This window comes from Photobacterium atrarenae, assembly GCF_024380015.1.
Classification (GTDB): Bacteria; Pseudomonadota; Gammaproteobacteria; order Enterobacterales; family Vibrionaceae; genus Photobacterium; species Photobacterium atrarenae.
Map to the genome: position 1 here is coordinate 976,409 of NZ_CP101509.1, position 57,077 is coordinate 1,033,485.

At 52.5% G+C, this 57,077-nt stretch carries 54 protein-coding genes and 1 pseudogene (2 of these 55 running past the window's edge); 30 read left to right on the plus strand and 25 right to left on the minus strand.

Annotated features, from left to right (window positions below; all coding sequences use genetic code 11):
- The 4 genes from NNL38_RS20485 to NNL38_RS20500 form a co-directional block, all read right to left on the minus strand.
- Window positions 1-464 carry the 5' portion of an ABC transporter permease gene (locus tag NNL38_RS20485; protein WP_255390714.1) on the minus strand. The gene continues 400 nt to the left of window position 1, outside the view, so the window shows 464 of its 864 coding nt (coding positions 1-464); its start codon is at window positions 462-464; its stop codon lies off the left edge, out of view.
- Window positions 464-1,297 (minus strand): ABC transporter permease, encoded by an 834-nt coding sequence (locus tag NNL38_RS20490; RefSeq protein WP_255390715.1) that lies wholly within the window; start codon window positions 1,295-1,297, stop codon window positions 464-466. The genes NNL38_RS20485 and NNL38_RS20490 overlap by 1 nt, the downstream gene beginning before the upstream one ends.
- 68 nt (window positions 1,298-1,365) lie before the next feature.
- A complete protein-coding gene (locus NNL38_RS20495) occupies window positions 1,366-2,514 on the minus strand; it encodes an ABC transporter substrate-binding protein (RefSeq protein WP_255390716.1) in 1,149 nt (382 codons plus the stop codon).
- A gap of 44 nt (window positions 2,515-2,558) precedes the next feature.
- Window positions 2,559-3,566, minus strand: coding sequence for an ABC transporter ATP-binding protein (locus NNL38_RS20500; protein ID WP_255390717.1), 1,008 nt, complete (start codon window positions 3,564-3,566; stop codon window positions 2,559-2,561).
- Between the two features lie 183 nt (window positions 3,567-3,749).
- On the opposite strand from NNL38_RS20500, the gene NNL38_RS20505 reads away from it, so the two are divergent.
- Genes NNL38_RS20505 through NNL38_RS20520 form a run of 4 tightly spaced genes read left to right on the plus strand, consistent with a single transcriptional unit; the run spans window position 3,750 to window position 6,619 of the window.
- Entirely contained in the window at window positions 3,750-4,490 is a 741-nt protein-coding gene (locus NNL38_RS20505; RefSeq protein WP_255390718.1) for an MBL fold metallo-hydrolase, read from the plus strand.
- Window positions 4,491-4,494: 4 nt separating this feature from the next.
- On the plus strand, window positions 4,495-5,547 hold the full coding sequence (locus tag NNL38_RS20510) for a LacI family DNA-binding transcriptional regulator (protein WP_255390719.1): 1,053 nt from the start codon (window positions 4,495-4,497) through the stop codon (window positions 5,545-5,547).
- A gap of 8 nt (window positions 5,548-5,555) precedes the next feature.
- Entirely contained in the window at window positions 5,556-6,326 is a 771-nt protein-coding gene (locus NNL38_RS20515) for an inositol monophosphatase family protein (protein WP_255390720.1), read from the plus strand.
- Complete coding sequence (locus tag NNL38_RS20520; RefSeq protein ID WP_255392295.1) at window positions 6,326-6,619, plus strand: SemiSWEET transporter; 294 nt, start codon at window positions 6,326-6,328, stop codon at window positions 6,617-6,619. The genes NNL38_RS20515 and NNL38_RS20520 overlap by 1 nt, the downstream gene beginning before the upstream one ends.
- A 109-nt stretch (window positions 6,620-6,728) precedes the next feature.
- On the opposite strand, the gene NNL38_RS20525 is transcribed toward NNL38_RS20520, so the two are convergent.
- On the minus strand, window positions 6,729-7,673 hold the full coding sequence (locus tag NNL38_RS20525) for an alpha/beta fold hydrolase (RefSeq protein ID WP_369414638.1): 945 nt from the start codon (window positions 7,671-7,673) through the stop codon (window positions 6,729-6,731).
- 186 nt (window positions 7,674-7,859) lie between these two features.
- On the opposite strand from NNL38_RS20525, the gene NNL38_RS20530 reads away from it, so the two are divergent.
- Window positions 7,860-8,579, plus strand: a complete 720-nt coding sequence (locus NNL38_RS20530) for a helix-turn-helix transcriptional regulator (protein WP_255392296.1) — start codon at window positions 7,860-7,862, stop codon at window positions 8,577-8,579.
- A gap of 168 nt (window positions 8,580-8,747) precedes the next feature.
- Complete coding sequence (locus NNL38_RS20535; protein WP_255390722.1) at window positions 8,748-9,269, plus strand: GNAT family N-acetyltransferase; 522 nt, start codon at window positions 8,748-8,750, stop codon at window positions 9,267-9,269.
- 323 nt (window positions 9,270-9,592) lie between these two features.
- On the opposite strand, the gene NNL38_RS20540 is transcribed toward NNL38_RS20535, so the two are convergent.
- Complete coding sequence (locus NNL38_RS20540; RefSeq protein WP_255390723.1) at window positions 9,593-9,964, minus strand: hypothetical protein; 372 nt, start codon at window positions 9,962-9,964, stop codon at window positions 9,593-9,595.
- A 9-nt stretch (window positions 9,965-9,973) separates the two neighbouring features.
- Window positions 9,974-10,279, minus strand: a complete 306-nt coding sequence (locus NNL38_RS20545) for a monooxygenase (RefSeq protein ID WP_255390724.1) — start codon at window positions 10,277-10,279, stop codon at window positions 9,974-9,976.
- Window positions 10,280-10,406: 127 nt separating this feature from the next.
- On the opposite strand from NNL38_RS20545, the gene NNL38_RS20550 reads away from it, so the two are divergent.
- The 3 genes from NNL38_RS20550 to NNL38_RS20560 all read left to right on the plus strand — a co-directional run bounded on the left by NNL38_RS20550 (window position 10,407) and on the right by NNL38_RS20560 (window position 12,658).
- The gene (locus NNL38_RS20550; RefSeq protein WP_255390725.1) at window positions 10,407-11,303 is read left to right on the plus strand and encodes a LysR family transcriptional regulator; all 897 of its coding nucleotides are present in this window, start codon (window positions 10,407-10,409) and stop codon (window positions 11,301-11,303) included.
- A 102-nt stretch (window positions 11,304-11,405) separates the two neighbouring features.
- Window positions 11,406-11,840, plus strand: a complete 435-nt coding sequence (locus tag NNL38_RS20555; RefSeq protein ID WP_255390726.1) for a VOC family protein — start codon at window positions 11,406-11,408, stop codon at window positions 11,838-11,840.
- Window positions 11,841-12,055: 215 nt separating this feature from the next.
- A complete protein-coding gene (locus NNL38_RS20560) occupies window positions 12,056-12,658 on the plus strand; it encodes a hypothetical protein (protein WP_255390727.1) in 603 nt (200 codons plus the stop codon).
- 43 nt (window positions 12,659-12,701) lie between these two features.
- Here NNL38_RS20560 and NNL38_RS20565 read toward each other — a convergent pair whose 3' ends face one another.
- Window positions 12,702-13,622, minus strand: coding sequence for an IS5 family transposase (locus NNL38_RS20565; RefSeq protein ID WP_255388430.1), 921 nt, complete (start codon window positions 13,620-13,622; stop codon window positions 12,702-12,704).
- A 169-nt stretch (window positions 13,623-13,791) separates the two neighbouring features.
- Here NNL38_RS20565 and NNL38_RS20570 point away from each other — a divergent pair, with 169 nt between their 5' ends.
- From NNL38_RS20570 to NNL38_RS20600, 7 genes are all read left to right on the plus strand, one after another.
- Window positions 13,792-14,136: a hypothetical protein gene (locus tag NNL38_RS20570; RefSeq protein WP_255390728.1), complete on the plus strand. Its 345-nt coding sequence runs from the start codon at window positions 13,792-13,794 to the stop codon at window positions 14,134-14,136.
- Window positions 14,137-14,617: 481 nt separating this feature from the next.
- Entirely contained in the window at window positions 14,618-15,145 is a 528-nt protein-coding gene (locus NNL38_RS20575) for a hypothetical protein (RefSeq protein ID WP_255390729.1), read from the plus strand.
- 316 nt (window positions 15,146-15,461) lie between these two features.
- Entirely contained in the window at window positions 15,462-16,838 is a 1,377-nt protein-coding gene (locus NNL38_RS20580) for a DNA-3-methyladenine glycosylase 2 family protein (RefSeq protein WP_255390730.1), read from the plus strand.
- Entirely contained in the window at window positions 16,835-17,293 is a 459-nt protein-coding gene (locus NNL38_RS20585; RefSeq protein ID WP_255390731.1) for a methylated-DNA--[protein]-cysteine S-methyltransferase, read from the plus strand. The genes NNL38_RS20580 and NNL38_RS20585 overlap by 4 nt, the downstream gene beginning before the upstream one ends.
- A 387-nt stretch (window positions 17,294-17,680) precedes the next feature.
- Entirely contained in the window at window positions 17,681-18,850 is a 1,170-nt protein-coding gene (locus NNL38_RS20590) for an SLC5/6 family protein (protein ID WP_255392297.1), read from the plus strand.
- 189 nt (window positions 18,851-19,039) lie between these two features.
- Window positions 19,040-19,378 carry a hypothetical protein gene (locus NNL38_RS20595; RefSeq protein ID WP_255390732.1) on the plus strand — a complete coding sequence of 113 codons (339 nt, stop codon included), beginning with the start codon at window positions 19,040-19,042 and terminating at the stop codon, window positions 19,376-19,378.
- 236 nt (window positions 19,379-19,614) lie between these two features.
- On the plus strand, window positions 19,615-21,462 hold the full coding sequence (locus NNL38_RS20600; RefSeq protein ID WP_255390733.1) for a M3 family metallopeptidase: 1,848 nt from the start codon (window positions 19,615-19,617) through the stop codon (window positions 21,460-21,462).
- 86 nt (window positions 21,463-21,548) lie between these two features.
- On the opposite strand, the gene NNL38_RS20605 is transcribed toward NNL38_RS20600, so the two are convergent.
- The 3 genes from NNL38_RS20605 to NNL38_RS20615 all read right to left on the minus strand — a co-directional run bounded on the left by NNL38_RS20605 (window position 21,549) and on the right by NNL38_RS20615 (window position 26,049).
- On the minus strand, window positions 21,549-22,082 hold the full coding sequence (locus NNL38_RS20605) for an NADPH-dependent FMN reductase (RefSeq protein ID WP_255390734.1): 534 nt from the start codon (window positions 22,080-22,082) through the stop codon (window positions 21,549-21,551).
- Window positions 22,083-22,210: 128 nt separating this feature from the next.
- Complete coding sequence (locus NNL38_RS20610) at window positions 22,211-22,660, minus strand: DoxX family protein (RefSeq protein WP_255390735.1); 450 nt, start codon at window positions 22,658-22,660, stop codon at window positions 22,211-22,213.
- 548 nt (window positions 22,661-23,208) lie between these two features.
- Window positions 23,209-26,049, minus strand: coding sequence for a cation:proton antiporter (locus NNL38_RS20615; RefSeq protein WP_255390736.1), 2,841 nt, complete (start codon window positions 26,047-26,049; stop codon window positions 23,209-23,211).
- A gap of 177 nt (window positions 26,050-26,226) precedes the next feature.
- On the opposite strand from NNL38_RS20615, the gene NNL38_RS20620 reads away from it, so the two are divergent.
- From NNL38_RS20620 to NNL38_RS20630, 3 genes are all read left to right on the plus strand, one after another.
- Window positions 26,227-28,041: an adenylate/guanylate cyclase domain-containing protein gene (locus NNL38_RS20620; RefSeq protein ID WP_255390737.1), complete on the plus strand. Its 1,815-nt coding sequence runs from the start codon at window positions 26,227-26,229 to the stop codon at window positions 28,039-28,041.
- A 12-nt stretch (window positions 28,042-28,053) separates the two neighbouring features.
- Complete coding sequence (locus NNL38_RS20625) at window positions 28,054-29,202, plus strand: ABC transporter substrate-binding protein (protein WP_255390738.1); 1,149 nt, start codon at window positions 28,054-28,056, stop codon at window positions 29,200-29,202.
- A 199-nt stretch (window positions 29,203-29,401) separates the two neighbouring features.
- The gene (locus NNL38_RS20630) at window positions 29,402-29,653 is read left to right on the plus strand and encodes a hypothetical protein (RefSeq protein WP_255390739.1); all 252 of its coding nucleotides are present in this window, start codon (window positions 29,402-29,404) and stop codon (window positions 29,651-29,653) included.
- A 115-nt stretch (window positions 29,654-29,768) separates the two neighbouring features.
- Here the strand turns inward: NNL38_RS20630 and NNL38_RS20635 are convergent, their stop codons facing one another.
- Window positions 29,769-30,329 (minus strand): TetR/AcrR family transcriptional regulator, encoded by a 561-nt coding sequence (locus NNL38_RS20635; RefSeq protein WP_255390740.1) that lies wholly within the window; start codon window positions 30,327-30,329, stop codon window positions 29,769-29,771.
- 150 nt (window positions 30,330-30,479) lie between these two features.
- Here NNL38_RS20635 and NNL38_RS20640 point away from each other — a divergent pair, with 150 nt between their 5' ends.
- Entirely contained in the window at window positions 30,480-30,677 is a 198-nt protein-coding gene (locus NNL38_RS20640) for a hypothetical protein (RefSeq protein WP_255390741.1), read from the plus strand.
- A 312-nt stretch (window positions 30,678-30,989) separates the two neighbouring features.
- Here NNL38_RS20640 and NNL38_RS20645 read toward each other — a convergent pair whose 3' ends face one another.
- The 8 genes and pseudogenes from NNL38_RS20645 to NNL38_RS20680 all read right to left on the minus strand — a co-directional run bounded on the left by NNL38_RS20645 (window position 30,990) and on the right by NNL38_RS20680 (window position 37,304).
- Window positions 30,990-31,577, minus strand: a complete 588-nt coding sequence (locus NNL38_RS20645; RefSeq protein ID WP_255390742.1) for a GNAT family N-acetyltransferase — start codon at window positions 31,575-31,577, stop codon at window positions 30,990-30,992.
- 7 nt (window positions 31,578-31,584) lie between these two features.
- A pseudogene (locus NNL38_RS20650) lies at window positions 31,585-31,856 on the minus strand (LysR family transcriptional regulator); the annotation flags it as partial.
- Window positions 31,857-31,879: 23 nt separating this feature from the next.
- On the minus strand, window positions 31,880-32,599 hold the full coding sequence (locus NNL38_RS20655; protein ID WP_255390743.1) for a riboflavin synthase subunit alpha: 720 nt from the start codon (window positions 32,597-32,599) through the stop codon (window positions 31,880-31,882).
- Between the two features lie 99 nt (window positions 32,600-32,698).
- Window positions 32,699-33,220 carry an isochorismatase family protein gene (locus NNL38_RS20660; RefSeq protein ID WP_255390744.1) on the minus strand — a complete coding sequence of 174 codons (522 nt, stop codon included), beginning with the start codon at window positions 33,218-33,220 and terminating at the stop codon, window positions 32,699-32,701.
- 239 nt (window positions 33,221-33,459) lie between these two features.
- On the minus strand, window positions 33,460-33,930 hold the full coding sequence (locus NNL38_RS20665; protein ID WP_255390745.1) for a GNAT family N-acetyltransferase: 471 nt from the start codon (window positions 33,928-33,930) through the stop codon (window positions 33,460-33,462).
- A gap of 109 nt (window positions 33,931-34,039) precedes the next feature.
- Window positions 34,040-34,576 carry a GNAT family N-acetyltransferase gene (locus tag NNL38_RS20670; protein ID WP_255390746.1) on the minus strand — a complete coding sequence of 179 codons (537 nt, stop codon included), beginning with the start codon at window positions 34,574-34,576 and terminating at the stop codon, window positions 34,040-34,042.
- Window positions 34,577-35,002: 426 nt separating this feature from the next.
- The gene (aptA, locus tag NNL38_RS20675) at window positions 35,003-36,319 is read right to left on the minus strand and encodes an omega-aminotransferase AptA (RefSeq protein ID WP_255390747.1); all 1,317 of its coding nucleotides are present in this window, start codon (window positions 36,317-36,319) and stop codon (window positions 35,003-35,005) included.
- Between the two features lie 100 nt (window positions 36,320-36,419).
- Entirely contained in the window at window positions 36,420-37,304 is an 885-nt protein-coding gene (locus NNL38_RS20680; protein ID WP_255390748.1) for a LysR family transcriptional regulator, read from the minus strand.
- A gap of 218 nt (window positions 37,305-37,522) precedes the next feature.
- On the opposite strand from NNL38_RS20680, the gene glaH reads away from it, so the two are divergent.
- Window positions 37,523-38,482 (plus strand): glutarate dioxygenase GlaH, encoded by a 960-nt coding sequence (gene glaH / locus NNL38_RS20685; RefSeq protein WP_255390749.1) that lies wholly within the window; start codon window positions 37,523-37,525, stop codon window positions 38,480-38,482.
- Window positions 38,483-38,600: 118 nt separating this feature from the next.
- On the plus strand, window positions 38,601-39,854 hold the full coding sequence (gene lhgD, locus NNL38_RS20690; protein WP_255390750.1) for an L-2-hydroxyglutarate dehydrogenase: 1,254 nt from the start codon (window positions 38,601-38,603) through the stop codon (window positions 39,852-39,854).
- 127 nt (window positions 39,855-39,981) lie between these two features.
- On the opposite strand, the gene NNL38_RS20695 is transcribed toward lhgD, so the two are convergent.
- On the minus strand, window positions 39,982-40,908 hold the full coding sequence (locus tag NNL38_RS20695) for a LysR family transcriptional regulator (RefSeq protein WP_255390751.1): 927 nt from the start codon (window positions 40,906-40,908) through the stop codon (window positions 39,982-39,984).
- A gap of 146 nt (window positions 40,909-41,054) precedes the next feature.
- Between NNL38_RS20695 and NNL38_RS20700 the strand changes: the two genes are divergently transcribed.
- From NNL38_RS20700 to NNL38_RS20725, 6 genes are all read left to right on the plus strand, one after another.
- Window positions 41,055-42,506, plus strand: a complete 1,452-nt coding sequence (locus NNL38_RS20700) for an NAD-dependent succinate-semialdehyde dehydrogenase (RefSeq protein WP_255390752.1) — start codon at window positions 41,055-41,057, stop codon at window positions 42,504-42,506.
- Window positions 42,507-42,847: 341 nt separating this feature from the next.
- The gene (locus NNL38_RS20705) at window positions 42,848-46,075 is read left to right on the plus strand and encodes an Ig-like domain-containing protein (protein WP_255390753.1); all 3,228 of its coding nucleotides are present in this window, start codon (window positions 42,848-42,850) and stop codon (window positions 46,073-46,075) included.
- A 241-nt stretch (window positions 46,076-46,316) separates the two neighbouring features.
- Window positions 46,317-47,345 (plus strand): TRAP transporter substrate-binding protein, encoded by a 1,029-nt coding sequence (locus NNL38_RS20710; RefSeq protein ID WP_255390754.1) that lies wholly within the window; start codon window positions 46,317-46,319, stop codon window positions 47,343-47,345.
- A gap of 136 nt (window positions 47,346-47,481) precedes the next feature.
- Window positions 47,482-48,054 (plus strand): TRAP transporter small permease subunit, encoded by a 573-nt coding sequence (locus NNL38_RS20715; RefSeq protein WP_255390755.1) that lies wholly within the window; start codon window positions 47,482-47,484, stop codon window positions 48,052-48,054.
- The gene (locus NNL38_RS20720; RefSeq protein WP_255390756.1) at window positions 48,051-49,373 is read left to right on the plus strand and encodes a TRAP transporter large permease; all 1,323 of its coding nucleotides are present in this window, start codon (window positions 48,051-48,053) and stop codon (window positions 49,371-49,373) included. Before NNL38_RS20715 ends, NNL38_RS20720 begins: the two co-directional genes overlap by 4 nt.
- Before the next feature lie 194 nt (window positions 49,374-49,567).
- Entirely contained in the window at window positions 49,568-50,260 is a 693-nt protein-coding gene (locus NNL38_RS20725) for a DUF4336 domain-containing protein (protein ID WP_255390757.1), read from the plus strand.
- A gap of 220 nt (window positions 50,261-50,480) precedes the next feature.
- Here the strand turns inward: NNL38_RS20725 and NNL38_RS20730 are convergent, their stop codons facing one another.
- On the minus strand, window positions 50,481-52,277 hold the full coding sequence (locus NNL38_RS20730; RefSeq protein WP_255390758.1) for an ABC-F family ATP-binding cassette domain-containing protein: 1,797 nt from the start codon (window positions 52,275-52,277) through the stop codon (window positions 50,481-50,483).
- Window positions 52,278-52,703: 426 nt separating this feature from the next.
- Here NNL38_RS20730 and NNL38_RS20735 point away from each other — a divergent pair, with 426 nt between their 5' ends.
- On the plus strand, window positions 52,704-53,666 hold the full coding sequence (locus NNL38_RS20735) for a LysR family transcriptional regulator (protein ID WP_255390759.1): 963 nt from the start codon (window positions 52,704-52,706) through the stop codon (window positions 53,664-53,666).
- Here the strand turns inward: NNL38_RS20735 and NNL38_RS20740 are convergent.
- Window positions 53,663-54,232 (minus strand): SOS response-associated peptidase, encoded by a 570-nt coding sequence (locus NNL38_RS20740; RefSeq protein WP_255390760.1) that lies wholly within the window; start codon window positions 54,230-54,232, stop codon window positions 53,663-53,665. The genes NNL38_RS20735 and NNL38_RS20740 overlap by 4 nt on opposite strands.
- 247 nt (window positions 54,233-54,479) lie before the next feature.
- Between NNL38_RS20740 and NNL38_RS20745 the strand changes: the two genes are divergently transcribed.
- Entirely contained in the window at window positions 54,480-55,826 is a 1,347-nt protein-coding gene (locus NNL38_RS20745) for a magnesium transporter (protein ID WP_255390761.1), read from the plus strand.
- Window positions 55,827-55,895: 69 nt separating this feature from the next.
- On the opposite strand, the gene NNL38_RS20750 is transcribed toward NNL38_RS20745, so the two are convergent.
- Both NNL38_RS20750 and NNL38_RS20755 read right to left on the minus strand, forming a co-directional pair.
- Window positions 55,896-56,396 (minus strand): nitrous oxide reductase accessory protein NosL, encoded by a 501-nt coding sequence (locus tag NNL38_RS20750; RefSeq protein ID WP_255390762.1) that lies wholly within the window; start codon window positions 56,394-56,396, stop codon window positions 55,896-55,898.
- A 38-nt stretch (window positions 56,397-56,434) separates the two neighbouring features.
- A protein-coding gene (locus tag NNL38_RS20755; RefSeq protein WP_255390763.1) for an ABC transporter permease crosses the window boundary here: on the minus strand, window positions 56,435-57,077 show its 3' portion. The gene runs 176 nt beyond the window's last position; the window shows 643 of its 819 coding nt (coding positions 177-819); its start codon lies off the right edge, out of view — the gene reads right to left on this strand; the stop codon is at window positions 56,435-56,437.

Consider the following 57,077-nt stretch of genomic DNA (forward strand, 5'->3'; position numbering starts at 1 on the left):
CCGAGAAAAGTCCCGTTGAGTCCGAAGTCGTAGAATATTCTTGCGATGTTCATGTACACCGTCAGGTTAGGAAACGCCTGAGGGATCAGAAACAAGAGCATCCAGAATATTCTGAAAGGCATCTTCTGCTTTGCAAGCGCATAACCCGCAGGTATAGAGACCGAGAGACAGACCGCAACCGTGGTTAAAGCGATCAAGATGCTGGTTGTGAGTGAGCCGGAAACATCACTATAGGGGCTGAACACCTGATCCCAGTATTTGAGTCCCCATTGGGAGGGTAAAGCGTAGGGGAAATACCAAACCTCGGCCACTGTCCAGATGAGCAAATTGATGATCGGGCCGAACATGATCAATGCCAGGCAGATCACAAAGACAAACTGTGGAAAGGCATCCAGACGTAATAAGTTTGAAAATCGGGATGTCTTTGCTCTGGTCAAAGAGCGCATTGTTAGTTCTTGACTCACTATACACCAGCCTTTTCTTTAAGGTTTTGACGAAGATAGAACCAGGCAAACGCAGCACAAATACAGTAAGAAATAAGGCCCAGTGCATTTGCGGTATGGTAATCACCGTAAGAGTTGATTCGAAATGCCATGTCGGCGGTCATCATGGTGGGTGTGCCGGTGCCAATCATCAGCGGTACAGATAATGCTGACATCATCGTCACAACAGACAGGACCATGGCGACTCCGATTGTTGGGACAATCTGAGGCAGGATAATCTGAAACAGGATCCGAATTCTTGATCCCCCTAAGTTTCTCGCGGCACGGACCTGGGATTCATCGATGGCAGACATTGCCCCGGAAATAAGCAGCGTCGAAAAAGCAAGTTGTTTCCAGACAAAAGTAATGATGATGCCACTCCAGCCGAGGAATGAAATGGTTTCCAGAGGGGTAAATAATCCAGCCTCAATGAGCGCGTTATTCATTAACCCATTTTTAGCTAAAAAGGTTCTCATCATCTGAGCTGTCACGATGAGTGGGATGAACAGAGGCAGTCGGTAAAGTACCCCTAAAATCCGAACGAGCGACGTAAAGGGAGAGAGACGTAATGTTGCAGCAATCAAGATCGACAGCACACATAAAATGACTATTGAACTCAGTACGATAATGATCGTAAACAGAATATCGTTGGAGTACAGTTCGACCGCATTCTCCAGATGCGCTGTTGTCAACGCACCTTCATCGGTAAACAGCGCGGAAAAAAGAGAAAAGGCTAATGGGTAGAGGAAAAACAGACCCACCATGAATGCCGCCGGCAGAACCATCGATATGTTTTTTATTGGGTTGTAATGCATAATATTTCCAGTGAAATCCGCCACGATGTAAAGCTCAAGAGGTGTGTGACCTCTTGAGCATACAGCGATTAATTTGCAACCTTACGCTCGTAACCTTCTTTGATATCATCAAAATAAGGTGCGATCGGGAAACTTTTACCGTACCGAGAGAGATCATCCGGCGTAATTTCTGCGAATAACTTCTGCCAGCTCTGCTTATCCAGATGCTTTTGAACGTGTGTAGCATCAATGCCCGGATACCAGTTGAAGCGTTTCACGATGCCCTCAGCTTGGATGTCGGGGCTGGTCGCCAGCTCGATAAACTTGCGAGCGAGTTCTGGATTGGCCGCTTTTTCCGGCACAACGTAGTACATTGGCTGTCCTGGCATGCCTGGCGCAAGCAGAGAGAGTTTCAGTGAGGGCGGGATCTTGCCCTGTTCTTTCCAGCTATAGAACATATCGACCCAGACCGGTCCCATGAAGATCTCGCCCCGGTTCAGCATGTCCAGCGTCCCGGCGTTACCCGGCGTGAACGTGATGTTCTTGTTAAACGCTTTTAGCTGTTCGAACGCGGCATCCCACTGAGACTGAACACCTTTTTGATATGGTTGGCTTGAAAGCTTGTCTGCATCCGAGCCATATGCATATACCCAACCGGTCACAAAGCTCACACCGGACATCCCGTTCTTAATGCCGTTGTAGCCGAATGCCTTCGGATTGTTTTCAACCCACTGAACAAGCTCATCATATGATTTCGGGGGTGTCGGGATCAGATCGCTGTTATACGCAATAGCGGTCTGGCTGTGGAACATTGGCATGACATAACCATCAACATTGGTACCCAGCGCATTCCTGGCACTGTCCCGGGTGACCATCGCACCCGTATTGATATCGTCCCGGTAGCGACTCAATAGCCCTTGCTGAACCAGCTCGCCACCAATTTTTTGATGGACAACCGCGACATCGATATCCCACGCTTTCAGGCCACTCTTATTTTGAGCAGAGAGCTTTTCCAGAATTTTATGAGAGCCTGCATCGCCAGGGCCGGTACCGACAACATTAATCTTGACGCCTGGGTGTGCGGCTTCAAACTTTGGCGCTAAGTAAGTTTTTACATAGTCGACCATGTTTTGGCTTCCTGCAGATGCGACATTCAGTGTTGTTTCCGCTTGGCTTACGCCGGAAACAAGAATGGCACCCATAGCTGTCAGTAAAGTCATTTTGGTTTTTACAAACATTGCTAATCCTTAATTGAGGTAGTTACTCGTGGGTGAGTGAATCGTTAGTGTCGCCCGTGATACATATGGAGCGAATGGTGTGGCACGCGTAATAAAACGTTTAAATCGGGTTCAAGGGGAGTCGGGTGAATCGCTTGAATCAGCTGACCATCACACTCGATGCTGACACGATAGTTGTGGCCAAAGAACGCACTTTGTATAACCTTTCCGGATAGCTGCAGCCCGTTTTCTTCGGAAAGAGAGCGACAAGGTGTTTCGCAATGCTGCTCCACCAATTGCGCTTTCTCACTCCGGAAGTAAATTTGACGCTCTTTGCTGTTTTCAGGCCAGACTATCCGATTGTCCGCCCCCATAAAATCGGCGACAAAAGGCGTTTTTGGCTGGTGGTAAACTTCCTCAGATGTCCCCAGTTGCTCGATTTTCCCCTGATTCAGAACAGCAATGCGGTCTGCCATGACCAGGGCTTCTTCCTGATCATGGGTCACGATCAGGGATGTAAAACCAAATTGCTTTTGCAAAGATTTAATCTCATGTCGTACCTGGAGCCTGACTTTTGCATCCAGATTCGACAGCGGCTCATCAAGAACCAAAATGTCCGGTCGGATTGCCAAAGCTCTTGCCAAAGCAACGCGCTGGCGTTGGCCGCCGGACAAATCCGTGACTTTCTGATCTTTTAGCCCTTCTAGATTGACGATCGCCAAAAACTCATCGATCCTTTGATTAATTTGTTGCGCGGGAACCTTTCTCACTTTCAGGCCATAGCCGATGTTCTGCGCAACAGTCATATGCGGCCAGAGTGCATAGCTCTGAAAAACCATGGTAATATTTCGTTTCTCTGCCGGTAGGTTGGTCATGTTTTTGTCACTAAACCGGATCTCGCCTTCAGAAACTGGAAGAAAGCCGCAAAGCGCATTCAGTAGTGTCGTTTTACCGCAGCCGGAAGGACCAAGCAGAGCAATCATCTCGCCTTGATGAACGGTCAGATTTATATCTGAGAGTATCTGCTTATCTCCGTATCCGGCACATAAGCCCTGAATGTTCAAACTCGTCATTGTTACCTCAAAAATCAGAAAGATATAAAGTTCACTTCTGATGCTTAGATTTTTTTTGCTTCGATGAACACGTGTTCATTGGCGTGTAAAAAAAATGCAAAACTTAACAGACATCATATGAGCGTACTTTGAGCTTGCTTTATGACAAATTAATTAATGAAAGAAGAAAGTTTGGTTTAAACAATGAAAATTGAAGTGATTGGATGTGGCAGTGCTTTCTCAAAAATCAGTAATACATCGTCGTTACTTGTAACAGACAATACAGGGGATCAGCTACTGATAGATTGCGGTCCGACCGTTCCTCGGGCGTTATTTAGTCGTGCTGCAAGCGTTAACGAAATAGGCGCTATATATTTTACGCACATTCATCCGGATCATTGCACGGGGCTCACGGCATTATTTAATTACTGGAAAAGCCATCACCGGACTGAGCCTGTGACTATTTTTTGTCAGGAAGAGAATAAAGCCCCGTTGCAGTTTCTCGCCTCATTTGCCAACTGGCCAACCAAAGAATTGTGCTTCGAAGTTCGCTGGCAAATGATCACGGATCATTTTGTATGGAATCACTGGCAGTTGGACACGGCTGAAACACAGCATGAGCTGACGAATAGGGCAGTACGAATTTCAGCTGATGGTCAGCGGTTGTTTTATAGCGGGGACGGCAGGCCGACTCAGGCTACGATTGATTTAATGCAACATACAGATCTGGCATTCCAGGAGTGTGCTTCATTTGACGCCCTGGATGAAACCTCATCCCATGGTGACTTCCATGCTTGTAAATCTTTGTTAGAAAAATCCAATATAAAACGGCTCGGCCTCTATCATTGCTGGGATGAAGCCATTGCGGAAATAAAACAGAGCGCAGCAACAATAGAACACCTGTTTGTGAGTCACGATGGTTTAACCATCGATTTATCAGAATGACCAAATGGTGGATACCAAGTTGAACACCAAAAATAAACCCAATGTCGTGACCGCACAGGATGTGGCGAATTTAGCCGGCGTGTCACGCTCAGTTGTTTCCAGAACGTTTACTGAAAACGGCAGCCTCTCGGAAGCGACGAAGCAAAAAGTACTGAAAGCGGCTGAACAACTCGGTTATCAGGTGAACTTTCTGGCACAAGGGTTAAACCGGCGCCGCAGCCAGCTGATAGGGGTGGTTGTCGCGCATATTAATGACCCTTTCAGAAGTCTTTTGTTGGAAGCCCTGTTAAAAGAGATCCAGGCGCGAGGCTACCAGGCCATGGTGACTGAGGTTCGTCCGGGTGATGAACTTGATGAAACCATGCGCCGATTTACGCAATACCGAGTATCCGGAGTCGTCGTAACATCCGGTCAGCCGCCGGAGGCGTTGGTTAAAGAGTGTCTTCAATACAGCATTCCGATTGTCGGTATTAACCGGGAAATAGATCTGCCCAAAATCGACGTCGTTTGCTCCGATAACCACGCTGGCGCCAAACTGGCAGCCGATCAGCTGATAGCCGTCGGATGCCGTTCAATTGGTTGGCTGAATTACAAACACTCTACATGGTCGGGCTTAGACCGTGAAAAGGGCTTTCAAAGGTCACTCAAGGGTTGGTTAAACAACAAAGACCATGAATATGTTGAGATTCAGTCTGAAGGCAATGGATATGACGGTGGATTTCTTGCCGCTGAGCAGTTGATAGCTTCTGGTCAACGACCCGATGGTATTTTTTGTGCCACAGCGCTCATGGCCTGCGGTTTTCTCGATGGCATGCGAAAAAATGGGCTTGATGCGCCCAAAGACTTTCACATCATTGGCTTCGATAACACGCCTTTAACGGCTCAATATAGCTACCGGCTGACCACGATAGAGCATGACGTCGTTGAAACGGCCAAGCGAGCCTTATGGTGTCTGGAAAGCAGAGCGCGTCATGAGGACATGGAGCAGAGAGTTGAGCTGATTCCGGTCAAGCTCATCACAAGAAACACATCACCAATCCACAAGCAGAATTCATAGGTAAGAAAATGAAAGCAGCAGAGAAACTGGAAGCGCTGGAAAACGCAATTAGAATTGCAGGAAATAAAGCGTTATCTTTTCGCAAACAAGGTTTATCCATCGAAGTCAAAGGTAAGAACGATTTTGTGACTCAGGTCGACAGGGAAGTTGAAACTGAGATTAAAAGCGTAATCAGTCATCTGTTTCCTGAGGATGGCTTTTTGGGTGAAGAGAGCGGCATTACCGCAGGGGAAGAAGGGATTTGGGTGATCGATCCAATCGATGGCACGACCAACTATATACAGGGGATGGATTATTGGTGTATCTCCGTTGCCTATGTAAATAATGATCAAATTGAACTGGGTTATATTTATGCGCCGGAAAGGGATGAATTCTTTTCTGCAAGAAAAGGGCAGGGCGCTTGGTTGAACGGCCGTTGTTTAAAGATGGAAAATGAAGCGGAAGGTCAGTCTATCATTGGCATTGGCCACTCTAACCGCAGACCCCTGTCAGACGTGATCAACCTATTGGCCATTTTAGATGAAAACAACGTCGATCATCGACGTTTTGGCGCTGGTGCGCTGATGCTTGCTCATGTTGCTTCTGGACTCGTTCATGGATATTTTGAGGCTCACCTCAACAGCTGGGATGCGCTTGCGGGGTTACTTCTGGTCGAGGAAGCTGGCGGATGTGTTCCCGACTTTCTGGCCAATGATGGATTGATCAATGGGAATCCCGTTTGGGTCAGTACTCAGCGTCTGTGGCCAGTTCTCAGCACCTATATGGAACAATTGTCGTGATGGCTATCGATATTACCCTTGTTGGCTATGGTGCAGCCTTCTGTACAACCTGCTCGTTTATTCCTCAGGTTTGGCAGATCATTCAGTCAAGAAATACTGAGTCCATTTCACTCTTGATGTACTGTATTTTTGTTTTTGGTGTCTTTCTCTGGTGCGTCTACGGTGTGGTCGTCAAAGATTTACCATTAATTATTGCCAATCTCGTGACGCTCATTCTGGCGGCTATCATACTGGCGATGAAGCTTCGAGATACCATCAGTAAGGCTAAAAATAGTTCACTTCGCCAAATTTAGGGGGAGTTCATTGATGGGTTGTGCCGATTTTTATTGTACGTTTCACTGAAGATACGTGCACCCTCCGGTTTTTCCGGAGGGGCTGTGACGTTTTGAAACGCACTCGGTGCTAGGCGATACGCTGCTGTGCCAGCCAGTTTAAAATAACTTCATTGGTTTCTTCCGGCTTTTCTTGCTGGATCCAATGGCCGCAATCCAGATTGGCGACTGTCACATTCGGCACGAACGCATTGAGTTTTTCAGACTGCGGGATCGCATCCCGCTCGCCATAAATCATCAGCGTCGGCTGGCGGATGATCGGGCTCACTTCCGCCAGGATGTGCCAGTTTCGATCAAGATTTCGGTACCAGTTGATGCTGCCGGTGAATCCTGTTGCTTCAAAGGCTGAGACGAAAACGGCCAGTTCGCTGTCACTCATAACGGGCTCACCGAGTGGGGTTTCTGCTCTGGCGAGATTGATCATCGCCATGCCTGGCTCCGGCTCTCTCCGAGGCTCGTTCTTCCTGAACAGGTTGCGAAGGAATCGGGATGTATTGTCTTCCAATACCGCATCTGCAACACCGGGTTGTCGATTGAAGTGAACAAAATAATAGTCACTACCCAGGCATTGTTCCATGAACTCGATCCACGGCATTTCTCCGCGTTCTTGATAAGGCAAGCTTAGATTGATCACTTGTTTGACACGGTTTGGATGCAGTAAGGCTAGGCCCCAAACGACCATTGCCCCCCAATCATGACCGACAAAGGTCGCATCTTCATAACCGTAATGATCGAGCAGCGCAACGAGATCCCCCGCCAAATGCTCAATGTCATAGGCAGTGACTTCCGTCGGGCAGGATGAGTGACCATAACCCCGCTGGTTTGGGACGATGACATGGTAGCCCGCTGCAGCGAGGGCAGGGATTTGATAACGCCAGGAAAAGGCATGCTCTGGCCAGCCATGACAGAGCACAATCGGATTTCCGGCATGTTGCCGGCCCGCTTCGAAGACTTCGAGTGTCACGCCATTGACTGAAATCAGGCTGGGCGTGGGAAAATCAGTTGGATTAAACATTGCAATGTCTCCTTGAATATTTGGAAGGATCACACGACACCTCCTGTTTGGTTGGCGTGCTTTCCAGTCTCAGGAATCTACGGATGTACGTGACCACATCGACATTTCCATGCGGATATGTGGACAAACAATGTATATAACGTAATGGTGACAAATACTGGCACCATTGAAGGGTACTCTGAGGATATGAATGTTCGCCTACGACAAGACGCCATCGTGCGAAGCCTGCGCCGCAACGGGACTTCGACAGTCGCTGACTTAGCGGAGGAAGTTGGTGCATCCAGGCGTACCGTGTTACGTGATATCAGCGCGCTGCGCGATGAGGGTTTTGTCATCCATTCAGAACCCGGGCGCGGGGGTGGCTTGCAACTTGATCCGCAATCGGTTCAGACCACAGCGCGACTTTCGGTTGCCGAGGTTTTTGCGTTGCTCATCAGTGTCGAATCGATGCGTGCAGCCGGATATCTGCCCTTCTCGGAACTTGCAGGCGTTGGGCTTGCCAAAATCGAGAAAGCCTTGCCCTCTGAAAAGGTGCGCGACCTGCGCCGTTTCCTCGATTGTTTGTATGTCGGGCAACTTGCGCCGCAAGTGGACATCTCAGATATGGGCGCGATGGACCCCGCGTTGCTGCCCGTCTTCGAGACCGCTTTTCTGCAACGGCGGCACCTGCGCTTTCAATACCGCGACGCAAAAGGGAGCGTCACCAACCGGGAGGTTGAACCGCAAGCGATGCTGATCCTGCCGCCGCTTTGGTATTTGGTGGCCTGGGATCCGGGGCGCGCAGACTTCCGTCATTTTCGAATGGATCGGATCCGTATGCCTGAACTCGTTGAAGGTATAACTTTCCGACGACGAGTTGTGCCGTTTGCGGAGAACGTCTCGCCATATCGCAATTTAGCGCGCTAAATTGCTGCTTGCACGATGATTGCAATAGAAGTGCATGATTGCTGCATTTTCAGGGGGCCATGATTGGTCGTATGATTGAATCCTGAGCTTTTATTTCTCATATCCGAAGACAAGCGGCAACCGGGCCTCCCAGGCTGCCTGTCCGTATTCAGCTGAAAGGAATCACGCTTGAAGATTATCCCTGAAATTGAAGTCACTGACCGGGAGCATGATGCGATCACCCAGCTTCGCAATGCTTCATTTCCTGACCACCAAGTTGAACGTTCATATTATAAGCAACTGCCCCACATGCGGGCGCTCCAATATTGCCATGGCAAGCTCATCGGCTATATGGGGCTGGATTATCGCGTGGTTTGTGTGGGTGGTACCCCGTTGAAGGTGCTGGGGGTGATCGACATTTGTATCGACAAATCCCACCAGGGCCAAGGCATTGGCTCTGCCATGCTCACCGAGCTGAGCGATTATGCCGCTGCCAGGGATGTGGATTTCATTATTCTGATGTCGGAGCTGGATGCTTTTTATACGTCCAATGGTTTCAATAAAGTCAGCGGACCGAGTTCCTGGTTGCGATTGCACGAGCATCAGAACTACGGTATTGCCTTTGACCAGCTTGGCGACCTATTTGTAAAACCCATGAGCGGCAAAACCTGGGCACCCGGCCACCTGGATTGGTTGGGCTATCTGTATTAACCCCCTCCTGGTCTGGCATTCAACATTCATGGCGGCTCGCGAGAAGTGGCTGATATCGACCTCTACAAAATGACATCTCAGGGAGCATTCCCGCAGTCTCCCATGAGTTTCAACCATTGCTAACGTAAATGGAGGGGTCATATTCAGTAAAGGAGAGTTAGCATCTCAAACATGATTCAATTCGATAACTTGGGATGATTGAATGATTTCGATCTTGCATCGCAGCGGTTTGGCTGTGAGAGCCTTAGCTCGCCGGCGCCCTGACCCCGGGTGGCTTCCATGCCGTTATAGAATGATCGTTCCCTGAGTCGAATTACTGGACTTTATTGCTTTTTCAATTGCAGGTAGCTCAGCACTGAAAGCAGGGTAAAGAAAGCGGGATCGCTCCACCCAAAGCCGACAAATATCCCTTTTACCCCGGCATAAACAGTAATCACAACACCGAGCATATTAGTGATCACCAAAGCTGTAAGTAATTTCTTGGCGACCTTCCCCGGCTCGATATCCCTTAGCATCAGGCTTACCGCAGCGATGCCGCCCAGAAAAATGCTGGTGTGTTGCGAAAGGAAATATGCGTATTGGTCATTGATTGCTACCCCGTACATCGGCCACATCAGACCTGGTACAAAAAACAGCGCCAGTGCAAAAACCAGATAAATACCGCCATGCAGGGATAAAAAGGTTTTGTTACTCATGATTGCCTCTTAATTGATTGGACCGTTATTGATAGCTGTTAGCGGCTGGTTGATGTCGAAGATCTGCCCTCGGACTTCGCCAACTCCCATTTGCTGCAAACGTGCAGTATGCATCTTCAAGTATGCCTGAGCACTGGCTGCGTCCTCGAACAGGTAGATGCCGCCACCCAGTTGCTCTTTTTCGTTTTCAGTCCAGATCTTCCAGATCATGCCTGGTTCACGGTTAATTGATTCGGCTAGCGCAACGAGTGCATTTGCCATATCTTTACCAAATGGGCCGTGAAATTCAAAATCAACCTGTAGTAGTTTTGCCATGGTTATTTCTCCGCGATTGAGGAAGCTACTGTTGTCGTGTCGCTTTCTGTTGTGGGTCTATTCTTATCTATAAAAAATCGACAGAAAAGTTCATAATATTGCGAATAACTGTGGAAATTTTAGACCAATGAGATTGAAGACTACCCTCGAACAATGGCTGACCCTGTATGAGATTGATCGCGCTGGCAGCATCCAGGCTGCTGCAACGACAATGAACAAGAGCCATACTACGCTGCTTTACGCGGTTAAAAAGCTCGAGGAACAACTGGATGTTTCATTGATCGCAGTACGGGGGCGCCGTGCAGTGCTGACCGAAGCCGGGAAGTCATTACTGCGCCGTGCCAGCACCATGCTGGAACAGGTCCGCGAACTGGAAGTGATCAGCGAGCAGTTGTCGCAAGGAATCGAGTCAGAAATTATCATTGCGATCGATCACCTGTGCGATCCGCAATGGTTATATCAGCCTATGGCGGAGTACCTATCGCAAAATAGCACCACCTCGATTCAGGTTGTAGAAACCTCGCTATCAAAAACCACGGAAATGGTGACCAGTGAGCGAGCAGATATCGCGATAATTAATCTCCCCGTGACGAATTACCCGGCTCAAGCTTTCGGCGTGATCACCATGGTTCCGGTCGTTGCGGCACATCACCCCTTCGCGCAAAAATCTCCACTTTTTTTTACCGATCTATCTACCATCAGCCAAATTGTGATTCGGGATTTAGGTGATGAAACAGGGCAAAAAAGTAAGCAAAATGTCGGCTGGTTGAAATCAAGTCAGCGTATTACAGTGGATAATTTCGATCATGCTTTTCGGGCAGTTGAGTATGGCGTGGGTTTTTGCCGTTTACCGGAGCATATCGTGAAGCGCCGTGCTGATGGCAAAATGAAGGTACTGAACATTGAAGGCGCAGAGCGATACCAGGTGGCAATGCACCTGACGTTGCCAAAAGGAGCGAAAACCGGGCCGGCAGCAACATATTTCTATCAGATGTTGCTCCGCGCTGCCCATCTAAGAACATGATCGGGAGATAGAAGTAGTCACCGCCATTGGCATTTGTATGGATAGCGGGATGACATCAGTGGCTCGATTAGCGCTGTGCCCATGCTTAAAGAGTGAGAGAACATGAATCAATCTATCATCCACATTGCACTGGTCGTCAGGGATTACGACGAAGCCTTAGACTTTTATCTTAGCAAACTCAAATTTGAGCTGGTGGAAGATACCTATCAGCCCGAGCAGGATAAACGCTGGGTTGTGGTGTCCCCACCGGGCTCGAACGGCGTGACCTTGCTGTTGGCGAAAGCCTCAAAGCCGGAGCAACTGGATTTTATCGGCAATCAGTCTGGTGGCCGGGTATTTTTGTTTTTACAAACCGATGATTTCTGGCGCGATTACCACCGGATGGTGGCCGACGGCATCAAGTTTGTACGGCCGCCGAAAGAGCAAGATTACGGCACCGTTGCGGTGTTCGAAGATCTCTACGGTAATTTATGGGATTTATTGCAACTAAACGCGGATCATCCAATTTCGAGACGGTTGGCTGATCAGACGGGGTAAGTGGAGTCGTCGGTATTCCCGAGGTAGGCATTGCTCGCGTTAAATGAATAGGCTTATTTTACGAAGTGACCTTGTGCTCTGGCATTTTTAGTTGGCGATTTAACCCATTGAAAATAGATGTACTTTGTGAATATAGTATCAAGAAAGAGCAGGGCGAGCTGCGTGAAAGCGAGCATGCGGTCGAATTGTCTGTTATGTGCTTCGGAGGAAAATAGGTGACAGAAGATGAAATAATGGAGCGGTATTATCGACAGAGAGAGAAAATGAAGCTGTTCCTCCTTGATAAGCACTCAGATAATATTAAGGCAGTAACTGATGCATTGGCTAAAAGTGGATACTCTCTTTCAAAAGATAACTTTGAATATTCCGATCCAGTTGGGCTAACGGTCCATTTTGAAAACTTGGTATCAATTTTAGTTCCAGAGCTAAATCGTGACAAAGATGATTTAGTAAAATTTGATCAATTACTACGGTTGTTCGAACGAAAAACCAGGGAGGGCTATTTATATACGAATAACTATATGCTTATGCTGACTCCTTTACTACGAAGAGGAATGCATCCAGTAAATAATTGGGCTCCATTATTCGTCACAATGCTATGGCAACTGGATCTAGAGGGTATTGAGGCTTCAGTGGCACTAGATTATGACCGAGCGAAACTTGACGTAAATGACTACGGTTTCGTTGAAATCGATACTTGGTTTGGAGCACCTTTTGAGGACAACATTTCAAGTATCAAAGATGGCATATCAAAACTTAGACCTCCTATGGATATTGATCCTAAGCTTGCAAGTTGGATATTTAGTGGGCTTTGTTGATCAAATCAGGAAAACAACAGATCTACCCAATTTAAGCGATGTTTTAGCTAACTTTACGAGTTACGGGCATGCCGAGCCCTGTTAACTTGTTCAACGCACGAACGGCAGCAAGCGCTTCTCCGACCTGAGCGTTGTAATCACGCAGGCTTAAAGCTGAACCAAGCAGTCGCTTATATCTCGACATCGCCGTTTCCGAGATTGAGCGACTGTGGTAACCACTGGTCTTTTTCCAGTGTTCATTGCTACCGTGAATACGCTGGTTTGCAACCGCAACATTTCTGGGGTGACCGTGCTCCCAGTATGCTGCTCCAGTTCTGGGAGGGATAAGGGGCTGTGCTTTCTTCCGTTGAATCGCTTGATAGCACAGCCTGGTATCATAAGCGCCGTCACCTGATATTGATTTGATCTTACGATAAGTTTGGTTAAGTAATGTTGGCATGACTTCACCATCGGTGACGGTTGATAACGAGAGTTCTGCGCAGATAATTTGGTGGGTATCAGCATCAACAGCAAGATGGAGCTTTCGCCAGACACGACGTTGTTCTTTGCCATGCTTTTTCATTTTCCACTCACCTTCGCCGAATACTTTCAGGCCAGTTGCGTCAATAGCTAGATGACGAATTTCACCCCGAGCAGGCATTTTGATGGGGATATCGACCGTTTTCGCTCGCTTGCTGATGCTGCTGTAGTTCGGGCATGTTAGTGGTACTTTCATCAGAGAAAACACCGAGTTCATGAAACCTTGAACAGCACGAAGTGACAGGTTGAATAGTCGCTTCACCATGAGAGCAGTCATGATCGCAGTGTCTGAATATTGATAGCCGCGTCCACGGTTACCGTGATGTTCAGAGCATAACCAGCCGTTTATCGCTTCTTCGTCGATCCAGAATGTCAGCGAGCCGCGGTTAATCAGTGATTGGTTGTACTCTTTCCAGTTATCTGTTCGGTAAGTGCTTTTTCCCATGAGGGTGGCCTGTCAGTAAACGTCACAAGATCAGATCACTGACTGCAAGAAAAGTTCACGCCGATTTAGTCAACAAAGCCTATTTAGTGACAAATATAGCCTTGATATAAAGTGGGATACAAAGGGAAGTATAAAGACATTCCAAGCGGTAGAGTTTAGCAATGATAACGTGTTAGTCGAATTTAAGGGAAACACCTATCATCCAGCTAAGTATATCCATGCTGAATTTGATCTTGAGTCTAACTTGTTCCGGCATTTTGACGGTGCAGTTCACTTCTATACACATGATGAGTACTTAGCCAGAAGAGACTCTGACTTTAACCATGCTAATAAGAGTGCATACTTATTAAAGGCAAAGTCTCAAAAAGTGTTCAAACTTGACGGAAAAATTAGCAAGGACATTTGGTTAGAGCTGACGGGTCATTTTTTGACTGGCAACCCTTTGATAGCGGAGTATTTTACTGGCAACTACCCACAGCACGTAATTGATAGCCTTATTAGAGCACGCACATAACACATATGAGCCTTATAGGTGTCAAGGGGGAAAGTGAACCCGTTGGCTGCGCCAATTTATCTGAACAACAAAGTTGTCTATTTCGCTTTGTCATTTTCGCCATTCATCATTACTTACGCCGAACACATATTGAGGGACTCTGACTGCGGTCTCACCGCTGCCTGCATTGCGGCAGGGCCACGAGACATGATTTTGTTAACAAAAACAAAAAGCACAGGCTTCTTTTCCGGAGGTTGTCGCCAGAATACGGGAAAAATCTGTGAGAATTTTCGATCGCGTTATTGTTTTGTAGATCAATATCTTGCCTTGGTGATTCATTCGGTTGGATACTGAAACGGTACCTGGCTAAATCAATGCCACAGACAGATGGTGGCCTTCGGTTTGTATGGAATCAGATATACCAAGTGTGGCAAATCGGGTTAGAGGGATTCCATGTTCTTCGTTATGTTCACAAATCATTAGATTCTGAAAGGATATATAAATGAAAAGAAATTCTACCCTTAAATTTAAATCTGCAATAATTGTAGCGCTAGTGATTTCATCATTACCACTTATGGCTGATGAACATAATGAGTCAAATCATATTAAAGCATGTGAGTTTTTCTTGGAAAGTGGAAAAATTGGCGAATTTTTGAAATCGCAGTTAATCGAATCGGGTTGTAATGGACAACCTGATGAATCTGCCATTAGGTTTTGTGCTGAATTAAAATATGTGAGTGGTACTACAATTAATGAAATCCTGCTTCCTTATTATGTCAAGAGAGTGAGTGAAGAGCACTGTACTCAGGCCGGTGAATATTATTCAAGTATGAAAGGGAAGGAGTTTCTAGAGTTTGCTTTTGATTATGCTGCTAATCCAGATACTGCTTATGTGAGTGATAGTGTGCTTTTAGCCCAGGAGCAGTTTCAGAAAACAGATGCATCTGACTCTATCAATAGACTGGCATCAAGCACCGCGTTGATTAGGTTAGTTGTAAAAAAGTTGCATGAGCATAACAATATGCACTGAGGTTGACGCTTAAAATCACCGTAATTTTTCAAAAAAAGTTTCGTATGAGAGCAGATATAGATGATCTACTCTCCTAAGCTTGTAAGCGCGGAAAAGAGGGGTCATCGTTGAGGGTGTTCATAGCTTTGTGTCAGCGTAAGTCACAGATCCACATATTGATCGACCCTGTTCGGGAAGTGGATGCTCAGCAGGGATAGCGTCAAGTTCCTGTTCTGTCCCCGCATCTTCTGCCCTCCAGGGTTCAGTTCCGATTCTGGCTAGTTTTGCCGCTGAAAAGCTTTAGACTTAGCGGTAGAAGCTCAGAAAGAGAAGTGTCATGGAACTGACTCCAACCCAATGCCAGCAAGCCCGGCTCGCCAGAGATACCCGCTACGATGGCCTGTTTTTTACCGCTGTGAAGACCACCGGGATTTATTGCCGCTCCATTTGTCCGGCGCCCGCGCCCAAAGAAGTGAACGTCGAGTACTTTCCGACGGCTGTGGCGGCGGCCCAGGCCGGCTATCGCCCGTGTCTGCGTTGTCGTCCTGACAGTGCCCCCGGCTCTCCGGCCTGGCTGGGGAAAAATGCGACCCTGAACCGGGCGCTGCGCCTGATTGATGAAGGGGCGCTGGCGGAGCAATCGCTCACGCAACTGGCAGATCGGCTGGGGATCACCGAGCGTTACTTGCGCCGCCTGTTCAGCGATGAAGTTGGCCTGTCACCGAAAGCCTACAGCTTATACCGTCAGTGCCTGTTGGCCAAACAGTTGCTGCATGACTCGACAATGCCGATCACCGAAATTGCGCTGGCTTGCGGTTTTCACAGTATTCGCCGCTTCAATGACTGCTTCAAACAGCAATTTTCATTGACCCCGTCCCAGGTGCGCAAGCAAGAAGGCGGCCGCCGCGACAGCGGACAGGCGATTGAAATCCTGCTGTCGTATCGACCGCCATATGATTGGCAGGGGCTGCATCAGTTTTATGCCTCGCGTTTGATCCCGGGGCTGGAGTGGCTGGATGCGCAAAGCTATGGCCGGACGTTTCACTACGGGACGTGTAAGGGACGCTTTACTGCCACGCATCTGGCGGAGAAGTCTGCGTTTCGGGCCTCGATCCACCTGTCCAATCTCACGTACTTGCCGCGGGTGATCCAGAACATCCGCCGTTGTCTGGATTTGGATGCCGATACCCGGTTAATTGAGTCGCAGTTGTGCCAGGCGATGGGCACGACATCACTGATCAAAGCCGGACTGCGCCTGCCGGGGATCTGGAGTCCGTTCGAAGCCGGGATCCGGGCGATTCTGGGTCAGCAGGTCTCGGTTAAAGCAGCCAGAAATCTGGTCAGCCAGTTGGTGGCGCTCAACCCGGAAAACGATGAAGCGTTCAGTTATTTCCCGGCTCCAGAGCAGCTTTGCCGTTTGGATTTGACTCAACTTGGCATGCCGCAGCGCCGCCGCGAGACGCTTGGGCACTTTGCCGAGTATGCCTGTGGGAAGAGACTGGATGAAAGTGAGCAATTACTGGCACTACCGGGGATCGGCCCGTGGACGGTGAACTATCTGAGAATGCGTGGGTTGAGTGACCCCGATATTTATCTGAGCAGCGATTTGGGGATCAAAAAAGCCATCGCTAAACTGCCTCAGCCGATTGATGATCAACTGGCGGCACCGTGGCGTAGTTATTTAACCTTATATTTATGGAGCACCTTGACATGAACAATCAACACCTGGACACCCCAATCGGCCGGCTCAATATTGTAGCGAACGATGAAGCCGTGACGGCGATTGAGTTCGACGCTGATCCGTCGGCACAGCAGGCTCCGAATACCATCACCCGGCTGTGCTGCGCACAATTGAGCGATTACTTTGCGGGTAATAGAACTGACTTTGATGTACCGCTGAATGCCAATGGGACGGCTTTTCAGCATCAGGTCTGGCAAGCTTTGATTGATATCCCCTATGGCGAGACATGCTCCTATAGCGCAATCGCCCACCGGATCGATAACCCGAAAGCCGTTCGTGCGGTCGGTGCGGCAAATGGTCGAAATCCAATCCCGGTGATTGTGCCGTGCCATCGGGTGATCGGCAGCTCGGGCCAGCTGACCGGTTATGCCGGCGGGCTGGATATCAAAGTTTGGCTCATTGAGCATGAGAAGAGAATCTCAAGCTGAATCAGTCAGATGTATGGGTGTGCAATAAGTTGTTATGCGTAGATTGCACTTAGTTAATATGAAAGCGCGATAAATCCAACAAATGTCACATATTTAACATTTTTGCCCAAACTGAATTTGTTTGGTTTTTTGGAGTAAAGTGTTGGTTTTGTTTTTGATTTTGGGTTTATATTTTGGTTATTGATGTAATAATGGTTTGATTTTCTGTATGCTAACGATTTTATCAAACTTATTATCTTGTTGTTTTGTGTGAATTAAAAACCTGTTGTGGTTAGTATTGTCGACACATTATGCCAATCCAATAGGTTTTACGTGAATAATACATTATTACAATCAAACAAAACGGAAGATCAAAAAGTCACGCTGTCGAAGCGTGATATCCACTGGATGCTAAGTCTGTTCGGGACCGCGATTGGCGCGGGAATCCTGTTCCTGCCGATCAACTTGGGGCTTGGCGGCATCTGGCCTCTGGTCCTGATGGCGGTGCTGGCGTTTCCAATGACTTACCTGGCTCACCGGGGCCTGGCGCGCTTTGTTCTTTCGTCGAACAACCCGAAAGCAGACTTTACTGATGTTGTCGATGAACACTTCGGTAAAAATGCCGGCCGCATGATTTCCTTGCTGTATTTCCTTTCGATCTATCCAATTTTGCTCATTTACGGCGTGGGTTTGACCAATACAGTTGACAGCTTTTTAGTGAACCAGTTGGGGCTGGCGTCACCACCGCGTGTGTTGCTTTCTGGCGGCCTGGTGTTCGGTATGATTGCGATCATGATGGCGGGCGAGAAAGTCATGCTGAAAAGCTTTGAAGTGATGGTGTACCCGTTGGCGGGGATCCTGGGTATTTTGTCGGTCTATCTGATCCCAAACTGGCAGATGCCTGATCTGTCGATGCCGGCGCTGGGTGACTTCTCTCAAACTGTTTGGCTGGCCGTTCCTGTGGTTGTTTTCTCGTTCAGCCATGCTGCGGCGGTTTCCAGCTTTGCCAATATTCAGCGCCGTCACTACGGTGAAGATGCGGTGAAGAAAACCGATCTGATCCTGAACCGCACAGCGATCATGCTGGTGACCTTTGTGCTGATGTTTGTCTTCTCCTGCGTGCTGACGCTGTCGCCGGAGCAACTGGTGCAAGCCAAGGCGGATAATATCTCTGTGCTGTCGTTCCTGGCGAACGTGATGGATAACCCGGTGATTGCGACCTTGGGTCCACTGGTTGCCTTCATTGCGATTACTTCATCTTTCCTGGGTCACTTCCTGGGTGCTCGTGAGAGCCTGAACGGCTTGTTGGCGAAAAATACCAAGCTGGGATCGAAATCAGCGGATCGCCTGGGTATTGCAGTGATGTTCGTGACTATCTGGATTGCTGCGGTGGTGAACCCAAGTATTCTGGGGATGATGGAAGCCCTGTCCGGCCCGGTGATTGCGATGATCCTGTTCATTCTGCCAACCTACGCAGTGTACAAGGTGAAAGGGATGGAGAAATACCGTAGCTGGACCAATATCTTCGTGCTGGTGACGGGCGTGCTGGCGATTTCAGCGCTGCTGGTGAATCTGTAATGACTGCATTCACAACTCGCTTATGATTGAAACAGGCGCTTCGGCGCCTGTTTTTTTATGTCAGCTGGGAGTGGCGGGGCTCCGGCGGGCGGGACATGGCTTCTGCACGATTTCATTAACACGCAGTTCTGTCTGCTCTGAAGTAGTGGTAATCTATGCAATCATAACGATATGCGGGAGAGGAATTGCGTGCGAGTGCTGACTGGGGCGGTATTGATGTTCTGGCTTTGCTCTGCGGCTGCGCAAACTGAGCAGCGTGAGCCAGGCAGTGTTTTTATCCATGAACTGAAGTCCAAGGATAAAATGGAGTTTGTCGGCGGCGGCAGTCGGCCGGTTGATAACAACCGGGTTGATGAACACAGTATTTACCAGGATGTGAACCGGACTGATCCGACCGAGTTCGGGGCCGGGATGAAATTTAATGCGACCGATGATTTCAGTATTTCGATCCAGGCCGGCGGTGAGTTGGTCGAGCAGCAGAATGTTGAGGTCGACAGCGGGGCTTTGGTGTTCGAATTCAGCTATTAACGGTGCGTTCCGCTGCGCCTTGTCCTTCACCTATGCGCAGTTCTCTCTTGCGTCAAAGAGAGCCCAGCCCCGACGTTTCTCCCTCTGACGAGTCCCAGAATTTACAATGTAAAGTACTGTTGATAGATAATTTAGCTGCCGGAGATCGCTTTGGCAGATAAGTTGTGCCAGTAGATTCATATAGGGTAGTATATGCTACTTTCATATATAAGACGCTTACATTGATAGGGATGATAATGACAGCGACCGAATACCTGAACTCACTGAACCACCGCTATCTGGCGATCCATCGCAACAAGGAAGATTTCTTCTGGGAAACCTACATGGGGATCAGTGATGATCATGAGGGCTCTGCACAAGCCGAAACGGCCTGGAATCAGTTTCTCAGTGAGCCTGCCAATATCGCTGAGGTTCGTCAGCAGATCGAAGCGGCGCAAACACAGCCGGATTCTGATGAGAAGACGCAAACGCTGCTCGGGCTGAACGGCTGGCTGGCGATGTTCAAGGCACATGCACTGGAATCTGAGCGGGCTCGTGAACTGAAGTCAGCCCTGATTAAGTTTGAAGCTGAGCTGTTTGAGAAAAAGCAAAACCACGTCATGACCTATGTTAACGAGCAGGGTCAGCAGGCGGAAGGCTCCTTGCCGGTTCTGGCTGCCAATATTCGCACCAGTGATCAGGAGCCGGTGCGCCGCAGCGCCCATCAGGCGCTGTTGGATCTGGAGCAGTGGTTGTTGCAGAACGGCTTTCTGGAGTTGGTGAAACTGCGCAACGCGTTCGCCCGCTCCCTGGGGTATGACAACTTTTTCGATTATTCGGTGGTGAAAACCGAGCAAATGACCTCAGATGAGCTGTTTGCCATTCTGGATGATTTTGAAGCCAGAACCCGCGACAGCCACCTGCGCAGTCTCAAGCAACTGGCGCAAGAGAAAGGGGATGATGCGCTGTTGGGACATAACTTTATCTATTCCTTCTCCGGGGATGCGATGCGCGACCTGGATCCTTATGTCCCGTTTTCACAGTCGCTGCGCCGTTGGGTTGAGTCTTTCGGTCGCCTGAATATCGATTATTCCGGCGCCGAGCTGACGCTGGATTTGCTGGATCGCAAGGGCAAGTACCAAAATGGCTTCTGCCATGGCCCGATCCCGTCGTTCTACGATCAGGGCAACTGGGTGGCAGCCAAGGTCAACTTCACCAGCAATGCCAAGCCGGATCAGATTGGCAGCGGCTTTGACGGCATCAATACCTTGTTCCACGAAGGCGGCCATGCGGCGCACTTTGCCAACGTGAAAATGAACTCGCCTTGTTTCTCGATGGAATTCGCACCAACCTCGATGGCCTATGCCGAAACCCAGTCGATGTTCTGCGACAGCCTGCTGACTGATGCCGACTGGCTCAAACAGTATGCGCTGGATGCGGAAGGAAACCCGGTTCCGGATCATCTGATCAAGGCGATGATTGATAGCAAACAGCCGTTTAAGGCTTACGAAGAGCGTAATATTCTGGTGGTGCCTTATTTTGAACGGGCACTGTATCAGCTAAGCGAGGCAGAGTTGACGCCGGAAAATGTCACTCGCCTGGCCCGTGAGAAGGAAATGCAAATCCTGGGGCTTGCCTGTAGCCCGCGTCCGCTGATGGCGATCCCGCACCTGTTGTCTGATGAAGCGGCCTGTTCTTATCAGGGTTACCTGCTGGCGCATATGGCGGTGTACCAGACGCGTGCATACTTCCTGGAGAAATTTGGTTACCTGACCGACAACCCGGAAATTGGCCCGCTGCTGGCAAAACATTACTGGCACACCGGAAATAGTGTGAACCATAACGGCACCATCGAAAGCCTGACCGGGGAAGGCTTCAATGCCAAATACCTGGCCGATGCCTGTAACCTGACGGCCGAGCAGGCCTGGGAAGCTGCGCAGGCGAAAATGGCGTCGCTGAGCTCGCGCCAACGTGTGGCGCCGGCATCGCTGAATGCAAGCATCCAGGTGGTGGACGGGGCGAAAGTACTGGCCAGCAACCAGGCCTCTGATGAAGCGCTGTGTACCGCATTTGAAGATTATATTGTGAGCCACTATGGCCGGTAATCACCGCCTGCTGACAACATAACAAAAAACGCCGATGAATTTTCATCGGCGTTTTTTATCAATTCAACCTCGGGTGATTCATCCAATTACTTGAGATGGTTGAGGTGACTGACAGCATCTTTGAGTTGTTCATTGAGCTCCGGATGGGTCAGGACCTGTTTGTCACTGTCAAAATTGTCGTAAAAGCTGGGGATGGACAGGCTGGCTTTGACGACCCCATTGAAATACGGCGCAGAATTTACGGCTGCCGCCAGGACACTGGCACCGCCCATGGATCCGGGAGAAGTAGAAAGCAGCACCATCGGCTTATTCTGGAATACTTTGGGCTCAATGCGTGAACACCAGTCGAACAGGTTTTTATAGCCGACCGTATATGAGCCGTTATGCTCGGCAAACGAAATGATGATGCCGCAGCTGTCGGTGATCTTGGCCAGAAAATCTTTGGCTTTCTGTGGGTGGCCCAGCTCGTGCTCTTTATCCTGGCTGTAAAGCGGCAGTTCGTAGTCATTCAAGTCCAATATTTCGATTTCGACTTTATCGAGCAGGTTGGCAGCATAGCTGACCAGCTGTTTGTTGATTGATTTGGAATGGGTACTGGCTGCAAACGCAATAACCTTCATAACATGCTCCTTGTGTTGAAAGGCTGTGATCGGGGTTGGTTGTTCGCCTGAGACGCAGGGCCTCAGACGACATTGATTGGAAATCCCTGTGAGAGAGTATCTCAGACCTTGGACCCGGAGGACACTCCTCAGCGTGAGAGCTGTCGCACCAGCCAGTGATCGGCAGACATGGAACCGGCCCCTGAGAACAGCAGCGAGACGGAAACAGCCAGCAGCGCCAGGCCAAATTCATAGCCGTTGTTGGCCATAAACAGGCCGTTCTCCAGATGGACGCTGACAATCGCAACCCCCATGGTCACTGCCAGCGTCAGTGCTGCCGGACGGGTGAGCAGACCAAGCAGTAGAAACAGGCCGCCGAAGAATTCGGCACTGCCAGCCATCAAGGCCATCAGCACCCCAGGTTCCAGACCAATCGAAGTCATCCATTGGCCGGTGCCTTCCAGGCCGTAGCCGCCAAACCAGCCAAACAGTTTCTGGGCACCGTGAGCCATGAAAATGATCCCGGCCGGGATCCGCAGGCTCAGGGCAGCCAGGCCAGCTTTACTTTGGAGCAGCGCGGTGAAAGTTTGCTTGTTCATCAGAGTTACCTCAAAAAATTCGAATGTCTAAATTTTATGAGAGAATGCTGGAGCCCTTCTCTCATCGCTTAGTTGTCAGTGTAGGTGACCCTGAGCTGGGAGATAAGACGCCTGATTAGAATAGATGGTTCAAATTTTTTGAACAACTGCTGTGTTGCGCAACATATGAATCGCTGCGGTGAATAAGATGTACGGTCACTGAGAGTTGATGGTCTATAGTTAGTTCAGGAAGAGAGAGGGTAACTACATGCATATTGCATTGAAGGACGAGCCACCAAAACAGTCTAAAATTCGATGCGCATCGTGCGGGGACTATTATTGTTACCTTTTTCTTCAGTACACCATTGTTGCGTATTGCCCGAATCTCGCTGTTGATTGCCTCGACAGTAAAATGAAAACCTTGTCATTCGACATGAAAAGCGCTCCCTGCGTTTACCTGGGCTGTAGTGATGCCGATGAACCCGATTCCTAAGCTGAATCATTCCCGAGGTTCATGGTCTCTTTCCCAGATTCTTCTTATTCTCTCAGGCCTGACGTTTAAGCCGGCTTTATGGGCGTTGCAAGCGCGCTTTCAGGGTCGGATGGGTCGCAATCAAACCGGCAAAGGCTTCTTTCTCCAACACCAGTAGCTCGCAATAGTCGGTGGCAGCGACATCTGCATTGCGGGGGGTGTCGGAAAGCAATGCCTGCTCGCCAAAAAAATCCCCCTGTTGTAGTACGGCGGCAGGTTCCTTCTGTCCTGTGCGTACTTCCACCCGACCGGCCGCGATCAAGTACAGCGCATCACCGATTTCCCCGCGGGTAATGAGTGTCTCACCGGGCGCAGCGACGCGGGTTTTCAATTGGCAGACGATGGCCTGGAGCTCATCGGGATGCAGGGCGCTAAAGAGGGGGACCTGTGCGATCAGCTGGCCCGGATTCAGGCGTTGTGCGGCAGCGCGGGTGATTTCTGCTTGTAAATCGGGATAGTCTTTGGTGAGCTGCTGGAAGTCGGTCAGTTTAAGCATCAGCAACTGGCAGTAGCTGATGGCGGTGACGTTGGCATTACGCGGCGCTTGCGTCAGCAGCGCCAACTCACCGAAAAAGTCGCCGCTACCGAGCCGGACCGGTTTGGGGAGTACTTGTGCTTCGACCGCGCCGCTGGAAATGAAATACATCGCATTGCCGGGCTCGCCCTTGGCAATGATGCGCTCACCCGGAACCGCCAGCAGCGGCGTTAACCGAGAGGCAATCTGGCGCAGCTGGGTTGCTTGCAAGGCGGCGAAGAATGGCACTTTGGCGATCAGCTTTTCCGGCTCTAAGCCAAGATCCAGCTTTGGCTGGCGATCCATGCTCCGGCTGCGCTTGTCCAGCTCCCGGGTTAAGTCACTGAATACTTCCTGGCTGATCATATTCTCGCTCAGCATTTGGCGATAGTTGCTTTCTTCGAGCCGTAGGGCAACCCGAACCAGGTGGCGCTTTTGTAGGGTTTCGGCGTAGTCTGGATATTGCAGGCGCAGGGCATCCAGTGCCTGACGGGTAAGTTGTTGCCGTGTTTTCAGGATTGGTGCCAGTGCGCTGGCTACGGGGTCGCCGAACAGCGCCGGGATTTTGTCCCGGTTATAGTCCAGCAGTGAGGTCACTACAGTCTCGGTGACGCTCAATACCTCAAACCGGTTGGCGAGTTGGATCGCCAGGGGACGCGTCAGCTTGCAGTATTGTTGCAGTCCTAAAGCGATTCTCAGCATCACGCCGTAATCTAGTGTTTCCCGGTAGGCATGGTTATAGCCGTCGACTTCGCCCATTTTCAGACTGTCTTGCAGCGCATCGGCATGAAACAGCAGGGTGCGGCTGATCTTGGCTGAATCCAGTCCGTCGGCAAACCGCTGGAGATACAGGTGCCGCTCGTGGTTGGTCAGGGTGCTCAGGCCGACACACAGGGTCACGGTATCCGGTTGCTGCGGGTCGGTCGAGATCGAGCGCTGGACCCGGTTCAGCCGCTGCTCGTAAATATCGGCCACACCGGTCGCGATGGCCGGTTCAATATGATCGGTCCGGGCGGCATGATCCAGTCCTTTGCGGATCCGTTTGATGGACAACGCCATCACCCGGTTGCGGATCATCCGCTCGGCTGGCGGCAGGCGATCAAGGCCGAAAAAGCGCATCATCATCCCCATGGTGGGGGCATTCACGAACAGGGTAAACAGCACAAAGCCGGTGACCAGTGAGGCGATAAAGGCTTTGATTTCGGGGTCAATGCCCGGGGTTTCCAAAATCACCAGGGCCAACGCGAGCGAGACTGCTCCCCGTAGCCCGCCCCACAGCATTACGGTGCGGAAGGTCAGGCTGATTTGCTGCCCCAGCCCGGCCCGGTTTAGCAGCGGCAGGATCAGGTACAGCACGACGCTGCGGGCAGCAAAGGCGGCGATGATCAGCACCGTCAGCGACAGGGCCTGCGAGGCGGTAAACGTGATGAGAACTTTGGGTACCAGCAGCCCGACCAGAAAGAAGATTAGTGAGTTGGCCCAGAAGGCCAGCTCTTCCCAGGTTTCAGTGAGTGCATGCCAGGTCTGGGGGGAGACCTGGGTACGGCCATAGGAGTTCATCAGCAACCCGGCGGTGACCACGGCCATGACCCCGGAGACATGGAGGTAATGCTCGGCAAAGAGAAAGCTCAGGTACGCCAGACAGATGGTGAGGGTGATTTCGACTAGCGGCATATTGCGCAGTTTGCCGATCAGTGCGGCAACCAGCGAAGAAGCGAACAGGCCGACCAAAATCCCGCCGAAAAACACTTTCAGAAATTGTCCGCTGGCAGACAGGACCCCGGCCTGGGCATCGCCGAGCAGGATGGCAACCAGGATGGTAAACAATACGATGGCCGTTGCGTCATTGAGCAGGCTTTCCCCTTCGACCAGGATCGTCAGCCGTTTCGGGGCCCCGAGGTTTTTGAAAATCGCCACAATGGCAACCGGATCGGTGGCAGACACAATCGCGCCGAGCAGCAGGCAGGCCACCAGGCTCAGCTCTGATACTCCCCAGACCAGGGTGCCGACCAGCACACAGGAGATCAGTAGGCCGAGGACGGCCAGCAGCAAGATTGGGCCGATATCGGTCATGAGGTGACGGGCATTGATATTCAGGGCCGATTCAAAGATCAGCGCCGGCAGGAAAATAAAGAAGACCGCTTCCGAAGTAATGTTGAGCGCTTCAAGCGACGTCAGAAAGTCTCCGAACAGGCCGGGGGGGTGAGCGCCACCGGCGGTCAGCACCAGGATCCCCAGCAGGCTGCCGGCGACGGCCAGCAGGACGGTATAGGGAAAGTTGATGCGATTGGCGATGGGCAGTAACAGGCTGGCGATGGTCAGCAGGCCGATCAGGCCCAGCACCAATAGAAATGTGTCATGCATGCGCGTTCTCCGAGCTTGCCGGCCTGCCGTGGCTGTGTGATGTCTCTCCCCGGATCACCGTCTGAGGTTCAGATTGGGTTCTTATCAGGTTAGTTCATTCTGGCATCGGGATCGGTTGCAAGCCCGCGTGCACACACGCTCAAAAGAGTGGCAGCAGGCCGACTATACTGATTTTGAATGCTGCTCAAAACAGAGGTGGTGATGGGGCTGTTGCAAAAGAGTCTGAAAGCAAGGATGACGGCTTACTTTTTGCTGGTCTCGGTGCTGGTTGTGGTGGCGCTGGCGCTGGTGACTTATCACTTGGCTGCAACGACTCATCAGGAGATGGCCATCGCCCAGTTTGATGTCACCGCCGATCACAAAGCCTCAGAAATTCATCGCTATCTAGATGATCAGGTAGCCATTGTCACCAGTATTGCCCAGTTGGCCGAGCTGCAGCGTGCGGTCAGTCAGATCGTGGGTCAAACCCCGGACTCAACCCAGTATCAGACGGCCTATTTCAAGCTGGTCGAAATGCTCTATTTCTCCACATTTCTCGACAGCCGGGCGGCACGTGTCTCGGATTTGACCGAGATCTTTATGCTGACCAAGGTGGGTGGCCATGTGTTCTTTTCGACCCAGCCGGGCCATGAAGGTGAGTATCGCCATAGCGATCAGTATTTTATTGAGGGGCTGAAAGGCACGTTCGTGCAGAAGGTCTACCCATCGCCGGAAACGGCGGCGCCGACATTGACGGTGTCGACACCGCTGTACTCACCGGTTGGCGAGTTGTTGGGGGTGCTGGCGGCCCACATCCAGTTGTCGGTGCTGGTTGAGATTGCCGGCAGGCAGAGCAGCCGTCAGGGGCTCGGAGAGTCGTATCTGGTCGATGGGCTGAACCGGGTGATTTCAGCGGAGCGGTTTGGGAATGAGCTCTATCCGCGCGGCGTCCACAGCGAAGGGATTGCTGCGGCACTACGGGGGGAACGCGGCGCCGGGTTGTACGACAACTATGCCGGAGAGGCTGTGATCGGCAGCTACCGCTGGTTACCGGCGTTGGGTGTGGCCTTGATTTCTGAAATCCCGGCGAAAGTGGCGCTGGCACCGGCCAATCGGTTTGGGGTGATGATCCTGGGGGTTGGGTTATTGGCGGTTGGTGTTCTGAGCGTCGGTATTTATCTCATTGCCGCCCGGATCACCCAGCCGATCACGGCGATGACCAATACCACTCAGAAAATTACCGCCGGGGATCTGTCGCAGCAGGCACCAGTCTTGACCGAAGATGAAACCGGTCTGCTGGCCCAGAACTTTAACCAGATGATTGGCCGACTCAGGCATACCCTGGATGATCTGGCAGAAGAGCAGGAAAAATCAGAGCACCTGTTGCTCAATGTGTTGCCGGCACCGATTGCTGCCCGGCTCAAGCAGGGGGAGGAGACGATTGCGGACAGTTATGCCGATGTCACGATTTTATTTGCCGATATTGTTAATTTTACGCCGTTGTCAGCTGAGCTGAAGGCCTCAGATTTGGTCGGGCTGCTGAATGAAATTTTTTGTGAGTTTGATCGCCTGAGCGAGGCCCGGGGACTGGAAAAAATCAAAACCATGGGCGATGCCTATATGGTGGGCGCCGGGTTGCCGGTCCCGCGCGCGGATCATGCGGAAGTGATTGCCGAGATGGCATTGGATATGCTTGATGTGATTGCCTGCTTTAATCGTAAACACCAGCGGGATCTGAGTATCCGGATTGGCATTAACAGCGGTCCGGTGGTTGCAGGGGTGATTGGGACCAAAAAGTTTATCTACGATATCTGGGGCGATGCCGTCAATACTGCCTCAAGAATGGAGTCCCAGGGGCTCAAGGGAGGGATTCAGATCACAGAAGCGACTCACCGGCACTTGCGGGATCGCTATGTGTTTGAAGATCGTGGAATGATTGAAATTAAAGGCAAGGGTAAAATGCATACTTACTTCCTCCGGGGTCGGAAGGACAACGCAGCACAACAAGTCTAGAAGGGGAGATCGATGAAGGGATTGGTAGCCTTGATCATGTTGGTCAGCCTGATGTTAACGGGCTGTGAAGAGCAACCCGAGCAACAACTTGAGTTTCGTGTGGGGCTGATTGCGCCGGTGACCGGCCAGATTTCTGAAGTGGGCCGGGCGACCGTGGAAGCCGCAGAGATGGCGGTGGCTGCGGCCAATCAGCAAGGTGGGCTGGTGATCAACAATAAGCAATACCGGGTAGTGCTGCTGACCGAAGACAACCAGGACAACACCGAGCATACCATCAGTGCAGCGTTGCGGTTGATTAATCAAAAAAATGTCAGCGCGATTATCGGCCCTCAGGCCAGCCGCAATGCCATCCCGGCCGCCCGGTATGCCGAGTATGCCAAGGTTCCGTTGCTCAGCCCCTGGTCTACCAACCCCAGAACGACCCTGAACAAAGACTGGGTGTTCCGCGTGGCCTATGTGGATACGTTTCAGGGCCAGTTGATGGCGAAGTTTGCTTATGATGAGCTGGGCTCGCGCAAGGCGGCGGTGCTGTATGATGTTTCGAGCGACTATAACCGCAAGCTGGCTGAAGTCTTCAGTACCGAATTCCAGGCTTTGGGTGGGTTGGTGGTCGCGTTTGAGCTCTATACCCGCGATGCACCGAATCTCGAAGAGCAGTTCCGGCAAATTCAATTAGCGACCCCGGATATTCTGTTTTTACCCAATTACTACAACGAAGTGCCTGACCAGGCGCGCCAGGCCAGAGCCGCCGGGATCACCGCCCAACTGCTGGGGAGTGACAGCTGGGCCCAGATCCCTGAAACGGAGCGGGAAGCGTTGGAAGGCGCGTATTTCAGTGCCCATTTTGCCATCGATAAAGCCGATGGTAAGGCGCTGAATTTTCGTGCCCGGTATCGCGAAGCGTATCAGCGGGATCCTGATGATGTGGCGGCACTGACCTATGATGCGTTTGGCTTGTTATTTGAAGCGGCGAAGCGCAGTGGCGGCACCGAGCCACAAGGGCTGCGTGATACGCTGAAATCCATGCCGGTGTACGAAGGGATCACCGGCCGGATTGAGTTTCGAGGCTCGGGCGATCCGATCAAAAGTGCCGTGCTGATGGCGGTGAAGGACGGGCAGTTTATCTTCAGTCGCTGGGTGGTACCGCCGGAGATCCCCTAAGGGTTCCGCCTGGCAGTATGAAACACAATTCGATTTCTCAAAAGTTATTGAAGTGACTCGATAATTTAATTTTTTTGAGCGGCCTCGCTTTTATGCAAACGATTGAGTTGTGATCTTGTCCCCAGAAATACATCTGTAATACCCATAAAGTATCATATGGTTACAAGTTTTAGTTTTTTGTAAAGGGAATGGTAATGCTATGGGTAGAATGTTAATTGGCCGCGATACCATACTCGATTTAGAATCTGTGGAATATAAGTGGATTGAAGCTTTGTCTCATGATGGCGTCAAGCATGAAGACATTAACGCCAGCATCCGTCGCTGCCTGGGCGGGGATGATGAAAGTGCTGATATACTCCGGCGCGTCGCGTTGCGGCAATGTCCGCCCAATGTGCTGCTCGAACACCTGGATGCCATAGATAACACCGTGTCCATGAAGGGGGAGCGATAACTCCGCCCCCCTGTTGAACTTGCCTCGTCGCCACGCTCGGTGTGGGCGCGGAAAAACTTCTCAAAGCTCCTCTCTGACGGCTGCCGGGATCGCCGTATTGCAAAGGTTGTTATATTTAGCTTAAAGATACTTGGCTGTCTTGGGGGCGCTGCAGGCATGCCAGCCGCTGGCGGAGGCTCTCCAGCAGGGTGTCCGCGGTAGCCTCAGGCGTTTGCAGCCCTGTGATTAAGGTCATGAAATAGAGCTCCATCATCACCTGGGGCAATATTGGATCATAAGCACTTTGATGAGAAAACAGCCGTTGCTGAAATGCAATGATCTGAGGTTTGAGTTGCGGTTGCTGCCAGAGCAACTCCTTAAACAATTCCATGCTGAATTCCCGCTGCTCCAGATAATAGGCAAATAAGTACCGGGCATAATGGAGTAGTCGTTCGGCTGGAGAATGGGCGGTGTCGCTGGCTTCTGCCTCATGCAGGACGCGTTCGACCTGTTGTTCGACCCCAGCCTTGAGCAGATCGATTTTGCTCGGAAAATGTGAGAACACGGTGCCGGTGGCGACCCCGGCGGCCGTGGCGATTTGCCGGGTCGTTGTTTCGGCGTAGCTTTGTTGGTGAAACAGTTGCCAGGCACTACTCAGGATGGTGTCACGGGTCTGTTGTCTCTTACTGCGGGTCATGGTCATTCCTTCTGATGCAAGTTTCATTGTATCTGATTTTTCAGCGATTCGGCGGCCGAATACCAGGATTACAGAAAACTGACTGTTGAAAAATGAGCGCGCTCAAATTATATTAACTGAGCGCGCTCATTTTTAGTTTGGAGAAAAGCCATGAAAGATCTGATCCTGAAGATATTTGCCTATACCTGTTACCTGCCTTTTCAGTTTATGTTCAGCTACGTCGTCGGCCCGATCCTCGGAGCAATCTTGCTGGTTGGTGGACTGGGGGTGTTAATGCTGATCCTTGGCTATGAAGACGGCGTGAAAGTGTTCCGCCAAGAATGGCGGGAGTCGGCGGCATTGATTTGAGGGAGGCGAAGTGCTGATGTGCCGGGGCTGGTACTGGTAAGCGGTATGCTCAACGTGACCCAGATGACGAACTATCAGTCCCAACCAAGTGTTAACTTGTTTGAATGAAGGGAACCGGCCTCAGATTGAGGCTTGTTTTTTATGTGTATCAGCAAGTTCAGCTGTTCTGATTACTCAGAACATTGTCCGGTAAAGGTACCGTGTGTTGATGACGATTTCGGGTACATCGCTCCAGGTGGCCGGGTCATATAGACAAAGTGGCTGTCTTCACGGATCGGGATAAAACCAAAGCGCCGGTACAAGCGGCCCGGCTCAATTTTTCCATGGTTTCAGGGCCAGGTGGTAGATGTTGAGTTTTTGCGCCGCATCGCGAACATCCATTTGATGCTCGACGGACTTGACCCATTTGGCTCCGGTTCGGCTGGCGACCTGGATACTGGCCCGATTGTGTTCCAGGCAGCGAAATTCAACAATATCCGCGTTGGTTTCCTGGGCCAGGGCCGGAATGAGCGCCGCGAGAATTTGGTGAGTCACCCCTTGGCCCTGAACTTCGGTACTGAGCCAGTAGCCCACTTCAGCGATGTGCGATCGGGGTGCGATCGATTTAATCCCGAACACACCGCAAAATGTCTGCTGGTGGAAAATGGCATACCATCGGGCGCCAGGGGCCGGAGCGCTGATTCGCTCCCGGATATATTGCCGGGCGCCGGCCAAATCGGTGACACCTTTGACCCAGCCGAGGAAAGTGGCTAACTGGGGTCGGCTGCGTTCGACCGCTTCCAGCAGCCCCTCAGCATGGTTGAGGGCTAAAGGACGTAGCGTGATGGCATCAGTGATCGATATTTTCTCGTGGTCAAGCCGCGGAGATTTGTGGTGAGTCAGGGGCGTTGAGAGCATCATGTTTTCCTTATGGGTTGTTTGGATTCGTTGTTAGTTGTTCAAGGCATTCTTTGTCCAGTAAGGGATGGGGTTGAACCCCGCAAACCAGCACTATGTCTACGGTGGGCGGTGAGGGCATATGGTCGAGGATGTTCAGATCATCGGTGACACTGAGCCGGCCCATCGCCCTGATCGCCATGCCTTCGCGGCAATCCAGCCCCCCTGAACGCTGGCGAGCCAATGGCCTTCGCTATCGGGTGCCCGGGTGAGGATCGCCGCGTCAATTTTTCCCTCGTCCAACCAGGCCCAGGTGCCTGATGCGTTTATTGGGGTTTGTGGTTGCCTAACACCTTCATATTCTGGCCCAGTGCGTCGATATCCATGCCTTGTTGCGCCAGAAGTTGTTCAAACGCCGGCAGTAATGCGCCGAGGTTTTCTTCCAGCGTATCACGCACGGTATCAACGACTACTTGGGTGCCGCGCTCAATTTCAACATTGATGTGGTCACCGACCGCCTTCTGTTCAAACACCGTCATCCGCCGGGTTTCCGGGATCAGCCAGACTTCAAACCAGCCTTCTTGTTTGTTGACCGCGGAGAGGGTCAGGCTGGCGCCGTTGAGGGCGATATATCCCTTGGGAAACACATAGCGTTTCCAGGTGTCGCTGAGTTTCAGCCGCAGACAGTAATTCTCTTCAATTTGCTGAACGGCCAGAATTGGCGTTTTAAAATCAACATGGCCGGAGAGTGGGTGGCCGCCGATTTCGGCACCATCTTTGGCTGCCCGCTCGACATTCACCGCTGTACCGGGTTGATATTCACTGAGGGTGGTGATGAGCAGGCTTTGCAGCATGACATCAAACTTGACCTGAACTTCGGAAATGAGCTCAGTGACGGTGAGACAGACGCCGTCAACGGCGACACTGGCACCGATTTCCAGGTCGTCACAAAAGCCGGGTTGAAAGTCGATGACAAAGGTGCGAATGCCGCCCTGATCACTGACGTTGTTGATGGTGGCGATAGATTGAACAATTCCGGTAAACATAAGGAGTCCTGTTTTGCAGGTGGCAACCGCTGGGCTGCCGCAAGTTACATGAAGTCGGGGAAATGGGCACAAGAGACGCTTGGCGGCGACAAGCGGCGGTTACTTGCCCACCAACACCCGAGTGGGGTGCAGGTGGATATTCGGATGCATCGACAGGGTAAAATTGTGATGCTCAACGATTTTGTCTGCGGTTAAATGCGGCTTGTCATGGGTGGTGTGGGCATCTGCCGGCAAGTGAACCCGATAGCCTTTGGAAGCGGCCTCGAATGCGGTCCGGTCGATACAGAAATCGGAAGAATAGCCGCACAGAGTAAGCGTGTGAATGTCATGCTGATCGAGCAGTGCTTCAAGCTCCGTTTCGAAGAAAGCATTTGGGGCGGTTTTGCTGATCCGGATGTCTGTGTCATCGACAGTCAGTTCTTTGAAGAGCTGCCAGGGCTGGCTGCCGTATTCGACCATGCCCGGCATTTGGTGCTGGATAAAAATGACGAGATGGCCGGCGGCTTTGGCATGGGCGATGAGCTTATTGATATGACTGACGACCTGGGTGCTGTTGTAGGGTTGTCTTTCCGCAGCAAAAATACCGTTTTGCACGTCAATGACCAGAACTGCTGATTTCATGCACTTTCCTTGTTCATGCTTCTGTGATGTTTTTGAGTCGCGACCGCGTTTTGTCCATGATCTCGGTGGGGATTTGGCCCCAGCGGGTTAGCTCTCGTGTGTGCCAACCAAGGCGGCGATAAAGCGCTTGCTGATCCGGCGTATGCAGATACAGCCGGGAGTATCCTAGTTTCCAGGCGTGGTTTTCTGCAACACGGCACAGGCGTGATGCAGTTTCGCGGTAGTCGTTCCGGTTGTGATTAGAGTTCAAGGGTGAGCAGGGTATCGCCGTCATCCAGGGTGCCGATTTCACGGAACCCAAATGCCTGATAGACCCGGGACGCCTGACGGTTGGCGGGTTTGTGCATGGTTCTCAGGTGCTTGCCACCCAACGCTCTGACTTCCTCAACCAAGAGCGCCAATACCCGGCTGCCGTAGCCTTGATTCTGATGTCGCGCATCAATCATGAAGCGGAACAGCCAGAAGAGCTCAAAATCTTCCGGCTCGTCTTCATGGCAAAAGGCGAGCATCCCAATCACTTTTTGATTGAGGCAGATCGCTTTGAGTCGATAGTGGGGCTCGAACTTCGACTGCGCAATCGTGATGGCATTGGATGCCAGGTTTTCTTGTTGTTCGGGCAGTAAAGACAGCCGAATGCAGTCCAGGTAGTTGTGTTGGTCGACGTCATTCAGGGTAATCTTGTTGGATCGAGGTTGGGTGTTTTGAAGCATCGTCTCTTCCTTTTCTGTGAGCGACTTATCGTCTACTGCCCGCTGTGTTGGCCGATGTTCAGGCTTGCCCAATGTTTATATGTGCCCAGTGTTCATACGTGTAGAGTGTTCATGCGTGCCAGTGTTCGGCCAGCAGGCCATACAGGGCAGAGTCGGATACATGGCCGCTGATAATCCATCGTTGCGGTAAATAGCCTTCCTGGCGAAAGCCCAGTTTCTCCAGTACCCGGGCTGAGCCACGGTTGTCCGGGTCAATCTCAGCTTCTATCCGGTTCAGATTCAGGGTGCGAAAACCGTACTGAAGCAGCGCGGCGGCGGCTTCACCGATCAGTCCCTGGCCCCAGCAGGATTTGGCCAACCCAAAGCCCAGCTCAGCCCGTCTGGATTTCGGGTGGCTGTTAAACAACATACATTTTCCCACCAGCGTCCGGGTCTCTTTCAGATAAACGCCCAGCACCACATGGGTAGGATGGTTCGGATCAAACGCTGCGTTTTCAATAAACTGTGTGGCTTGCGTAAGTGATGACCAGGGTGCGCCATCCCAGTATTTCATCACCTCCGGATCGGAGAAAATGGCCAGCAGCGGCGCAGCATCGGTCAGCGACAGCGGGCGGAGCACTAAACGTTCGGTTTGCAGTTCAAGCATTTCAAAGTCTCACTGAAGGAAAAAAGTGGGCGCAGGTAGTCCATGAAAATGTGTGAGACGACCAGCGGAAAAATTTATCGAGCACTCATTCATAGAGCGCTAATCCATCGAGTACTTTGAGGGACTGCGTATTCCACCACGCTACCGCCAACACGTCGGCAATGCGACGCGCATAAAAACAATATGCTATCACGCGCTTATTGGTGGTGCATCCTGTCGGGTGAAAAAAGTGTTACAAGACAGAACGCTGTTTGCGGCCAAAGCAGTTCTCAGGCAAAGCGGTATTGAGGGTGCGCAGGGATGTGTGGGGTTTGCGGAAAAAAGCCGCCGGGTCACGGCGTGGCGACACAGGCGGCAAACAGTACGACAGGGTTAAGAAAACGTGAGATTCTCCCTCAGCCCGATGGCGCGGACCGAGGGCGGGGATCAGGCCGGGATATCTTTGGCCACGGCCCCCAGGGTGTCGACGATGATGTCGATATGTTCTTTTTCGATAATCAGCGGCGGCGACAGGGCGATGGTATTGCCCATGCTGCGCACCATTACGCCTTTGTCGTAACAGCGCTTGAGAATATCAAAGCCAATCGGTTTACCGTCGGCCGGTGCGGCGAACTGTACGGCACCAATCAGGCCGTAGTTGCGGATATCAACGATCGACGGAATATCTTTGAGCGAATGCAGCCCTTGCTCGAAATACTGGCCAATGTCGCCGCGACCGCGCTCCAGCAGGCCCTCACGCTGATAGATGTCAAGCGTTGCCAAACCGGCTGCACAAGCGACCGGGTGGGCGGAGTAGGTATAGCCATGGAAGAGCTCGACCGCCCCTTCCGGTGCACTGTTGACCACAGTTTGGTAAATCTCGTCTTTGGCAAATACCGCCCCCAGAGGGACAACGCCGCTGGTGATCCCTTTGGCAGAGGTGATGAGATCCGGGGTGACATCAAACTCAATCGAGGCAAACGGTGAACCCAGACGGCCCCAGCCGGTGATCACTTCATCAAAAATCAGCACCACATCGTGTCGGGTACAGATTTCTCGGATCCGCTTGAGGTAGCCTTTTGGCGGCAAGACCACCCCGCCTGCACCGGCAATCGGCTCGATGATGACTGCGGCAACACTGTCGGCACCGTGGAACTGGATCAACTGCTCCAGCTGCTCGGCTTTGTCGACGCCGTGCTCCGGCAGCCCTTTGCTGAAGGCGTTGTTGGCAATATCCAGCGTGTGTGAGAGGTGATCGGTCGGCAGCAGCGGACCAAACCCTTTGCGGTTCGGCGTCAGGCCGCCGACGGAAATGCCGCCGAAGTTCACCCCGTGATAGCCCAGCTCCCGACCGATCAGTTTGTATTTGCCGGCGTTGCCTTTGGCTTGCTGGTACGCCAGTGCAATTTTCAGGGCACTTTCGACCGCTTCAGAGCCGGAGCAGGTAAAGAAGACCTTGTTGATCCCGGTTGGGGTGAAGTCCACCAGTCGCTCGGCAAACTCAAAGCCGATATCGTGGCCGAAATTAAACGGTGAGCTGTAGTCCAGCTCGGCGACCTGTTTGGCCATCGCATCACCGATTTCCCGGCGGCCGTGACCGGCATTGACACACCAGAGCCCGGCGGTCGCATCAAGCAGCTGCTGGCCTTGATCGGAATAGCAGTACATGCCTTCGGCACGGTTGATGATCCGCGGGTTGGCTTTGAAATCACGGTTTGCCGTGAACGGCATCCAGAATGCATCGTAGTTGCGTTTTTTCTCCATGGACTGGCCTTTTCGCTCGGGTTATGAATATAGAATTCAAGGTTAGCGAGGCGCTCCGGAGCGGAAAATCACCGCGGTTAAAAATAAAGTTTGAACAGCTTCAAACATTCTCGGCGGTGAGCCGGGCCTGAAGAAAATCGACCAATGCCCGCGAGGCACTGGACAGGTAGTGGCTGGATTTCCAGCCGAGGCCGAGGTGAAGCGGGATCGGCGGGTCGAACGGGACGGTGACGAGATCCGGCTCTTCGCGCAGGATCATCGGCAGGCAGGTACAAATCCCGATGTCTTTGCGAACCAGGGATTTGAGCAGTTCGATCAGGTTGGTTTCAAAGCGGATATCCGGGGTGATCTTGTGTTGCTGGCAATAGCGACTGACCGATTCTCGCAGGAAATACCCTTCCCGGAACAGTACTAGCGGCTGCTGGCAGAACTGCCCGAGGGTGATCGCCGGCTGGTTGGCAAACGGGTGATCATGGGGCACACAGGCAACGATTTGCTCTTTGAGCAGGGTCGTGTGGCGGAGCTGCTCGTGGGGGCGGTCGCAGCGGATCAGTGCCAAATCCAGCTGGCCGTCCAGCAGCATTTTTTCCAGCGTGGCGGTGCCGGCTTCGTGAATGTTGATCTGAATGCCGGGGTAGGTCTGTTTGAACAGCGCCAGGGTGTCGGGGAGAAAATACGAGCCGAGCATGGCCGAGACCCCGAAGTTGATCACCCCGCTGGAGAGCCCTTTCAGCTCCTGCAGCTCTTTCTGCGCCTGCTCGACATCTTCCAGAATTTGCCGGGCGTGGCGCAGCAGTACCTGACCGTCCGCAGTCAGGCTCATCTGTCGCTCGGCGCGGTTAATCAGCTTGAGCGCCAGCTGTTGTTCCAGTTTCTGAATGCTGATACTCAGCGCGGATTGCGCAATGCCTAAGCGGTCAGCGGCTTTGGTGAAGTTGCCGGTTTCGGCCAGCACGGTGAAGTAGTGCAGTCGTTTGAGATCCATCGCTTTCCTGCGCAGTCTGAATTGGGTCATCTATAAAATATATGGAAACTATATTTACCATATATTGTTAATATCTCCAGCATCTCGTTATGATTTTGTTAACCCAACGGCGTGCCACAAGGCAACAAGAACAACACCGATGCCGGCGGGAGAAGCCATTACATTAAAGTCAACTTCATCAGGCCGGAGCGCCTGAGCGAGACAAAAGGAAGCAAGCCATGAATATTGCCCCAGCGCTGAATGACAACCAGACGCGTTACACCGGTTTTAGTGTCTCCCCATTTTCGGCTAACCCACGCCTGCAGGTGGTGACCCTGAGCAACGACACCCTGGCCCGGTTTGCCGATTTAACCGCCAACTGGAGCCTGCAGTCGATCGAATATAAGCCGTTTCTGCGCTTTGCCACCGCGGATGCGTTGGATAAAGCTTGTCACTATGAGCTGGGTAAGCTGCTGGTTGGGATCATGGAAAACCGCGACACCGGCGCGTTTCTGCTTCAGGCGGATGAACAAGCCGAGGCCGGGTTTGAAGACACTGATGCGCAGCGTGAGTTCTTTGTCAAGCTGTCGACCGCGGTCTCTCACCTGATTGGTTTGCCGAACTTTGATGCCATGTACGGTAAGTACTACGCTCGCTTTACCGTGCGCAATGAAGACAACAGTGACAGTTACCTGCGCCAGGCCCACCGTCGGATGGAGCTTCACAATGACGGTACCTATGTCAATGAACGGACCGATTTTGTCCTGATGATGAAGATGGATGAGCAGAACATGGAAATGGGCGACTCCCTGCTGCTGCACGTGGATGACTGGCAGGAACTGGAGCGCTTCTATCATCATCCGATGGCCAAGCAGGACATCGTCTGGAGCGCGCCGCCGAGCAAGAATGTCGGGTACGACATTAAACACCCGGTGTTCTTTGAAGAAGACAAGAACGGCAAACCGCATATGCTGTTTATCGACCAGTTCGCGCAGCCACAAAATATGCAGCAAGGGCTGTACCTGCACCAGATGGGCGAATCGCTGGAAAGTGACACCAACTGTTTCAATGTCCGGGTCAAAACCGGTGCCATGCTGGTGGTACAGAACCACTGCTGGCTCCATGGACGGGACAAGTTTGTCGCTCATCCGGGCCTGAAACGTGAGCTGCTGCGCCAGCGCGGCCACTTTACCCGCTAAGTCAATATTGACTAATGGTTGGAACCATGCGCCCATCGCAGTGATTGCGGCGGGCGCATTTTTGCCTGTGATCGGAGTGCCTGGGAGCGCCGGGGGACAGGTTAAAGGAGTGATAGACGTGGATCAGATTTACGATTACATCATTATTGGTGGCGGGATTGTCGGGGTGTCGACTGCCTGGCAGTTGCAGCAGCGGTATCCGGATAAAACCATTGCTTTGGTTGAAAAAGAAGCCGGGTTATCCCTTCATCAGACCGGTCATAACAGCGGCGTGATCCATGCCGGGGTTTATTATGCACCGGGCAGCCTGAAGGCTGAATTTTGTAAGGCCGGGGTGGCAGCCACCACCGAGTTTTGCCAGCAGCACAACATTCCGGTGGAGAACTGCGGCAAGTTGCTGGTGGCGACCAACCCGCTTGAGCTGGAGCGGATGCAGGCGCTGTATCAGCGCTGCGCCGAAAATGGACTAGATGTTGAGTTGCTGGATCAGGCGGCTTTGCAGCAAAGAGAGCCGAATATTGAAGGGCTGGGGGCGATTTTCGTCAGTACCACCAGTATTGTGAATTATCGCCAGGTGACGGAAAAAATGGCTCAGGAGTTTATCGCGCTGGGCGGGCAGGTGCTGCTGGAAACGGCGGTGACCGGGCTTGCCGAAACGGACACCCAGGTGACGGTTCAGGCCAGCCGACGCGGCAAGCCGGTAGCGCTGGCAGGACGTTTTCTGGTGGTCTGCTCCGGGTTGATGGCGGATCGGATGACCCGGATGCTGGGGATTGAGACCGACTTTCAGATCATTCCCTACCGCGGCGAATATTATCAGCTGCCGGAGAAATACAATGCGATCGTCAATCATCTAATCTACCCGATCCCGGATCCGGATCTGCCGTTTCTCGGGGTCCACCTGACCCGGATGATTGACGGTTCGGTAACGGTAGGGCCGAATGCGGTGCAGGGTTGGAAGCGTGAAGGCTACGGCAAAATTAACCTCAGCCTGCGCGATATGCTCGATATGTTTACGTTCAGCGGGTTCTGGAAGGTGACGCGCAAACACCTGAAAACCGGGTTGGTTGAAACCAAGAACTCCTGGTGGAAACCCGGCTATCTCAAGCTGGTGAACAAGTATTGCCCGAAAATTCAGCTCGCCGATCTCAAGCCGTATCCGGCCGGGATCCGCGCCCAGGCGGTGCTTAAAGACGGCACCCTGGTGCACGATTTCCTGTTTGCCGAAAGTCCGCGTAGTTTGCATGTGTGTAATGCACCGTCGCCGGCAGCGACCTCGGCGATCCCGATCGGCAATTACATCTGCGACAAAGTGGCGCAAAAGCAAAACCCGGCGCTAGCGGAATCCCCCGTAGAGACTGCGGCGGCTTAACCGCTTCGCCCACTCGCGAAACAGCAGCCATCCCGCTTCGGCGGGGTGGCTGTTTTTGTATGGGGGATTTAACGGTCGGTTCGTTATTGTGCGGGTTATTACCTATAAGAGCCGTTGCTTTCAAAAGCTATTGATCACGGTAGCTATCACGCAGGGTTTTGATAAACAGCGAGCGGACTTTGTTCACCGTGCTGGTTTTCTTGGTGATCGCCATGATCTCTAAGGTGTAGAAACGCCGATCCTGAGCAATGGCCCTGAGTTCCCCGCGATCGACATAAGGTTTGGCATACTGTGCCGGCAGGAAGCCGATAAACTTGCCCGAGAGCAGCAGTGCCAGGCGGGATTCATAGTTATAGGCGGTGGCTTTGAGGTTCATATTTGCCAGGTGGCCGTGAATGATCTCCTGGGTTTTCATTCCGGCATAGGCCGCCGGCACCCCGTCAATGATCTCATCACTCAGTTCCTCTTCAGACAGGCTATACAACGGGTGGTCCGGGCTGCAATAGAGGTAGCAGGTATCAGAGTAGATATGCTGGTACTCCAACCCTTCCAGGCTACGATGGAACGGGATAAATCCGATGTCCGCTTCCTCATTCATCACCTGGCGTTCTATTTCGGTCATCCGGGCGACTTCCGAGGTCAGATACACTTCAGGCGCCAGTTTGGCAAAACGTTGAAATACCTTCGGGATTTTGGCCCGGCTGTCGAGACTGATGGTATCGCTGAAGAGTACCGTCAGGTGACCGGCCGGCTGGGCGTCGAGATCGTTGATGGTGTTGCGAAAATCCTCCAGCTCACCAAGCAGCTTGATGGTGGCATCATAGACCACGGAGCCTTCTTCAGTGAGGGAAAACCCGGCCCGGCCACGGCGGCAAAGGGTAAGGTTGAGCCGCGATTCCAGATTGGAAATATGGATGCTGATGGTAGAGCGGCTGATATTGAGTTCGGTTTCGGCGGCTGAGAAACCGCCGCAGTCGGCGACGGTTTTAAAGATCTTTAGTTGTTTAATTTCATAATCGCCGATCTGTCCGACCGGCAGCGAGGCTCTTGTCATTGTTTTACGCCTATAAAACTTTAGGTTTATTCGAAAATATTTACCCGTTGTGCAAGGGTGTTAATATGCGCTACAAGCATTATGAATCGATTTGAACTGTGTTTCTATGAACCCGTCAGGGGTTCTTCGCTGCAAGTGGTGAATATATGGAAAAATTACGTCTGGCTTTGTCCGCCGGTTACATCAACGGGCAGTGGGTGGGTGCCGAGAATGGAGAGACCGTCCCGGTTGTGAATCCGGCTACCGGAGAAATGATTACAACGGTACCGAATATGGGCCCCCGTGAGGCGAAAGCGGCAGTGGTTGCGGCCGATGCCGCGTTTCAAAGCTGGCGTAAGACCACGGCCAAACACCGGGCCGGATTGCTCAAGGTCTGGTTTGACTTAATTGTTGAACATGCCGATGAACTGGCACGGCTGCTGACGTCCGAGCAGGGCAAGCCCTACAAAGAAGCCTATGGCGAAGTGATGTACGGCGCTTCCTTCATCGAATGGTTTGCCGAAGAAGCCAAGCGAACATACGGTGATCATATTCCGGCGGCGATGCCGGGCACCCGTTATTTGACGCTGAAACAACCGGTTGGGGTGGTCACCGCCATTACGCCGTGGAATTTCCCGATTGCGATGATCACCCGCAAAGTCGGTCCGGCCCTAGCGGCGGGCTGTACCGTGGTGGTTAAACCGGGGGAAGATACCCCGCTGTGCGCCCTGGCGATGGCCAAGCTAGCCGAGCAGGCCGGCATTCCGGCCGGGGTGATTAACGTGGTGACCACGGCAAACCCGGCAGATGTTGGTGAAGTACTGTGCACCCATCCGCTGGTGCGAAAAGTCTCTTTCACCGGCTCGACGCCGGTCGGGAAACACATTTTGCGGCAGGCTGCCGACACGGTGAAGAAGGTCTCGATGGAGCTGGGCGGCAACGCACCGTTTATGGTGTTTGAAGATGCCGATCTCGACAAAGCCGTTCAGGGTGCGCTGATCTCCAAGTACCGCAATGCAGGACAGACGTGTGTGTGTACCAACCGCTTGTATGTTCACGATGCCGTGTACGATCAGTTCATGACTCGCTATATCGAAGCCGTCAGTCAGCTGAAGGTGGGGGACGGTTTGGCCGAGGGTACAGAAATTGGTCCGCTGATCAATGCGCGTGCTGTCACCAAAGTCGATGGCTTGGTTGCTGAAGCGGTTCGCCAGGGCGCGAATCTGGTGCTGGGCGGCGCAGTGTCCGACGTCGGCCCGCATTTCTATCAGCCGACTATTCTGACGGATGTTACCGAGCAGATGGCGATTGCCCATCAGGAGTTGTTCGGGCCGGTGACAACCGTCTTCCGCTTTAACGATGAAGCGGATGTGATCCGGCGTGCCAATGATACCCCGTTTGGCCTTGCAGCCTATTTCTATACCCGCGACCACAGCCGGATCTGGCGGGTCAGCGAGGCCCTGGAATACGGCATTGTCGGGATCAACGAAGGCATTATTTCAACGGAAGTGGCGCCGTTTGGTGGCGTGAAGGAGTCCGGCTGTGGCCGTGAAGGCTCCAAATACGGCATTGAAGATTACCTGGAAATTAAATACCTCTGTTTAGGGATCGACCATTAATCTCAAATTTAAGCGTCTGTTCTGTTCACCCTTAGCTTGTGTTGTGTCATCCCCCGAACTCACTTGTGTTTAGTGGTGACGATTTGGCAATACCTTCATGGTATTGCCTTTTTTTTGCCCGGTGAAACCGGCAAACCGATACAGAAATCAGTTTTCAAGCTGTGAGCGATTTGAATATGATGCAGATCGCATAAGTTGTGTGCAAAGTAAGAATTTTATTTATAAAAATTGAACAGTGCGTATAGATACACCCTGTATATACAACATAAATCATAAAAACATAGCGTCATACCGGATGCGTTTTGCATCGGGGGATGATGCATTGATACAGGGTCAGAAATATGAGAAAGGAATGGGGTTATCTGTTATTGATTGCCGCGCTCGGGGGATGTGGTGGTGGTGACTCGCCAAAAACGGAACAGCCGAAAGATGATGGTGGCGAGGTGCCAGCCAGTTATCAGATGACGTTTTCCGGAAAGGTCTTTGTAAAGAGCCAAACGGAACAGCAATTGGCGGTTTATGCCGGCGCGACCCAACTGGGTCAGGGAACCAGTCAAGCGGACGGGACGTACAACATCACACTGACCCTGGATGAACAAACCTATCACCAAGCGCAACAGGCGCCGCTGCGCGTGGTGGCCTCGGCGGAAAATATTCAGCTGGTGGCACTGTTATCCAGCACGATTCAGAAAGCAGCCGGGCCCATCACCTATCAGGCAAACCTGTCCAGCTTCAGTACAGCAGCTTACGTGCTTGCGGATCTCAACCAGGATGGTGAAGTCACCTTGCAGGAGTGGCAAACCTATCAGGGGGCGTCCCAGTCGGATCAGGTGAATCCGAACCTGCTGAAACTGGCGACCTCACTCGAAGCGGTGATGGCTGAGCAGGTGCCGGGTCCAGCCGATTCGGTGCTGGACTGGTTGCTGGATCTGAAGGCGACGGCGGTCTGGGATCAATGGCTCAGTGATCATAAAGCAGTGCTCACTTCGATTTGGAGTGCCACGGTGACCGACGCTGAATTACGCAGGGAGGGCGGCAATTACCTGAAAGGCTCAGGAAAGGCGTTGACTGATTTTACCGCTGAGCAGGTACTGGTCAAAGCGCCGACGGCGGCTTCATGTGAACTCGCCATTCACATCACCGATGTGGGTGTGAACCCGCATCAGGTGGCTATCGGGCGACAGCTTCAGTTAGCGACCGAGATGACCGATAACCTGACCGGTCTGGTGCAGGATGTCAGTGCATCTTGGACCAGTCATGATCCCAAGACCATCCGAGTGAATGCCCCGGGTGGTATCGAAGCCATGGCGGCAGGAAAGGTCGACATCGAAGCCCGTTATCAGCATGGAAAGGATGAATGCCGAGATAGTATGTCATTTACGGTGATCGACACCCAAAACCCGGTGCCGACACTCACCGCGATTGAGATCCAGGGAAAAATGCAGACGCAGGTCGTGGGCGAGAGCTGGCAACTGACCGCGCTGGGTAGTTATGACAATCACACGAGCACAGATATTACGGATGAGGTGAGCTGGTCATCAAGCGACGGGATCATCGCGGTGGTTTCCAATGACGGCGTCCTGACGACCTATGGCGGCGGAACGGCGACGATTTTTGCGCGCAAGGGCGAGATTTCTCAACAGGTGACGGTGACGGTTGATGCCCCGGCACCGAAGGTGCGCTTTTCATGGGTAGAAGGGGAGTTCGATGATTTCAATCTGGGCGAAACGACCGAAATAGAGGTCTTCGTCGAATATGAGAATAATCGATTCGCATTTATCGATGACGACTTGATTGACTGGCAGGTGGGGCAGTCCGGGATCGTGTCTGTTGTAAATGGTCAAATCACGGCGCTGGCAGAAGGAACGGTGACCGTGACCGCGGCATGGACATCCTATGGGATCCCTCAGCAGGTATCCGAACAGATCACGGTTTTGCCACCGGTAATCGTGTCGGTTTATCCAGACATTCTGGGCGGCGAACTCACCATGCTGGAGGGAAGCGTATTTGATCGGACATTTACCGTGACTTATTCGGATCAATCGCGAGTGGTCTATGACCAGCTCACCCTGGAGGCGCAAAACGACCCTTCAGGTTTACCGGTTGCCTACCTGGATGAGGATTCAAGTATTCATGCAATGCGCGCGGGAACAGGGACGCTGTGGATCCATGGCGTACCGAGAGACGTGCTGGATCAATTACCGCCTCAGATGGACAAACAAGACAAGATCGAAGTGGCACTGGTGGTGAAAGACAACCCCAATGTTTACCAGTGGCATCGTGAACAATCCGCGTTTCGTGATGAGCAGCATATTGTTAGTACGCAAAATGTCTTGTATGGCGGCAAAGTGTATCGCTTCAGCCATGAAAGCACTCCGGCGAGCGGCGGTTTACCGACTCAGGTGGTTCGCTTAACGACGTTTAATGGGGAGGAGCATCAGGGGGATACCACTTTACTGTCTTCCACACATGGAATGCTCTCGAATCAGATGATCGACGGCGGCGGTCATGGTTATTTTCTGCTGATCATGCCCGATACGCAAGGCGTGAGAACTTACCATATTTACAACTTAACGGATGGCAGTATACGAACGGTTGATCTGACCGGCGCGCCACAAAGCCTGCTGACAACCGGAGAAACTATTCAGCCGTTTGGATTCACGGCCGACGGCCACCTGATGGTGCTGGATAATACTGATGCCAGACGATACCAGGTGTATCTGTACCGTCCGCAGGACGATCAGCCCGGCAATTGGAAATGGGTTACCGGTGAGACGGTGGTTGGCGAAGGGTTGCGTTTTATTCAGTTGCCCAGCTATGACGAACACCTGGTTTTGATGGCGCAAGGCGGGAGTGAGCATGCCGCGGCGCCGAAGTACCATTTTATCAACCGTGCTTCCGGACAAGTGGAGTCTGTGGCCCAGCTGCGCTATCCGGACTCGGCAACAAATATCCACTGTGGTGAGGTGGCCTTGCTCCCCGGGGCTTCCATTGCCGAGCTGGGGGCTTTCTGTGCTGCAGAAGATACCGCGGGGACCCGAATGCGATTATGGCTTTGGGAGGATGTTACCCAGCCGCCGCATGAGTTGGATCTGGCCGAAGGCCCGGACGTCCCACTGCTGGGTGGAAACTATCCGGTCGCGGTACGTCATCCGAATGGGACCTTATTCGGTGCCGCGGGGTATATTCAGGATCCAGATTACAAGATTGGGGTGGTCCTTCGGGTGAAAGAGGGGAGTTTGAGGCCGGAGCCGATCTTTGATGTTTCAGACGCAACGATTGAACCGATCTACAGCCGTCAGTTCCCGCTCGGGGAGACAGGGGCTTTATTACAGGTCAACCCGAATGTCGCGGCGGGCGAGGTGGTGCTGATGACAAATCACGCTATGACGACGAGGCAAGGGGATACGCTCTGGGATCAGCAATGGATCATTGATGATTTGCCGGTCTCCATTTCCGATGCAAACCATCTGTACTGGCTCAATCACACCTGGTATGTCATCCCCAATGATCTGACGGGCGATATCTGGCGATTGCAGTTACGTAATCCCAACGTGGTACCGGATTAATACAGCCTGTATTGTTACCTCGTCAACCAAGCCAGCCTTCGGGCTGGCTTTTTGTTTTCATGAAGCAGCCCCAGATCCCCTGAAAGGTTTGAGCACAATAAAACTTTACTTCGATAAAGCGGAATTTATCGATTGTGAATGAATTGTAATGATTGATCACAAGGTGGCAACTGATAAGCCATGACCACCGGTCTGCTGCGGGAAGGCAGGCATCAGAGAATAATGACAAGGAGCGATATTCATGTTGAAGACCTTATTCAAGTCACGGAAGAAAAGTGTCAATAAAACCCTGGCAGGCTATCTGCTGGCCTTCTCTGCCACATTGCCGATGATCCCGGAGGCTTTCTCGGCGGAGCACAACTGGCGTTTTGTGAACCTGTACTCCCGTGGCACCGCCTACGGCGAGGTGTACAAACACTTTGCGGAAAATATCGAGGCCATGTCCGGCGGCCGGATTTCGGTCCAGGTGATGTATGCCGGGGAAGGGGTCGGTCAGACCGGCGTGCTTGGCTCTGTAAAATCGGGTCTGATCACCATGGGTGCGCCGTTTCAGCCGATGCATGCCGGTGAGTTCCCGCCAGGCGTGGTGGAAGTCGGATTGCCGGGCATGACCGATGATGTCGGTGAGCTGAGTGCCCTGTTTCACGAGAAAGGTTGGGGCGAGGTGCTGGAAGAAGCGTATGACAAGCAGAACCTGGTGTGGCTGGAGCCCTATATTCAGCTGCCGGTGTACGTATTGACCAAAAAGCCGATCAACTCAATTGAAGACTTTAAGGGGATGAAAATCCGCGCGCCGGGTGCTTACGGGAAATTCCTGCGCAAGCTGGGTGCCTCACCTGCATCGCTGTCCTGGAGCGAGATCTATACCAGCCTGGCCACTGGGGTCATTGATGGCTCTATCGGCAGTAACCTGATTGATCACCGTGATGGCAACCATGTCGAAGTCGCCAAATATATGTATCCGCTCCCGATTGCCGGAGCCCAGGCGCTGCCGATTGTGGTCAACAAGCAAGCCTGGCGCAAGCTGCCGGATGATCTGAAAGCCATTGTCCGAGGCGCCAGTGCCCAGCATGCCCGCGAGCAGATGACCAAATCCCGGTTGTGGGAGTCGCAGGCGATTGCCGATATGCAGGCCAAGGGGATGAAGTGGAGCCCGCAACCAAGCGAAGCTGATGTACGTCAATGGAATGCGGCCGCCAATTCACTGTGGAGTGAATACGCAAAATCCGATAAATACAGCAGCCGTCTGGTGGACATCCTTCAGCAGTAGCGACATAACCGACCGGCGCGTCACTGACGATGCCGGTTCCTGACCGGGGGCGATGTCGCCCCTGCGTCGTTTCTCCGCTGCCCTGCTGAGGGCACCGGAGATGAGATATAAAGTTTGTGCTTCAAGGATGAGCGTTATGCGAATAATGGCAATAAGAGGCGTTTGCCTGACAATCAATCGACTGGTGTTTTGGATGGGGGCCTCCGCCTCCGTGCTGATGCCTTTGCTGGCCCTGACGGTGGCATTCGAAGTGTTCTCCCGGTATGTTCTGGGCGCACCGACTATCTGGGCCTACGATGTTTCTCTGTTTCTGTTTGGTTATATAGCCGCTCTGGGCGGTGCCCTGGCGCAGCAACGGAAAGCCCACATTAATGTTGACGTGCTGTACCTGTCGGTTTCACCTCGCATTAAATCCCTGTTTAATCTCTTTTCTTATGTACTGGCGATGTTTTTTCTGGCGGTGGTGCTGAAGATGAGCTTCGGCAAGTTTGAAGAGGCCATTGAGTTTAACTATCGCCGCCAGTCGGAATGGGCACCGAGTATGGCCCACTTCTGGGTCATGATGATGGTCGCCTGCGGGGTGTTCATCCTGCAATATTGCAGCGATCTGCTGCAAAACGTCTATTTCCTGCTCACGGGGCGCGATCTGCTGGCCTCGCCGGAAGAAGGCAGCCATGGCCACTATCTGCCGGTCGGGGAGGATGCATGAGTATCGAATTGCTGACCCTTGCCCTGCTAGGCTGCATCCTGGTGAGTTTTGCCCTCGGGGCACCGGTCGGACTGGCCCTTGGCGGCATTGCCATGGGGGCCGGTTACCTGACCTGGGGAGAAGGGATTTTCAACCTGATCCCGACCACCATTGAGAGTAACTTTTTCAGTTTCATTTTGCTGGCAATCCCGCTGTATATCTACATGGGCCAGTTGCTGACCCGTTCCGGGATTGGCGATGCGATGTTCAATGCCAGCCAGATGGTGATTGGTAAAATACGCGGTTCGCTGGCGATTAGCGTGATCGGGGTGTGTTCAATGATCGGCGCCATGGTGGGCATTATCGGCGCCGGGATCATGACCTCGGGCAGCATTGCGCTTAAGCCGATGCTCGAGCGTGGCTACGATAAACGCCTCGCCCTTGGGGTGATCATGGCTGGCGGCGGGTTGGGGATCCTGATCCCGCCCAGTATCCCGATGATCATGTATTCGGCCACCACTCAGAACTCGGTCGGACGGATGTTTATTGCGGCGATTGTCCCGGCACTGATTTCGATCACCCTGCTGGCGGCGTATGTGATCATCAGCTGTAAGCTCAATCCGGCCAAGGCCCCGCTGGACACGGGACAAGAAAGCAAGATGAGCGGCAAGCAGAAAATTCGCACTGCGCGGGACGGGTTGTTTTCCCTGCTGCTGATCATTGCTGTGTTGGGCAGTATTATCACCGGGATTGCTACGCCAACCGAGTCGGGCGCGATTGGGGTGATTGGTGCCATTCTCCTGGCATTTCTCTTCAAGCGTTTCCGGTTCGAGATGTTCAAATCCTCCGGCTTCGAAACGGCGATGCTGGTCAGTGTCTCGATGTGGATCATTCTTGGTGCCTCGGTGTTCAGCAATTTTCATATGCTGAGCGGGGTGCAGAATATGGTGGCCCAATTCACTGAGGACTTAGGCTTGCCGCCTTTGGGGGTGGTGATATTGATGCAGGTGATCATGCTGCTGCTCGGCTTTATCATTGATGAGCTGATCATCGTGCTGATGTGCGCGCCGCTGTTTACCCCGATCGTGGTGTCGCTGGGCTATGATCCGATCTGGTTCGGCATTCTGATGATCCTCAATATCGAAATTGCGGTGCAGACGCCGCCTTATGGTTTTGCCCTGTTTTACCTCAAGGGCATTGCACCGCCGGGGGTGACCATGATGGATATTTATCGCTCGATCTTGCCGTTTATTTTGCTCAAGTTATGCGTGCTCTTCACCTGTATGCTGTTCCCGGAAGTTGTGTTGTGGCTGCCGAATATGATCATGGGGGAAAGTTGACCCCGACGATGCATAGCATGCATTTTGAACTGCAGCGCCTCCGGGCGCTGCTTTGCGTTCCGGGGTGGGAGGCAGGCAACATTATGGAGCTATAGAACAAGGCTTTAGGTGAGATTTGTGATCCCAAAGCAGGGCGAATCCAGAAGGCTCTGGCAAGATGATTTGATACATCTTGAGAGCGAGAGAGGCCTTGCATGCAGCAAATCGGATCAGATCTTTGGGTACATGAAGATGCCATGACTTTAGCCGGGGTTCGGCTTGGTTTACGGATGACCATTGTGAAACTGAGCGATGGCGGTGTTTGGATTCACTCGCCGACCGCGCTGTCGCCACAGCTCAAAGCCGAGGTGGATGCCATTGGCCCGGTGACCGCGATTGTGGCCGCCAGCAACAACCATAGCCTGTGGCTGCAGGACTGGTGCGAGGCGTACCCGAAAGCTGAGGCCTATGTCAGTGCCGGGATCCCGCGCAGCGTCCCGTTGTCGAACTACCACATTTTGCAACCTGGCCTGGATAATCCATGGCCGGAGGATTTTACCTGGGCAACCATGCCGGGTGTGCCTGCGTTTAATGAAACCGTCTTTTTCCATCACAAAACCCGGTCGCTGATTGTGACAGATCTGATCCAGAATCATCCCGAAACCACACCCCCGGGCTTTGCCGGGTTCGTCAGCAAGTATGTGTTTCAGCCGATCGGGTTTAAGGGGATCTGTGTCGCGCCGCCCTTAAAGTTGGGGATCATCCGCAAGGATAAATCCGGCTTTGCCGACTTCATCCGCACGGTTGGGAGTTGGGATTTCAGCCGCATTATCGTCACCCATGGTGACATTATTGACGATAATGCCAAGTCCATTTTCTCTGAGCTTTCCCTGCGGTTTACCCGCTAAACGAAACCGGAGCGGATTCCTTCTGAATATCCGTCTGCCAGCAGCTAGCAATAAAATCAATGAACTGCCGGCCGTTGAGCACTGCGTGACAGATAGACCGCCGATAAGATGCTGAGGGAACATGATTAGCGAAATCAATGAAAAAGACCATGGTGCATCTGCGCCATGGTCTTTTGGTATTTAACAATCAGTAACTCGTGTTGAATGGAAACAGCGTAGGTTACGCCAGTCCCAGTGCGAGATTGATTTGCTCGATTTCATCGCGCCAGGTTCGCTGTAGCTTGGGCTTCTGATGCTTGGCCTTGCGGGCCAGATCGTCTTCCAGCAGACTTTCCAGCGCCATCAGGCGCGTCAGCAATTGTTCGTCCTCACTGATCTGTGCCTGGGGATCGGAAACGTCTGATTCGGTGAAATCAGTGACCGTGTCATGTATTTCGATGAGATCGGTTGGGAGATGACCGGCCACAGGATCGGCCGTATTCTGGCCCGACAGTTTGGCGTAAAGCCGGTCCAGATCGTGCCATTCTTCCAGTTTACCGTCATGAACCAGCCAGAACCGGTTACAGCTTTGTTCGATCAGGGCCCGATCATGGCTGACCAGCAGGCAGCCGCCCGCAAAAGTTTGCAGGGTTTCAGCCAGCTCTTCTTTGCCTTCCAGATCAAGATGGTTGGTCGGCTCATCGAGAAACAGCAGGTGGTAGTTCGCCAGTGTTAAGCCAATGAACAACAGCCGGGAGCGCTCGCCGCCACTGAGGGTGGCGACCCGCTCCTGGTGCCGAACATATGGAAAACCGGCACTGATCAGCGCCATTTTACGCAGTTCATCGGTCAGCGGCGCAAACGGGCGCAGCGCGTCCATCAGGGTGTCCTGATCGGTCAGCTGTGCCAGACGCTGATCGTAGTAACCCAGCCTGAGTTGCGGGTGGAAAGCCAGCGATGATGTCTGACTATTGCCTGCGTTGTCGGCTGCATCCTGATAACGCTGCCACAGCAGGCGTAGCAGGGAGGACTTGCCGGCCCCATTGCGCCCCAGTATCGCGACCCGATCGCCGCTTTTGAGCTGCTGGCTGATCACCTCAAACAGCGGCTCAGCTTCAGGAGCGGGGCGAACTTCAAGCGCTGTCATACTCAGAAGGCGGTTGGCCGGCAGCGCTTCCCCTTTCAGGGTTAATTGCCACGGCGTCCCGGCGGTGAGTTGAGTCTGGCTGTCTTTCAGTCGGTCGACCCGTTTGTCCATCTGTTTGGCTTTGCGGGCCAGATCTTCGTTATCGTAGACCTTACCCCAGGTAGCCAGCCGCTTGGCGCTTTTCTCCAGTCGGTTGATCTCCTTCTGCTCCGACTGGTAACGGTGTTCATCGGCTAGATCCTGTTCGGCTAACGCTTGCCGGGCTTGCGAGCAGGGCAGCCGAAAGAACTGGAGTTGCTTGTCACGCATGATCCAGGTGCAGTTGGTGACCTGATCGAGCAGATACTGATCGTGGGAGACCAGCACGAAACTGCCTTTCCAGCGGGTAAGGAAATCCTCCAGCCACAGCAGGGTCGGCAGATCCATATGGTTACTCGGCTCGTCGAGCAGCAGCAGATCGGGCTGACGGATCAATGCCCGGGCCAGCAGCAAACGGGTATGTTGGCCGCCGCTCAGGGTCCCGGCGGTCAATGACCAGTCCTGCTCGGTAAAACCCATTTCGGCCAGCAGTACTTCTGCGCGCCAGGCCTCTGCCAGTCGCTCAGCCGGTGGCAAACGGTCGAGGACCGCGTCGATCATGGTGACGTGATTCAGATCGACAGGCAGGTGTTGCTCGACCCGCTCGATCAGGCTGTGGTTGGCACGGGTGAGTGCGCCATGATAGTCGCTGATGGTGCCGTCCAGCAGCTTCAGCAGGGTACTTTTGCCGCAGCCATTGTGGCCGATGAGACCAATTCGGTCGCCTTGGTTCAGGGTGAAAGAAACCGCTTCAAGGATTGAACCTGAAGTGACGTGATAAGAAATCGATTGTGCAGTTAGTAAAGTGCTCATTGCTTACTCAAGAATTGCGGGCACAGCATTTCAGCTCAGATCGCTGAGTCGAACATCCTGCGCCATCGTCAAACAAAGCTGACGACAACCCGGTAAGCCAGAGAGAAGATTAGACTTCGGTATTGATGACTTCGCTCAAGCTTGGGTTATCGCAGCGCGATATCGCAAAAACTTGAGTGGTTTCGAATACCAAAAAATTGTGCGAGATGGATTTCACACAAGATCATAAGTTTACCTCCTTTATTTTGTTAGTTAATCAATGTGTTGCATTGTAGAAGGGAACCGAAAAATTAACAACTGGTTAACCGCGTGAATTTGGTATGGGGAGGTAAGAGTCTTGTTTTGGATGAGCTGATTTAGGGGGCGTCTGTTGCGGCGCTCTCAGGTTCGGTTTAGGGTAGACGGCGGCTTTCGGGGAGGAACAGATTGAATAACTTTGACTATAACCTGCTGCGGGTGCTGGAAGTGTTGCTGGAAGAGCAAAGTGTAACTGCGGCGGCAGCTCGCTTGCACCTGAGCCAGTCGGCGGTGAGCAAGCAACTGGCCAAACTGCGGGAGACTTTCAGCGATCCTTTGTTTGAGCGAACCGCGCATGGCTTGCGGGCGACGCCGCGGGCCAAAGCGCTGGCGCCGCAATTGCGCCTGCTGCTGCAGCAACTTGAGCAGTTTACCCGACCGAGTGAGTTCGACCCGGCGCTCAGCCGGCGTGAGTTTCGGATTGATATGGTGGAGGCGGCGTATTCGCTGACTTACCCCTGCTTTATGCCGGAGCTGCTGGCTCAGGCGCCGAATATCCGGCTTAGCAGCCAGATCTGGAGTCAGGAAAGTCTTGATAAGCTGCTGCGTTGCGACATTGATATGGCGCTCTGTATCCGGGAGTGGGATGAACGCTCGCCGCTGCACTTTAGCCAGATCCCGCCTGAGCTGAATTACGTTGCGTTGGTGCGGGATCACCCGATCTGTATTATGCGGGCGGACCATCCGTTATTGGATGAGCCCTGGGGGCTGGACACTTTCCTGAAGTATCGCCATTTGCAGGTCAGTTTTGGTGGTGTTGAGCATTGGCTGCTTGATGATGTGCTGGCGCGCGAGAAACGTCAGCGCGATATTGCAGTGAATATGGCCGAGTTTTACAGTGCGCTTCGTTTGTGTGAAAGCAGCGATCTGATCATGAGCGCACCGGCTAAATATGCCGCGACCATGATGGGCGACTTCAATGTTCGGTGCCTGGATGTGCCGGTCGATCTGGTGCCTGGTGCCTATGTGCTGATGTGGCATCAGCATTATGATCTGGATCCGAGCCATCGCTGGCTGCGCTCCCTGATGATCGATCAGGTGAAGGCCCGGTACCCGACGCCAACGGCCGGTGATGCGCATACCGGGTACTAAACGGCGGTGACGACGATGGGATAATGTTCGTCAGCACCCAGCATGGGCATGATGGAAGTAATGTTGCCTTCCAGCCACTGCCAGGTATCTTTCGGGGCGATCAGCGCCGGCATCCGGTCGTGATAGGGGCGGCAAACCTCATTCGGAGCCGTGGTGATCGTGACCAGTTCTGGCATGTCGCCGGGAAACCAGATCCCTGCCATGTAAAACGGGTGGTTATCTGAATGACTGAAGAGGTATTTCTGTTTGCGTGGTCCGCCTTCATCATGCCATTCATACCAGCCGCTGCATGGGATCAGGCAGCGATGGTTCTGCATCGCATGATGAAACAGTTTTTTGTCATTCACGGTTTCCGCACGGGCATTGATGATCTGTTTTTTGGCCCAATCCGGTTTGATCCCCCACACCGCAGGCTGCTGCTCTAGGTTGCCCTGCTGATAAATGATAGTTGCAATCTGCTGGCTGGGGCGAATATCCGGGCTGGCTTGGGCGTTGAAGGCGCAGCCGGTTTCGTCACTGACCATTCGGTTAAAGGTGTCGCCGGTAATACAGAATCGTCCACACATGCGGTATTCCTCCTTGTTTGAATTATGGATGACAAGAAGCGGAGCGTGCTGGGACAATCCTGTGCAAATAATCAGCCATTTAAGTATGGGCACAGGTGATTGCGGTGTAAACTCAACCCGCTCAGCGGCAGGATGTGCGAGCGGCTTGTAATCTTGCCGGAATTTCAGATAGCAGAGCAATTGTCTGAATATCACTGAGCCTATATGCTTGATGAGTTGCATCAACATCTGATTTGAAGGGTTTTTCATGCAAGAGAATGAACTCCAGAGTGCCGTGAGTGAGCTGTTAGCCAGCGATCTCGATCCAACCACCCAGCAGGCGGTGATTGAACAATTTGAACAGGAAAAAACACCGACTGAGCTTGCTTTATTGCTGGAGTCGCTGCCGCTTGAGGAACGTCTGGAAAGCTGGAAGCAGATCTCCGAGACCGTGAAAGCTGCGGTGCTGGTTGAAATGCGCCTTGATGCCAGTCAGACGATCATCAATTCGCTGGATGAGCCGAGCCTGCTGGCTCTCTTTACCGGCATTGATGCCGATACCTTGCTGGAATTGCAGGACAATCTGCCGGATCACCTGATGGAAGAGGTGATCAAACGGATGGATGAGGAGCAGCAACAACGCTTCTCCACCGCTCAGCAGTTTTCTGATGATGAAGTCGGCCACTGGTGTGATCATCAGCCGCTGGTGGTACCGGCGAAAACCAAGATTAAAGTGGTGCAGCGCTTGGTCCGGCGGATGATGCCGGCACACAGTAATGCTATTTTCTTGGTGGATCAGCGCGGTAACTGGGAAGGGGCTGTCCGGTTTAATAAACTCATCGGCGCCGACCCATTGCTGCGGGTCTCTGAGCTGGCAGAGTCCGAGTTTCCGATTTTGCACGCGAAAGAAGATGTCTATGTGGCGGCCGATAAGGTCGCCGGCAGCTCGGAGTCGGCCCTGCCGGTGATCAGCGATGGCGGGATGCTGATTGGCCGTTTGGATATCGGCCGGGCTTATGAATTGCAGGCCGAGCGGGCGGAGTCACAAATCATGGCAACCGCGGGTCTGGATGAAGACGAAGACCTGTTTTCCAGCGTCCGCAAAAGTGCCCAGAACCGGGCGATCTGGCTGGGGATCAATCTGCTGACGGCGTTTCTGGCCTCCTGGTTTATCGGCCTGTTCGAAGCCACGCTGCAACAGGTGGTGGCGCTGGCGGTGCTGATGCCGATTGTTGCCTCAATGGGTGGAATTGCCGGCAGTCAGACCCTGACCCTGATTGTCCGCGGTCTGGCGCTGGGGCAGATTTCCCGGGCTAACCTCAAGCCGCTGCTGAGCAAAGAGATGAAGGTCGGAGCTCTGAACGGGGTGCTGTGGGCCATTGTTATCGGCCTGGTGGCCGGGTTCTGGTTTGACAGTCTGATGCTCGGTGGGGTCATCGGGATGGCGATCATTGCCAATATCATCTCTGCTGCGTTGGCCGGGGTCTTTGTGCCGGTGGTGCTGGATAAGCTGAAAATTGACCCGGCGCTGTCCGGCTCGGTGATCCTGACCACGGTGACCGATATTATCGGCTTTGTCGCCTTCCTTGGGTTGGGGACCTTGCTGTTGCTTTAATCGTCATACGTCAAAGATGAATCAAAAGAGGTGGCCTGAGCCACCTCTTTTTTAAGGGTAGTTTCTTTTTTAAAGCATTTCGATGCTAATCTCATCAAATTGGTACACTTTGCCGCCAAACTCGGCCATAAAGCTGTTGGCATCTTCCTGACGGGCGAAACTGGCCAGAGTTTTACCCATCGCGCCTTTTTTCTCCGAACCGATGACATACCAGGCCTCGCGGGCATCAATGAAATATTCGTCTTCCGGTTTTTGCCACGGCGTTTTGCTCATGTCATGGACATAGATCTCTTTCACCTGGCGTTGGTTCTCCGGCTGCAAGATGTAGCTGAACAAGTCTCGGGTGGAGCAGAATTTACTGACGGACTCGGTCGATTTGCTGTAGCTCTCGCCTTTGGGTCCGGGGAAGCGGCTGATAATCATCCCGCACAGGTGACATTCATCTGCCTGTTCAATCGCTGCGGCCTGACGCACCATGGCCTGTTGTTCGGTGTTCTGATCACTGCAAGCGACGCCCAGGCTCAGGAGGAGCGCTATGGCGAGGGATTGGAGAGAAAATAGAGTACGCATAAGTCATCCTTAGTCGTTGGCCAATCAGGCCGTCAGAGTTAGAGTTTTTTGTGATGAAAGATCAGCGCGGCTAGTGCCAGCGGTGCCATGACCCAACCGAGCATGATGAGAAGGAGCTGGGCCAGAGAGTGGCTTTGATCGAGGGCGACGGCCACTACCCCGTTGACATCCCCGGTATCGAGCGCGGCTAAATTGATCAGCCGGAACAGATCGGCCGGGTTGAACCACATCAGTTGCACCAGGAACGACTGGCTAAGGCCTTCTTCGACGCCGATCAGCAGAGCCAGTAGCGCCAGGTCAAACACCAGCACAAAGAAGAACCACAGCAGCAGGGCGATCCCCGCTGCTTTCGATTTTTCAGTCACCGACAGGCTGATCACATAGGCGATAGCGATGAAACACAGCCCCAGCAAGATGGCCGACAGAATAAACAGGCCAAAGGCCGGTAACACCTCGCTTGCGTCGGTTTGCCATGCCATTAGCATGGCCGCGCTGCCAAACCCCAGGCTGGTCGCCAGTCCGATAATGGTGCCCTGGCCGAAGAACTTGCCGAGCAGGAGCTGGCGGTGGCTGAGCGGATAAGTCATTAGTAACAGCAGCGTGCCGGATTCCTGCTCGCCGACGAAGCTGTCGTAACTCAGTAGCAGCGCGATGAGCGGGATCAGAAACACCGCCAGGCTG

Excerpts from the sequence above, each read along its gene's own strand:
- NNL38_RS20490 (WP_255390715.1), bottom strand. The coding sequence starts at position 1,297 with ATGCATTACAACCCAATAAAAAACATATCGATGGTTCTGCCGGCGGCA.
- NNL38_RS20495 (WP_255390716.1), bottom strand. The coding sequence starts at position 2,514 with ATGTTTGTAAAAACCAAAATGACTTTACTGACAGCTATGGGTGCCATT.
- NNL38_RS20500 (WP_255390717.1), bottom strand. The coding sequence starts at position 3,566 with ATGACGAGTTTGAACATTCAGGGCTTATGTGCCGGATACGGAGATAAG.
- NNL38_RS20505 (WP_255390718.1), top strand. The coding sequence starts at position 3,750 with ATGAAAATTGAAGTGATTGGATGTGGCAGTGCTTTCTCAAAAATCAGT.
- NNL38_RS20510 (WP_255390719.1), top strand. The coding sequence starts at position 4,495 with ATGGTGGATACCAAGTTGAACACCAAAAATAAACCCAATGTCGTGACC.
- NNL38_RS20515 (WP_255390720.1), top strand. The coding sequence starts at position 5,556 with ATGAAAGCAGCAGAGAAACTGGAAGCGCTGGAAAACGCAATTAGAATT.
- NNL38_RS20520 (WP_255392295.1), top strand. The coding sequence starts at position 6,326 with ATGGCTATCGATATTACCCTTGTTGGCTATGGTGCAGCCTTCTGTACA.
- NNL38_RS20525 (WP_369414638.1), bottom strand. The coding sequence starts at position 7,673 with ATGTTTAATCCAACTGATTTTCCCACGCCCAGCCTGATTTCAGTCAAT.
- NNL38_RS20530 (WP_255392296.1), top strand. The coding sequence starts at position 7,860 with ATGAATGTTCGCCTACGACAAGACGCCATCGTGCGAAGCCTGCGCCGC.
- NNL38_RS20540 (WP_255390723.1), bottom strand. The coding sequence starts at position 9,964 with ATGAGTAACAAAACCTTTTTATCCCTGCATGGCGGTATTTATCTGGTT.
- NNL38_RS20545 (WP_255390724.1), bottom strand. The coding sequence starts at position 10,279 with ATGGCAAAACTACTACAGGTTGATTTTGAATTTCACGGCCCATTTGGT.
- NNL38_RS20550 (WP_255390725.1), top strand. The coding sequence starts at position 10,407 with ATGAGATTGAAGACTACCCTCGAACAATGGCTGACCCTGTATGAGATT.
- NNL38_RS20555 (WP_255390726.1), top strand. The coding sequence starts at position 11,406 with ATGAATCAATCTATCATCCACATTGCACTGGTCGTCAGGGATTACGAC.
- NNL38_RS20565 (WP_255388430.1), bottom strand. The coding sequence starts at position 13,622 with ATGGGAAAAAGCACTTACCGAACAGATAACTGGAAAGAGTACAACCAA.
- NNL38_RS20575 (WP_255390729.1), top strand. The coding sequence starts at position 14,618 with ATGAAAAGAAATTCTACCCTTAAATTTAAATCTGCAATAATTGTAGCG.
- NNL38_RS20580 (WP_255390730.1), top strand. The coding sequence starts at position 15,462 with ATGGAACTGACTCCAACCCAATGCCAGCAAGCCCGGCTCGCCAGAGAT.
- NNL38_RS20585 (WP_255390731.1), top strand. The coding sequence starts at position 16,835 with ATGAACAATCAACACCTGGACACCCCAATCGGCCGGCTCAATATTGTA.
- NNL38_RS20590 (WP_255392297.1), top strand. The coding sequence starts at position 17,681 with ATGCTAAGTCTGTTCGGGACCGCGATTGGCGCGGGAATCCTGTTCCTG.
- NNL38_RS20600 (WP_255390733.1), top strand. The coding sequence starts at position 19,615 with ATGACAGCGACCGAATACCTGAACTCACTGAACCACCGCTATCTGGCG.
- NNL38_RS20605 (WP_255390734.1), bottom strand. The coding sequence starts at position 22,082 with ATGAAGGTTATTGCGTTTGCAGCCAGTACCCATTCCAAATCAATCAAC.
- NNL38_RS20610 (WP_255390735.1), bottom strand. The coding sequence starts at position 22,660 with ATGAACAAGCAAACTTTCACCGCGCTGCTCCAAAGTAAAGCTGGCCTG.
- NNL38_RS20615 (WP_255390736.1), bottom strand. The coding sequence starts at position 26,049 with ATGCATGACACATTTCTATTGGTGCTGGGCCTGATCGGCCTGCTGACC.
- NNL38_RS20620 (WP_255390737.1), top strand. The coding sequence starts at position 26,227 with ATGCTGCTCAAAACAGAGGTGGTGATGGGGCTGTTGCAAAAGAGTCTG.
- NNL38_RS20625 (WP_255390738.1), top strand. The coding sequence starts at position 28,054 with ATGAAGGGATTGGTAGCCTTGATCATGTTGGTCAGCCTGATGTTAACG.
- NNL38_RS20630 (WP_255390739.1), top strand. The coding sequence starts at position 29,402 with ATGGGTAGAATGTTAATTGGCCGCGATACCATACTCGATTTAGAATCT.
- NNL38_RS20635 (WP_255390740.1), bottom strand. The coding sequence starts at position 30,329 with ATGACCCGCAGTAAGAGACAACAGACCCGTGACACCATCCTGAGTAGT.
- NNL38_RS20640 (WP_255390741.1), top strand. The coding sequence starts at position 30,480 with ATGAAAGATCTGATCCTGAAGATATTTGCCTATACCTGTTACCTGCCT.
- NNL38_RS20645 (WP_255390742.1), bottom strand. The coding sequence starts at position 31,577 with ATGATGCTCTCAACGCCCCTGACTCACCACAAATCTCCGCGGCTTGAC.
- NNL38_RS20655 (WP_255390743.1), bottom strand. The coding sequence starts at position 32,599 with ATGTTTACCGGAATTGTTCAATCTATCGCCACCATCAACAACGTCAGT.
- NNL38_RS20660 (WP_255390744.1), bottom strand. The coding sequence starts at position 33,220 with ATGAAATCAGCAGTTCTGGTCATTGACGTGCAAAACGGTATTTTTGCT.
- NNL38_RS20665 (WP_255390745.1), bottom strand. The coding sequence starts at position 33,930 with ATGCTTCAAAACACCCAACCTCGATCCAACAAGATTACCCTGAATGAC.
- NNL38_RS20670 (WP_255390746.1), bottom strand. The coding sequence starts at position 34,576 with ATGCTTGAACTGCAAACCGAACGTTTAGTGCTCCGCCCGCTGTCGCTG.
- aptA (WP_255390747.1), bottom strand. The coding sequence starts at position 36,319 with ATGGAGAAAAAACGCAACTACGATGCATTCTGGATGCCGTTCACGGCA.
- NNL38_RS20680 (WP_255390748.1), bottom strand. The coding sequence starts at position 37,304 with ATGGATCTCAAACGACTGCACTACTTCACCGTGCTGGCCGAAACCGGC.
- glaH (WP_255390749.1), top strand. The coding sequence starts at position 37,523 with ATGAATATTGCCCCAGCGCTGAATGACAACCAGACGCGTTACACCGGT.
- NNL38_RS20695 (WP_255390751.1), bottom strand. The coding sequence starts at position 40,908 with ATGACAAGAGCCTCGCTGCCGGTCGGACAGATCGGCGATTATGAAATT.
- NNL38_RS20700 (WP_255390752.1), top strand. The coding sequence starts at position 41,055 with ATGGAAAAATTACGTCTGGCTTTGTCCGCCGGTTACATCAACGGGCAG.
- NNL38_RS20705 (WP_255390753.1), top strand. The coding sequence starts at position 42,848 with ATGAGAAAGGAATGGGGTTATCTGTTATTGATTGCCGCGCTCGGGGGA.
- NNL38_RS20710 (WP_255390754.1), top strand. The coding sequence starts at position 46,317 with ATGTTGAAGACCTTATTCAAGTCACGGAAGAAAAGTGTCAATAAAACC.
- NNL38_RS20715 (WP_255390755.1), top strand. The coding sequence starts at position 47,482 with ATGCGAATAATGGCAATAAGAGGCGTTTGCCTGACAATCAATCGACTG.
- NNL38_RS20720 (WP_255390756.1), top strand. The coding sequence starts at position 48,051 with ATGAGTATCGAATTGCTGACCCTTGCCCTGCTAGGCTGCATCCTGGTG.
- NNL38_RS20725 (WP_255390757.1), top strand. The coding sequence starts at position 49,568 with ATGCAGCAAATCGGATCAGATCTTTGGGTACATGAAGATGCCATGACT.
- NNL38_RS20730 (WP_255390758.1), bottom strand. The coding sequence starts at position 52,277 with ATGAGCACTTTACTAACTGCACAATCGATTTCTTATCACGTCACTTCA.
- NNL38_RS20740 (WP_255390760.1), bottom strand. The coding sequence starts at position 54,232 with ATGTGTGGACGATTCTGTATTACCGGCGACACCTTTAACCGAATGGTC.
- NNL38_RS20745 (WP_255390761.1), top strand. The coding sequence starts at position 54,480 with ATGCAAGAGAATGAACTCCAGAGTGCCGTGAGTGAGCTGTTAGCCAGC.
- NNL38_RS20750 (WP_255390762.1), bottom strand. The coding sequence starts at position 56,396 with ATGCGTACTCTATTTTCTCTCCAATCCCTCGCCATAGCGCTCCTCCTG.